This is a genomic window from Lysinibacillus sp. NPDC093712 (assembly GCF_050280025.1).
GTDB lineage: Bacteria > Bacillota > Bacilli > Bacillales_A > Planococcaceae > Lysinibacillus.
This window is the reverse complement of record NZ_JBNNUU010000004.1, coordinates 397,717-455,387: the sequence shown is the minus strand read 5'-3', so window position 1 is coordinate 455,387 and position 57,671 is coordinate 397,717. Positions and strand designations below refer to the sequence as shown.

At 36.4% G+C, this 57,671-nt stretch carries 58 protein-coding genes, 1 other RNA gene and 1 pseudogene (1 of these 60 running past the window's edge); 36 read left to right on the top strand and 24 right to left on the bottom strand.

The annotated features are described in order from the left end of the window. On the bottom strand, positions 1-122 hold the 5' portion of the coding sequence (locus ACQKNX_RS17595) for a methyl-accepting chemotaxis protein (protein ID WP_427429997.1). Its footprint begins 1,348 nt before the window's first position; only the first 122 of its 1,470 coding nucleotides appear in the window; it begins with the start codon at positions 120-122; its stop codon lies beyond the left edge, outside the window. Positions 123-847: 725 nt separating this feature from the next. On the opposite strand from ACQKNX_RS17595, the gene ACQKNX_RS17590 reads away from it, so the two are divergent. Further along, the gene (locus tag ACQKNX_RS17590) at positions 848-2,113 is read left to right on the top strand and encodes an MFS transporter (RefSeq protein WP_427429996.1); all 1,266 of its coding nucleotides are present in this window, start codon (positions 848-850) and stop codon (positions 2,111-2,113) included. A 187-nt stretch (positions 2,114-2,300) separates the two neighbouring features. Here ACQKNX_RS17590 and ACQKNX_RS17585 read toward each other — a convergent pair whose 3' ends face one another. The 3 genes from ACQKNX_RS17585 to ACQKNX_RS17575 all read right to left on the bottom strand — a co-directional run bounded on the left by ACQKNX_RS17585 (position 2,301) and on the right by ACQKNX_RS17575 (position 4,705). Beyond that, entirely contained in the window at positions 2,301-2,615 is a 315-nt protein-coding gene (locus ACQKNX_RS17585; RefSeq protein ID WP_401019589.1) for a hypothetical protein, read from the bottom strand. A gap of 133 nt (positions 2,616-2,748) precedes the next feature. Next, positions 2,749-3,309: an SLOG family protein gene (locus ACQKNX_RS17580; protein ID WP_427429995.1), complete on the bottom strand. Its 561-nt coding sequence runs from the start codon at positions 3,307-3,309 to the stop codon at positions 2,749-2,751. Positions 3,310-3,541: 232 nt separating this feature from the next. Further along, positions 3,542-4,705: a DUF418 domain-containing protein gene (locus tag ACQKNX_RS17575; RefSeq protein ID WP_427429994.1), complete on the bottom strand. Its 1,164-nt coding sequence runs from the start codon at positions 4,703-4,705 to the stop codon at positions 3,542-3,544. A gap of 103 nt (positions 4,706-4,808) precedes the next feature. Here ACQKNX_RS17575 and ACQKNX_RS17570 point away from each other — a divergent pair, with 103 nt between their 5' ends. Next, positions 4,809-5,510: a response regulator transcription factor gene (locus tag ACQKNX_RS17570; protein ID WP_427429993.1), complete on the top strand. Its 702-nt coding sequence runs from the start codon at positions 4,809-4,811 to the stop codon at positions 5,508-5,510. Next, the gene (locus ACQKNX_RS17565) at positions 5,507-7,150 is read left to right on the top strand and encodes a sensor histidine kinase (protein ID WP_427429992.1); all 1,644 of its coding nucleotides are present in this window, start codon (positions 5,507-5,509) and stop codon (positions 7,148-7,150) included. Before ACQKNX_RS17570 ends, ACQKNX_RS17565 begins: the two co-directional genes overlap by 4 nt. A 180-nt stretch (positions 7,151-7,330) precedes the next feature. Here ACQKNX_RS17565 and ACQKNX_RS17560 read toward each other — a convergent pair whose 3' ends face one another. Further along, positions 7,331-8,236 carry a TetR/AcrR family transcriptional regulator gene (locus ACQKNX_RS17560; RefSeq protein ID WP_427429991.1) on the bottom strand — a complete coding sequence of 302 codons (906 nt, stop codon included), beginning with the start codon at positions 8,234-8,236 and terminating at the stop codon, positions 7,331-7,333. 157 nt (positions 8,237-8,393) lie between these two features. Between ACQKNX_RS17560 and ACQKNX_RS17555 the strand changes: the two genes are divergently transcribed. Beyond that, positions 8,394-9,908: an MDR family MFS transporter gene (locus ACQKNX_RS17555; RefSeq protein WP_427429989.1), complete on the top strand. Its 1,515-nt coding sequence runs from the start codon at positions 8,394-8,396 to the stop codon at positions 9,906-9,908. A 557-nt stretch (positions 9,909-10,465) separates the two neighbouring features. Here ACQKNX_RS17555 and ACQKNX_RS17550 read toward each other — a convergent pair. Continuing rightward, positions 10,466-12,652, bottom strand: coding sequence for an MMPL family transporter (locus ACQKNX_RS17550; protein ID WP_427429988.1), 2,187 nt, complete (start codon positions 12,650-12,652; stop codon positions 10,466-10,468). 123 nt (positions 12,653-12,775) lie between these two features. On the opposite strand from ACQKNX_RS17550, the gene ACQKNX_RS17545 reads away from it, so the two are divergent. From ACQKNX_RS17545 to ACQKNX_RS17535, 3 genes are all read left to right on the top strand, one after another. Beyond that, a complete protein-coding gene (locus ACQKNX_RS17545) occupies positions 12,776-13,393 on the top strand; it encodes a TetR/AcrR family transcriptional regulator (RefSeq protein WP_427429987.1) in 618 nt (205 codons plus the stop codon). Positions 13,394-13,802: 409 nt separating this feature from the next. Beyond that, positions 13,803-14,231 carry a DUF1641 domain-containing protein gene (locus tag ACQKNX_RS17540; RefSeq protein ID WP_427429986.1) on the top strand — a complete coding sequence of 143 codons (429 nt, stop codon included), beginning with the start codon at positions 13,803-13,805 and terminating at the stop codon, positions 14,229-14,231. Between the two features lie 44 nt (positions 14,232-14,275). Then, positions 14,276-15,460 (top strand): NAD(P)/FAD-dependent oxidoreductase, encoded by a 1,185-nt coding sequence (locus tag ACQKNX_RS17535; RefSeq protein ID WP_427429985.1) that lies wholly within the window; start codon positions 14,276-14,278, stop codon positions 15,458-15,460. 94 nt (positions 15,461-15,554) lie between these two features. Here the strand turns inward: ACQKNX_RS17535 and ACQKNX_RS17530 are convergent, their stop codons facing one another. Continuing rightward, positions 15,555-16,196 (bottom strand): hypothetical protein, encoded by a 642-nt coding sequence (locus ACQKNX_RS17530; protein WP_427429984.1) that lies wholly within the window; start codon positions 16,194-16,196, stop codon positions 15,555-15,557. A gap of 92 nt (positions 16,197-16,288) precedes the next feature. Between ACQKNX_RS17530 and ACQKNX_RS17525 the strand changes: the two are divergent. Beyond that, positions 16,289-17,255: pseudogene (locus ACQKNX_RS17525) on the top strand (quinone oxidoreductase family protein). A 131-nt stretch (positions 17,256-17,386) separates the two neighbouring features. Here ACQKNX_RS17525 and ACQKNX_RS17520 read toward each other — a convergent pair. After that, positions 17,387-18,181 carry an EcsC family protein gene (locus ACQKNX_RS17520; RefSeq protein WP_427429983.1) on the bottom strand — a complete coding sequence of 265 codons (795 nt, stop codon included), beginning with the start codon at positions 18,179-18,181 and terminating at the stop codon, positions 17,387-17,389. Between the two features lie 74 nt (positions 18,182-18,255). Beyond that, positions 18,256-19,617 carry a PLP-dependent aminotransferase family protein gene (locus ACQKNX_RS17515; protein WP_427429982.1) on the bottom strand — a complete coding sequence of 454 codons (1,362 nt, stop codon included), beginning with the start codon at positions 19,615-19,617 and terminating at the stop codon, positions 18,256-18,258. Between the two features lie 92 nt (positions 19,618-19,709). Between ACQKNX_RS17515 and ACQKNX_RS17510 the strand changes: the two genes are divergently transcribed. Continuing rightward, positions 19,710-20,291 (top strand): GNAT family N-acetyltransferase, encoded by a 582-nt coding sequence (locus tag ACQKNX_RS17510; RefSeq protein ID WP_427429981.1) that lies wholly within the window; start codon positions 19,710-19,712, stop codon positions 20,289-20,291. A gap of 155 nt (positions 20,292-20,446) precedes the next feature. Next, on the top strand, positions 20,447-21,601 hold the full coding sequence (ldmS, locus tag ACQKNX_RS17505) for an L-aspartate--L-methionine ligase LdmS (protein ID WP_427429980.1): 1,155 nt from the start codon (positions 20,447-20,449) through the stop codon (positions 21,599-21,601). 184 nt (positions 21,602-21,785) lie between these two features. Here the strand turns inward: ldmS and ACQKNX_RS17500 are convergent, their stop codons facing one another. The 4 genes from ACQKNX_RS17500 to ACQKNX_RS17485 form a co-directional block, all read right to left on the bottom strand. After that, the gene (locus tag ACQKNX_RS17500) at positions 21,786-22,493 is read right to left on the bottom strand and encodes an ABC transporter permease (protein WP_427429979.1); all 708 of its coding nucleotides are present in this window, start codon (positions 22,491-22,493) and stop codon (positions 21,786-21,788) included. After that, positions 22,490-23,338: an ATP-binding cassette domain-containing protein gene (locus ACQKNX_RS17495; RefSeq protein ID WP_427429978.1), complete on the bottom strand. Its 849-nt coding sequence runs from the start codon at positions 23,336-23,338 to the stop codon at positions 22,490-22,492. The genes ACQKNX_RS17500 and ACQKNX_RS17495 overlap by 4 nt, the downstream gene beginning before the upstream one ends. 144 nt (positions 23,339-23,482) lie before the next feature. Beyond that, the gene (locus tag ACQKNX_RS17490) at positions 23,483-24,439 is read right to left on the bottom strand and encodes a LytTR family transcriptional regulator DNA-binding domain-containing protein (RefSeq protein ID WP_427429977.1); all 957 of its coding nucleotides are present in this window, start codon (positions 24,437-24,439) and stop codon (positions 23,483-23,485) included. A gap of 28 nt (positions 24,440-24,467) precedes the next feature. Next, positions 24,468-25,040, bottom strand: a complete 573-nt coding sequence (locus ACQKNX_RS17485) for a dienelactone hydrolase family protein (RefSeq protein ID WP_427429976.1) — start codon at positions 25,038-25,040, stop codon at positions 24,468-24,470. Positions 25,041-25,505: 465 nt separating this feature from the next. Here ACQKNX_RS17485 and ACQKNX_RS17480 point away from each other — a divergent pair, with 465 nt between their 5' ends. The 5 genes from ACQKNX_RS17480 to ACQKNX_RS17460 all read left to right on the top strand — a co-directional run bounded on the left by ACQKNX_RS17480 (position 25,506) and on the right by ACQKNX_RS17460 (position 29,794). Beyond that, on the top strand, positions 25,506-26,339 hold the full coding sequence (locus ACQKNX_RS17480; RefSeq protein ID WP_427429975.1) for an alpha/beta fold hydrolase: 834 nt from the start codon (positions 25,506-25,508) through the stop codon (positions 26,337-26,339). Positions 26,340-26,543: 204 nt separating this feature from the next. Then, a complete protein-coding gene (locus ACQKNX_RS17475; protein WP_427429974.1) occupies positions 26,544-27,260 on the top strand; it encodes a carboxymuconolactone decarboxylase family protein in 717 nt (238 codons plus the stop codon). Between the two features lie 13 nt (positions 27,261-27,273). Beyond that, positions 27,274-27,960, top strand: coding sequence for a CoA transferase subunit A (locus tag ACQKNX_RS17470; protein WP_427429973.1), 687 nt, complete (start codon positions 27,274-27,276; stop codon positions 27,958-27,960). Beyond that, a complete protein-coding gene (locus ACQKNX_RS17465) occupies positions 27,953-28,588 on the top strand; it encodes a 3-oxoacid CoA-transferase subunit B (RefSeq protein WP_427429972.1) in 636 nt (211 codons plus the stop codon). The genes ACQKNX_RS17470 and ACQKNX_RS17465 overlap by 8 nt, the downstream gene beginning before the upstream one ends. A 12-nt stretch (positions 28,589-28,600) precedes the next feature. Further along, entirely contained in the window at positions 28,601-29,794 is a 1,194-nt protein-coding gene (locus ACQKNX_RS17460; protein WP_427429971.1) for a thiolase family protein, read from the top strand. Positions 29,795-29,827: 33 nt separating this feature from the next. Here ACQKNX_RS17460 and ACQKNX_RS17455 read toward each other — a convergent pair whose 3' ends face one another. Beyond that, a complete protein-coding gene (locus ACQKNX_RS17455) occupies positions 29,828-30,154 on the bottom strand; it encodes a DUF3870 domain-containing protein (protein ID WP_427429970.1) in 327 nt (108 codons plus the stop codon). 108 nt (positions 30,155-30,262) lie between these two features. Here ACQKNX_RS17455 and ACQKNX_RS17450 point away from each other — a divergent pair, with 108 nt between their 5' ends. The 7 genes from ACQKNX_RS17450 to ACQKNX_RS17420 all read left to right on the top strand — a co-directional run bounded on the left by ACQKNX_RS17450 (position 30,263) and on the right by ACQKNX_RS17420 (position 37,886). Beyond that, positions 30,263-31,594: a short-chain fatty acid transporter gene (locus ACQKNX_RS17450; protein ID WP_427429969.1), complete on the top strand. Its 1,332-nt coding sequence runs from the start codon at positions 30,263-30,265 to the stop codon at positions 31,592-31,594. Positions 31,595-31,920: 326 nt separating this feature from the next. Continuing rightward, the gene (locus ACQKNX_RS17445; protein WP_427429968.1) at positions 31,921-32,550 is read left to right on the top strand and encodes a carboxymuconolactone decarboxylase family protein; all 630 of its coding nucleotides are present in this window, start codon (positions 31,921-31,923) and stop codon (positions 32,548-32,550) included. Positions 32,551-32,566: 16 nt separating this feature from the next. Continuing rightward, entirely contained in the window at positions 32,567-33,430 is an 864-nt protein-coding gene (locus ACQKNX_RS17440) for a 3-hydroxyacyl-CoA dehydrogenase NAD-binding domain-containing protein (RefSeq protein WP_427429967.1), read from the top strand. Between the two features lie 53 nt (positions 33,431-33,483). Continuing rightward, complete coding sequence (locus tag ACQKNX_RS17435; RefSeq protein WP_427429966.1) at positions 33,484-34,548, top strand: zinc-dependent alcohol dehydrogenase; 1,065 nt, start codon at positions 33,484-33,486, stop codon at positions 34,546-34,548. Continuing rightward, complete coding sequence (locus ACQKNX_RS17430) at positions 34,549-35,229, top strand: cyclase family protein (RefSeq protein WP_427429965.1); 681 nt, start codon at positions 34,549-34,551, stop codon at positions 35,227-35,229. Positions 35,230-35,544: 315 nt separating this feature from the next. After that, a complete protein-coding gene (locus tag ACQKNX_RS17425; RefSeq protein WP_427429964.1) occupies positions 35,545-37,059 on the top strand; it encodes a DEAD/DEAH box helicase in 1,515 nt (504 codons plus the stop codon). Between the two features lie 47 nt (positions 37,060-37,106). Next, entirely contained in the window at positions 37,107-37,886 is a 780-nt protein-coding gene (locus ACQKNX_RS17420) for a YqhG family protein (RefSeq protein ID WP_427429963.1), read from the top strand. Between the two features lie 69 nt (positions 37,887-37,955). On the opposite strand, the gene ACQKNX_RS17415 is transcribed toward ACQKNX_RS17420, so the two are convergent. Together ACQKNX_RS17415 and ACQKNX_RS17410 are read right to left on the bottom strand one after the other, a co-directional pair. Beyond that, positions 37,956-38,276: an ArsR/SmtB family transcription factor gene (locus ACQKNX_RS17415; RefSeq protein ID WP_427429962.1), complete on the bottom strand. Its 321-nt coding sequence runs from the start codon at positions 38,274-38,276 to the stop codon at positions 37,956-37,958. Then, positions 38,273-38,698 carry an SRPBCC family protein gene (locus tag ACQKNX_RS17410; protein ID WP_427429961.1) on the bottom strand — a complete coding sequence of 142 codons (426 nt, stop codon included), beginning with the start codon at positions 38,696-38,698 and terminating at the stop codon, positions 38,273-38,275. The genes ACQKNX_RS17415 and ACQKNX_RS17410 overlap by 4 nt, the downstream gene beginning before the upstream one ends. A gap of 176 nt (positions 38,699-38,874) precedes the next feature. On the opposite strand from ACQKNX_RS17410, the gene ACQKNX_RS17405 reads away from it, so the two are divergent. Beyond that, entirely contained in the window at positions 38,875-39,510 is a 636-nt protein-coding gene (locus ACQKNX_RS17405) for a LysE family translocator (RefSeq protein WP_427429960.1), read from the top strand. A 574-nt stretch (positions 39,511-40,084) separates the two neighbouring features. On the opposite strand, the gene ACQKNX_RS17400 is transcribed toward ACQKNX_RS17405, so the two are convergent. From ACQKNX_RS17400 to ACQKNX_RS17390, 3 genes are all read right to left on the bottom strand, one after another. Next, a complete protein-coding gene (locus ACQKNX_RS17400) occupies positions 40,085-40,891 on the bottom strand; it encodes an SDR family NAD(P)-dependent oxidoreductase (RefSeq protein ID WP_427429959.1) in 807 nt (268 codons plus the stop codon). Between the two features lie 633 nt (positions 40,892-41,524). Beyond that, on the bottom strand, positions 41,525-42,208 hold the full coding sequence (locus ACQKNX_RS17395; protein WP_427429958.1) for a hypothetical protein: 684 nt from the start codon (positions 42,206-42,208) through the stop codon (positions 41,525-41,527). A gap of 185 nt (positions 42,209-42,393) precedes the next feature. Then, positions 42,394-43,707 carry a short-chain fatty acid transporter gene (locus ACQKNX_RS17390; RefSeq protein WP_427429957.1) on the bottom strand — a complete coding sequence of 438 codons (1,314 nt, stop codon included), beginning with the start codon at positions 43,705-43,707 and terminating at the stop codon, positions 42,394-42,396. Between the two features lie 306 nt (positions 43,708-44,013). Between ACQKNX_RS17390 and ACQKNX_RS17385 the strand changes: the two genes are divergently transcribed. The 5 genes from ACQKNX_RS17385 to ACQKNX_RS17365 all read left to right on the top strand — a co-directional run bounded on the left by ACQKNX_RS17385 (position 44,014) and on the right by ACQKNX_RS17365 (position 47,532). Next, on the top strand, positions 44,014-44,895 hold the full coding sequence (locus ACQKNX_RS17385) for a LysR family transcriptional regulator (protein WP_427429956.1): 882 nt from the start codon (positions 44,014-44,016) through the stop codon (positions 44,893-44,895). A 117-nt stretch (positions 44,896-45,012) separates the two neighbouring features. Beyond that, on the top strand, positions 45,013-45,723 hold the full coding sequence (locus ACQKNX_RS17380; protein WP_427429955.1) for a CoA transferase subunit A: 711 nt from the start codon (positions 45,013-45,015) through the stop codon (positions 45,721-45,723). Then, entirely contained in the window at positions 45,723-46,364 is a 642-nt protein-coding gene (locus ACQKNX_RS17375) for a 3-oxoacid CoA-transferase subunit B (protein ID WP_427430038.1), read from the top strand. Before ACQKNX_RS17380 ends, ACQKNX_RS17375 begins: the two co-directional genes overlap by 1 nt. A 75-nt stretch (positions 46,365-46,439) precedes the next feature. Further along, entirely contained in the window at positions 46,440-47,054 is a 615-nt protein-coding gene (locus tag ACQKNX_RS17370) for a P-loop NTPase fold protein (RefSeq protein WP_427430037.1), read from the top strand. 70 nt (positions 47,055-47,124) lie between these two features. Then, positions 47,125-47,532, top strand: a complete 408-nt coding sequence (locus ACQKNX_RS17365) for a VOC family protein (protein ID WP_427429954.1) — start codon at positions 47,125-47,127, stop codon at positions 47,530-47,532. A gap of 353 nt (positions 47,533-47,885) precedes the next feature. On the opposite strand, the gene ACQKNX_RS17360 is transcribed toward ACQKNX_RS17365, so the two are convergent. The 3 genes from ACQKNX_RS17360 to ACQKNX_RS17350 all read right to left on the bottom strand — a co-directional run bounded on the left by ACQKNX_RS17360 (position 47,886) and on the right by ACQKNX_RS17350 (position 49,594). After that, positions 47,886-48,341, bottom strand: a complete 456-nt coding sequence (locus ACQKNX_RS17360; RefSeq protein WP_427429953.1) for a hypothetical protein — start codon at positions 48,339-48,341, stop codon at positions 47,886-47,888. Positions 48,342-48,792: 451 nt separating this feature from the next. Then, complete coding sequence (locus ACQKNX_RS17355) at positions 48,793-49,212, bottom strand: hypothetical protein (RefSeq protein WP_427429952.1); 420 nt, start codon at positions 49,210-49,212, stop codon at positions 48,793-48,795. A gap of 118 nt (positions 49,213-49,330) precedes the next feature. Continuing rightward, complete coding sequence (locus ACQKNX_RS17350; RefSeq protein ID WP_173478775.1) at positions 49,331-49,594, bottom strand: hypothetical protein; 264 nt, start codon at positions 49,592-49,594, stop codon at positions 49,331-49,333. Between the two features lie 355 nt (positions 49,595-49,949). On the opposite strand from ACQKNX_RS17350, the gene ACQKNX_RS17345 reads away from it, so the two are divergent. The 3 genes from ACQKNX_RS17345 (at position 49,950) to ACQKNX_RS17335 (ending at position 52,619) form a co-directional block, all read left to right on the top strand. After that, a complete protein-coding gene (locus ACQKNX_RS17345) occupies positions 49,950-50,426 on the top strand; it encodes a hypothetical protein (RefSeq protein WP_427429951.1) in 477 nt (158 codons plus the stop codon). Between the two features lie 117 nt (positions 50,427-50,543). Next, on the top strand, positions 50,544-51,122 hold the full coding sequence (locus ACQKNX_RS17340) for a TetR/AcrR family transcriptional regulator (protein WP_427429950.1): 579 nt from the start codon (positions 50,544-50,546) through the stop codon (positions 51,120-51,122). Between the two features lie 75 nt (positions 51,123-51,197). Beyond that, positions 51,198-52,619 (top strand): MDR family MFS transporter, encoded by a 1,422-nt coding sequence (locus tag ACQKNX_RS17335; RefSeq protein WP_427429949.1) that lies wholly within the window; start codon positions 51,198-51,200, stop codon positions 52,617-52,619. Positions 52,620-52,841: 222 nt separating this feature from the next. On the opposite strand, the gene ACQKNX_RS17330 is transcribed toward ACQKNX_RS17335, so the two are convergent. After that, positions 52,842-53,423, bottom strand: coding sequence for a TetR/AcrR family transcriptional regulator (locus tag ACQKNX_RS17330; RefSeq protein ID WP_427429948.1), 582 nt, complete (start codon positions 53,421-53,423; stop codon positions 52,842-52,844). A gap of 367 nt (positions 53,424-53,790) precedes the next feature. Between ACQKNX_RS17330 and ACQKNX_RS17325 the strand changes: the two genes are divergently transcribed. The 3 genes from ACQKNX_RS17325 (at position 53,791) to ACQKNX_RS17315 (ending at position 56,765) form a co-directional block, all read left to right on the top strand. Then, positions 53,791-54,942 (top strand): MFS transporter, encoded by a 1,152-nt coding sequence (locus tag ACQKNX_RS17325; RefSeq protein WP_427430036.1) that lies wholly within the window; start codon positions 53,791-53,793, stop codon positions 54,940-54,942. A gap of 71 nt (positions 54,943-55,013) precedes the next feature. Next, complete coding sequence (locus ACQKNX_RS17320) at positions 55,014-56,075, top strand: LLM class flavin-dependent oxidoreductase (RefSeq protein ID WP_427429947.1); 1,062 nt, start codon at positions 55,014-55,016, stop codon at positions 56,073-56,075. 312 nt (positions 56,076-56,387) lie between these two features. Then, positions 56,388-56,765 (top strand): hypothetical protein, encoded by a 378-nt coding sequence (locus ACQKNX_RS17315; RefSeq protein WP_427429946.1) that lies wholly within the window; start codon positions 56,388-56,390, stop codon positions 56,763-56,765. 127 nt (positions 56,766-56,892) lie between these two features. Here the strand turns inward: ACQKNX_RS17315 and ssrS are convergent. Next, positions 56,893-57,085: non-coding RNA, 6S RNA (ssrS, locus tag ACQKNX_RS17310), on the bottom strand. 46 nt (positions 57,086-57,131) lie between these two features. On the opposite strand from ssrS, the gene ACQKNX_RS17305 reads away from it, so the two are divergent. Then, positions 57,132-57,266 carry a hypothetical protein gene (locus ACQKNX_RS17305; protein WP_427429945.1) on the top strand — a complete coding sequence of 45 codons (135 nt, stop codon included), beginning with the start codon at positions 57,132-57,134 and terminating at the stop codon, positions 57,264-57,266. A 62-nt stretch (positions 57,267-57,328) separates the two neighbouring features. Continuing rightward, positions 57,329-57,667 (top strand): zinc ribbon domain-containing protein YjdM, encoded by a 339-nt coding sequence (locus ACQKNX_RS17300; protein ID WP_427429944.1) that lies wholly within the window; start codon positions 57,329-57,331, stop codon positions 57,665-57,667. Positions 57,668-57,671 lie beyond the last annotated feature (4 nt).

Here is a 57,671-nt window from a genome sequence, read left to right as displayed (position 1 = left end):
ATCCAAAAATCAGGTTTTAAAGATATTGAGCCTACTAAACCTAGAATCGTGGAAGTTAAATAAGTGAAAAGCATTAGTTTATTTTTATTTTTCAAGTCCATTAACTTTAATTGCTCAATCATGTTGCACTAAAGACCTCCTATTATTTTATTATTGTGAAATAGTTATTAATCACTAATTAAGGAAATGGTTTCCCGTTAAACTAATGATTAAGATTGATTATATTAATTTTAGTAGGAAGTAGTAAAGACTTATTTTTGAAATCCACTGATGTTAGTTAGAACTACCTAGTTAAAAATTGCAAAAATAGAGCGGAAAATAAAACCTAAAAAATTAAAGAAAAGGTTTTGTCAAGTGTTTTTTGTTTAAAAAATAAATATTCTGTGAAATTAATTAATTTAATATTAAACAGTTTAGTGTTAAAATAAATTGCAGGTCACAAAAGTTTCATAATTATTGGAGGTGTTTATGTGGGGAGAAAGCAAGATAAAGTCTAGTGTAGCACGGTTTTAGAGGTTAAATGATCAACTGCGAAATTGCTTGCAGAAATGTCAAAAGTAAGCTACCGCAGATCTAAATAAAAAGAGTGTAGGAGCATTTTGAGATGTCAGTGCGCAAGGATTCCACGTCATTTAATCAATTTAAAGGAAGCCGTAAATTCTTTTTATAAAGTAGATCTTACTTAAATGTTGTGCATATAGCTTAGTCTAATAGTGCAAGTTAAGTAATGTAAATATACAACAAATTATCAATCGTATCATTGCATAAACGTCAAATTACATCCGAAAGGCGAAATTTGTAGTTTTATGTAAAATAAAGTCTTTTAAATAAAAGGAGAAATAGGGAAATGAGTGCTAATAAGAAAAAGTTTCACTTTGCATGGCTAGTTTTAATCGGTCTATGTATTACAGTTGGTTTAGCTAAGTCTGGACTAAACAGTTCAGCAGGACTATTCTTACCATCAGTATCGGAAGACATTGGTGTAGGTCTAGGGAATTTAACGTTATATCTAAGTATTTCATCAATCGTGACGATGATCTTCTTACCAATTGGCGGGAAGTTAATGGCCAAGTATGATACGCGTATTTTACTTGTTGTTGCGATTATTTTACAAGCAGGTTCATTTGCTCTATTCGGTATGATGAGCTCTGTGTGGGGCTGGTATATTCTTGCGATTCCACTAGCTGTTGGTGGTGTATTAATCACAGTTTTAGCAGGTCCAGTATTAATCAATCAATGGTTTAAACAACGCAGTGGATTAGCTTTAGGTATTATTACTGCATCAGGTGGTTTAATTGGAGCTTTCTCATCTCCGATAATTGGTAACTTAATTGCTAATCAAGGGTGGAGAAGTGCTTATATTATGGTAGGTGTTGCAGCTATCGTAATTATTGTTCCGACAATTATTTTCTTTTTAAGAAAATCACCTCAAGATAAAGGTTTATTACCTTATGGTGCTGATGACACAAACAATAGTGAGAAAAAAGTAGAAAAAGATACTAGCGATTCTGGTATTTCATTCGCAGATGCTAAAAAATCATTAGCATTTGCATTATTACTTTTGTTCTTCTTTATTATTACGTCTGTTGCAAGTTTTTCAATTCACATTCCAACATATCTTGTGAATCAAGGATTTAGTGTGAAATTTGCTGGTAATGTTATGTCTGCTTTAATGGTCGGCGTACTTTTAGGTTCTATTCTCTTTGGTTATTTAATTGATAAAATTGGTGCTAAAAGCACGACAATTATCGCTATGTTAATCGGGTTAGTTTCTATGTTATTATTACTATTCTTTGTACAAAGTACAATTGCAATTGTGGCAGCTGTTGGCCTATTTGGTTTCGTATCAGCTTGTATCGGAACATTAGCTCCTGCTATTACTTCTGCATTATTTGGTAATAAAGATTACAGTCAAATTTATTCAACTGTATCTATCGGCTTGGCAGTAGCGGGTATTATCGCACTACCAGCATATGGCTATATTTTTGACTTTACAGGAAGCTACACACCTGTGTTATACATCATTGTGATCATGATAGTTATTAATATTATTGCTGTATTAGTTGCTTTCGGCAATAAAGAAAAAATGGTGAAAGCTGGCTTGTGGAAATAAGTCATACCATCATTAAATGAATAAATGCTTTTAAAACTACACCTCACTTGTTGGACAAGGGGAGGTGTAGTTTTTGCTTTTGGAAGACTAGTTTTAAGATTAATTGTTTTATAAGTTTCTTTAAAATTTGCTACGCTTTCCGTACGTTTTTATTTAGAGAATTCAAAATTGTTTGAGTGCCTGGCACTTAAACAATTTTTACGTAAAAATCTTTACCATTTATAATGTCCGTCAATTCAATATCGTAATGAGCTTTATAATAGTCATAAATATTGCGTGCTAAACCGGAGTGTCCATTTAAATAAGTTCCCTTTTTAATCTCTTTTCGTGGATTATGGAAATCAAAATATAAGCGTGAATCGTGGCACATTGCATTTAAAATGGCGTTAAACTCTTGTTCCTCAATATGAATCCCTCGCGTATACTGGCACTCACGACGATACGTATCGTGTGAAATATTCACAGGAGAAGGCTCTAGAATCATTTCGATTTTTCTATTCAAATGTCAACAGCTCCTTTCAAAATAACTACAAGTACTATTCCTTCTATTATAAAATTGTCAGAAAATTATATCAATATTTATCTGTATTAAAGATTTTTGTCTATCTAACTTGTAGGGGGAGATATTCGATTATCTACCAATCCTGCTGTTGTTGCTGTATTTCCTCTGCAATTACCTGAAGATCGTAGGAGTTGATTGTTAGAATAGCATAATCGTGATTTTCCATATATTTTTCGGCTAAACGCTTCATATACTTTGGGGAGCCCTCATTTTCTTCATCATAAACTAATAGCAAGCCGTCTGTGTTTTGAATAATAAATTTATCTTTTTCAGTAAACTGCCAAGGAGCCTCATACGGCTTTTTTGTCACACTTGTTACAAAGTCTGCCTGAGCAATTAGTGACTGATATTTTTCTTGTTTTATTTCTTGCCAGTTCTTTTCTTGTTCTAAAAATGGGGTAATGATTGCATATTTTAAATTAGGAAATTCTTCTTTTAACGTTAAGACAACCTCTGCACCCCATGTTTCAACACCTTGTTGACCACTAATAATGACCCATTCCAAACCTTCATCCAATAAGGCTCTTAAGCGGCTTTCTAATGCTTTTTTAATAATGGGGATACCGGGATGCTTGTCATTAAAAATACCAAGTTCGTGTGGTTTATAGCCTGTAATAATAATTCGCTGTAACACTAAAACGCCCCCTAAGCTGTTTTTATGTATCAACAGTATACAGCAGGGGGCGTATGAAAACGAATGGAATGAGGTGATGCAACGCAATTGATTTACCTAGGTACTTTTAAATAATAAGGCTATTTCCAAGAAAGTATTTAATGTTTAAACTGCAAAAAGTGTTAACACTAAAGCGACAGTGGAGCAAATGCCTAGAAACCACCAAGTGTCTGTGAAATCCTCTTTAGAGCGGCTATTCATGAGAAATACTCCCCTTTTTGTTTATTCGTCCATTCCAAGACCAATTTGTCCATATTCGAAGTGCCGCTTCAAATGGACCACGTTTAAATTTTTTAAAATAAGCAATGCTCAAAACACATTGCAAGCTATATACTACGAGTCCAAAAATAATGCCGCCAAACACACCTATCTTACTAAATAAACCCAGTCCATATCCGTAAAATACGGTCGTGCAAATAATTGTTTGTAATAAATAATTAGTCAGTGATAATTTGCCTACACTTTCAAAAGCAGGGCAAAGATGTTGTATAGGTCGTGTTTGGAATAGTAAAGCAGCTAAAAAAATATAACCAACTGCTAACAGCTGAGAGCCACCTATGAGCAACATAGTAGAAAAGTTGCTGGCTATAAAGCTTATACTTTTACAAGTGATTCCTATGGGTACTAATAATGAACCAAGTACATACCATTTCCTCTTATTTTGCATATTTTCAAAGGCATGATTTTTTGCAAGACCCATACCAAGAAGAAATAATGGAGCGGAAAATAACGGACCGAATATGATCAAACTATAGAAGAGAAGTGGATCATCCGAGCCAGGAGGCATAACGTTTAAACGGAAGTCATAAATATCGTGATAGCTTCCATTTGCATAGATGGTATTAGCTTTATTCACGTATATTTCCATTTCTTTCTGTTCTTTTGTAGATATATCATCAGAGGCATATGTTAAAGCTGTCGCCACTAAAAATAATAAGCTACCCCAAATAAATAATGTTTTTGGTTTGCGATTTATGAATGGAACTAAAAATAAAGTCATAAATCCATAAAATAGTAAAATGTCGCCTTCCCATAAAAATATAGAATGGAGCAACCCAAGTGCAATTAGTCCTGTTGCACGACGTAAAATAGACCAGCGGCTTTTACCTTTTTTGTTACGGATAGACTGTATAAGTTTAATAAGGGAAAAGCCAAACAACATAGTGAAAATGGGCATAAAAGAGCCTTCAATAAAAACCTTAACAAAATATAAAGCACCATTATCAATAGTTGATAGATGATCTAGTTTATCTTTGCCATAAATGCCAAACTGAAAAATAAGCAGATTAGCCATTAAAATGCCAAATAAACTAAATCCGCGAAGTGTATCTATAAAGCGTACACGATTTACTGTCATTGCCTTTTCTCTCCTTAATTGGTTAACTTATATATAGTGTAGTTGGTAAATCTTATAGTGAAATAACGGCTACCTTAAAATAATCTTAAAAGTAGGTGACGTGATGCACGAAGCGGCAATATTCGTGTTAGAGGATGAACGAGCCATTGCGGATATGATCGAAATTATTTTAAGAAAAGAAGGAATTTCAAACATTACGCTATGCACTACTATTGCTGAAGCAAAAACAGCAATGGAGCGTAATGTTTTTGATTTTTACTTATTAGATATTATGTTGCCGGATGGTAGTGGGCTTGATATCGCCAATGTTATACGAACGCAAAGTGATGCGCCGGTATTCTTTTTAACAGCTAAGGGTAGTGACGCAGATAAGATACGGGGATTTATGAATGGGGCAGATGATTATATTACAAAGCCATTTAATCCGCTAGAGCTTGTAGCGAGGGTGAAGGTGCAGCTTCAACGCTATATGAGGCAAAAAAATGTACTTGATAGTCATGTATATTCCTATAGCCGTTTTACATTTGATATTGATGCAGCAGAAATAACTGTGAATGGTACGACCGAATTGATTAGCGGTCGGTTGTTTTACTTGTTGAAGTATTTATGTGAAAACGAGGGGCAAGTATTATCCAAGGAGCAAATCTATGAGCGTGTTTGGGGCGATAGTCTGTTTGACGATAATACAGTAATGGTTCACATACGAAAGCTACGTGAAAAAATAGAAAAGAACCCCGGCAAACCGACATCCATTATTACAGTAAGAGGAATTGGTTATAAATTGGTTGGAGATGGCCAATCATGAAGCCAACAGGGAAATTATCACTTCGTTTTGTATCCTATTTCATTATATTTTACTTACTTATTATTTCAGGTTTTATAATCAGTTTGATATTTTTTGCAATCTTTATTAATGAACGTGTCGGGGATAATATTCATACGATGAGTTCCTCTGAAATTGAAGATAATGCAGTGAAGGAAAAGGGCCAAACTATTAAAATAGCAGACTTCTTGGTCAAACGTGCGCAGGACAATGCCGGACAGTTATACTTATTCAATGACGCCATGGACATTGTCGATTTTACAGGAGATACTTGTGAACTGTGTGATATGACGGATTATGAAATTATGGCACTGAAACGTCCAGGAATGCATACGTGGGAAATGCCAAAATATTACTTGTTGTTTTTACCTACATCCCTTGTACAATCAATCTTTAATGATACTTTGCAGGTGATTAGTGAAAAGAAAGAATTCCCCTCGGAATTACTCCAACGCGTACAAGCTAATAATGCCGCTATAGAAATATATAATGAGCACTGGGATCGCGTAGAGGTGATTGGTGAACGTTATAAGAAATTACATAAGCCTCAGTTGCTAGAGGAGACGTACGACATATTTGAGCAGGCGGAGCTTAAGCTCAGTACAACTTTAGAAGATAGTTCAACGCTCGTAGTTCGTATGCCTAACCCAACTTACAAGCCGTTTGAAGAGCCTTTTAATAAAGCAATGATGATATTTGTCTCCATATTTTTTGGTGGTCATAGTATTTTGTTAATAGGTGTTATCGTGTTATCTATTAGTATTTCTGGACAATTTGTTCGACCACTTGTATATGTTCTTTCGCGAATTGAAAGACTAACCCAGTTTGATTACCGTGAAGTAAGTGATAAAAAAATCCACCATCGAAAGACAGGGAAACTGAAGAGGAAATTTAAGTTATTTCAACCTGTTGATGAATCACTCAATCATTTATCTGAACGACTTGCTTCAAATGAGAGACAAATCAAGCAAGCGGAGCAATTACGTGAGGAGTGGATAACAGGCTTATCGCACGATTTAAAGACACCATTAAGCTCTATTTACGGGTATTCAACGATGCTTGCTTCTGAGGACTATGAATGGTCAAAAGAAGAGATGCGAATCTTTGCTAATACAATGCGTGAAAAGGCAACATATATGGACTTGCTCATACAAGATTTAACCTATTCCTATCAATTAAAGAATAAGGCAATACAGCTCGAAAAAGTAACGTTAGCGCTTGCTTCATGGTTACTTCAGTTCGCAGATGAGCAAGTGACTATCAAAGTATATGGGGATGTTATGCTTGAAGCAGATGAGCTTTTATTAAAGCGTATATTAGATAATCTAATTACGAATGCTAAAAAATATACACCTGAAGGAACCGAGGTTATTGTAGAAGCTCAAAATACAGACACATGTATTAAGTTAACTATTGTTGACCAGGGGCCGGGTATTCCACAAGATGAGTTAGATACCCTTTTTGACCGTTATTATCGGGGTACAAATACAACTGATGATGCAACGGGTACAGGTCTAGGCTTAGCCATTACGAAACAGTTAATTGATTTGCATAATGGAACTATTAGTGTCAGTTCGGATACGAATGGAACTGTTTTTGTCTTGAAATTCCAAAATGAATAAAAGGGTTTATGCTAAAGTTTAAGAAGCGATAACGTTTATTCTGTTGTTGCGCTTTAAGTGACCCATCTATCTAGTTTCTCTGAAGCAGCCTATGTGGAGAGGGGAGCTTCCTTCCTATGAAAATGCTGCTCAATGTAAAACCCCGATTAGACAGACTAATCGGGGTTTTACATGGCTATTTTATTTTTTACATTGCTCTGATGGCTGACCCATTTTCACATAGCGCCATAGATTATTGGCAATATCGCGCGCTTCTGCGGCATGTTCGGTTCCGACAAAAGCTTTTCTGAAAGGAGTAAGAAGAGATTCAATAATAAAGAGTTTTGGCTTCTGCTGTTGAAGTTCTTCTAAAAGGAATGTTGCAAATTCAAAACCTTCCATCGTTTCTTCCTCTGTTAGCCCCTTTGTAAAGCCCAGCAATTGTTCAATCACGACATCTTTACTTATTTGTTGATAGTTAATTACGTTTTGTATAGCGTTAAACATTTCAGCGGTAATAAGGACTTCTTTCGATTCAAGCATGGCAGGTATAATTAGGCTTATATTGCGTAATGCTACCCGTACAATTGCTTCGCGGTTTATATATTTATAGTCGGCTATTAAAACTGCGCGTAAGGAAAGATTAACCATTCCTAGTGTTTGTACAGCGCATTCATAGCTCATCGGTCTAATTTCTTCCCCAAAAACCTGTACAAGTCGGTTTGCAAGCCATTCCAATTCTTGTAAGTGATAATTCAAAAGGATTTTCTTAAGTTCACTGTCCCGTGAATGGAAAATTGATTCAAAAATTTGTACTAGGTTGTGCTCACGGTTAACGTGCATCAATACAGCAACTTGCTGTGTTAATATTTCTAAATCAGTAGGGTCTTTTCCATAAAGAAGCTCATGTCGACGATTGCTAGCTTCTTCACGCCCCTCATCTAAAATGGCAATTAAGCAGTCATTTTTAGAAACGAAATGATTGTAAAAAGTCCCCTTTGAAACTTTGGCTGCACTAATAATATCGTTAATGGATGTATCTAAAAATCCTTTTTCTATAAAAAGTTCCCGAGCTGAAGTGATAATTTGTCGTTTTTTTTTGTTCATGACCTCACCTTTTTAAATTATTATACTCGTATTCTACAATGTAAACGCTTATATATCAACGTTTTAAAATTTTTTAATCTTAATTCTTGAAAAAAGTAGACTGCGAGTATAAAATAAGTTTTATCGCAAAACAACAAGAAAGAATAGAGGGATATAAATGAATAATGACTTAACAATGAAAAAGCCCCCTTATGGCATGATTGCTATTTTGTTTGTGGGTGCTTTTGTTGCTTTTCTTAACAACACATTGTTAAATGTTGCGTTGCCAACAATCATGAAAGATTTTGGTATTACGTATGCAAAGGTACAATGGCTTGCAACTGGTTATATGCTTGTAAGTGGTATTTTAGTACCTGCTTCAGCATTCTTTGTGACACGCTTTAAAAATAGACATTTATTTATTACTGCCATGTCTATTTTTACAATAGGTACAATTATGGCTGGCTTTGCTCCAAATTTTGGTATGTTACTTGCAGGACGTATGGTGCAAGCGGCAGGGGCTGCTAGTATGTCACCATTATTAATGAACGTAATGCTGACTAGCTTCCCGAAAGAAAAACGTGGAGCAGCAATGGGTATTTTCGGTTTAGTTATGATTGCAGCACCGGCGATTGGCCCGACATTATCGGGTTATATCGTGGAACATCATGATTGGCGTATGCTGTTCCAAATGATTATACCATTTGCGATTATTAGTCTGCTATTTGGTATTTGGAAATTAGATAACATTATGGAAACACGTAAAGTGCACTTAGATGTTCCTTCCGTATTATTATCAACAGTAGCGTTTGGTGGTATTTTATACGGTTTCAGTACTGCGGGTGACAAAGGATGGTCTAGTCCTTGGGTTTACGGTACGATTTCAATCGGGATTATTTCTTTACTTATCTTCATCTTTAAACAATTACGTATGGATCAGCCTTTACTAGAGTTACGTATTTACAAATATCCGATGTTTGCATTAGGTTCTGCTATCTCAGTAATCATTTCAATGGCGATGTTCTCTGGGATGATTTTAACACCTGCGTATGTGCAATCAATTCGCGGTATTGAACCATTTGAAGCTGGTTTAATGATGCTTCCTGGGGCACTTGTAATGGGGATTATGTCACCTATTACTGGTAAACTTTTCGATAAATTCGGACCGCGTATTTTGGCAATCATTGGTCTAACAATTACAACAATCGCAACATTTGGATTAACAAAATTAGCACTTGATTCTAGCTATACATTCATCGTATCGATGTATACAATCCGTATGTTCGGTATGTCGATGGTTATGATGCCTATTATGACAAATGGTTTAAATCAATTACCACAAATGATGAATCCACATGGTACAGCGATCAATAATACATTACAACAAGTATCAGGAGCTATTGGTAGTGCTGTATTAGTTACATTTATGAATAACCGTACAAAAGCAACAGCTGCAGACTTAATTGCAGATGCTAAGGCACAAGCAGCGCAATCAGGTGCTGCACCTACAGCAGAGCAAATGCAACAAATGCAAGATCAAATTATGCAAACAGCTCTACTAGATGGTATTACACATTCGTTCCTAATCGCAGCATTCGTTACAGTTCTCGCATTAATACTTGCGTTCTTCTTAAAACGTGTAAAAGTTGAAAGTGCAACTGCTACAATGGATTTAAAAAAACCAACAAACTAATATCATAAAAAAGAATCCCACCAATAAGCTATTTCAGGGCTTGTCGGTGGGATTTTTTCTGTAGACTAAACTCAAATGTCTATAGTCCTTTTTTATGAAAAATTAATGTAGAAGTGATGACTACTGCCGTTGATTTCCGCTACGGTTGGGCGCTTTCCGCGGGCACATCGTAAGCCGCAACCCTCGCTAACGCGCGGTCTGTTGCGTCTTCCGTACTGTGCGTTCTGAGCAGGAGTCGCCCGCCCTCCACTTCAATCAACTTTATATGTATTGCTAGCAGTCTACTATAATGGCAACTTGGACATGGTAAACAGCTTCATAGAGAGGGGATGCTCGAGTATGACAGGACGAAAGTAAGACCAATCAAATCAAAGCGCAAGTAATTTATGAACTAAAGGAAATCTATGAAGTAGTGGAATTAATCAAAGTCGCTGATATTCCAACCCATTTTTTACAATAAAAATAACAAAAGGGATTAAGATTTCTATTCTTAATCCCTTTTGTCGACAAGCTGAAGGCATCAAGATTGATGCCTTTTTGTATAATCATTTAAAGAGTTAATTCCCTTTTTTAAATAGGGCTCCTGGCCAAAATGCATATTTGCCAAGCACTGTTGTAATAGCTGGGACAAGTAGAGGTCGCACGATAAACGTATCGAGCAATATACCAATAGCCGTCACAACCCCGAATTGTACAAGTACTTGAATTGGTAGTGTAGCAAGCACTGCGAACGTACCTGCTAAAATAAGCCCTGCAGATGTAATAACACTACCTGTATGCACAACGCCTTCTTCTACCGCTGTTAAATGATCCTTCGTTTTTCGTTTCTTCCAAATCTCTGAAATCATGAAGATATTATAATCCTCGCCAAGTGCAACTAAAAATACAAAGGCATATAGCGGAATAGAGCCTGCAATCGCCTCTGCCCCCATGACATAATGCAAAATAAGCCAACCTGCACCAAGTGCACCAAAATAAGAAATAATGACTGTAGCGAGCAAATATATAGTTGCTGTTACTGAACGTAAATAGACAAATAATAATAAAGCTATTAAAGCAATCATTGTCGGCATGATGACAGATTCATCACGCTCAGTAACTTGTTTTGTATCATATTGACTTGCTGTTTCTCCACCTATCCATACGTGCGTATCAGCGTCTTTAATACCAGTGTCTTCAAGTAACTGAACTACTTCAGCCTTCAGCTCTGGAATATGTTCTAAAGACTCTTTTGCATAAGGATTTGCATTCAATGATAATTCATATAATTGAATAGAGTTGTTTTTCGTGCCAATTTGTACATCAGAAACATTATCAATATATGAAATGTTTGCAAGCTGTTGTTGTAAATTGATATCAGTACCTTGCGTGTCAATGACTAGCTGAACAGGTGCCAGCTCACCAGGTGAAAAATTTTCTTCTATTAAAGTAAAGCCTTCACGTGACGGCATATCTTCTGGGAATGAAGATAATAAGTCAAATGTATATTGAATACGTGGTACAAAGGATGCTAATCCCCCAAGAAGCAGGACAGTAACTGCAATAACAATCCATGGCTTATGGGTTACAAAGCGTCCAATTTTACGACTAACTTTATGTGAAGGTTTATGCTGTTTTTTGCCCTTTGTTTTTGCCATTTCCTCTGTCCGTGGAGTGAATGGGAAAAAGGCTACTCGCCCTATAACAACGAGAATAGCTGGCAAGACAACAAGCGCTGCAATTCCCATTACCAACACGCCAAAGCTAAATGGAACAGCAAAGCGTTGGAATGAGCCATAATGGGCAAGACTAAGGGTAGCAAGACCTATAACAACCGTTAGGGCACTCATCATAATAGCGCCACCGGATTCCTTAACAGCGAGCTTCATCGCTGCAGCTTTATCCTCAACTTCAAATAAAACTTCACGGTATTTTGAAATTAAAAATAAGCAATAATCTGTTCCTGCACCAAATAGTAAAACTGTCATAATCGATACAGCTTGTGAATCTTTATCAATCCATCCTTGCTCTGCGAAGAAACCAAGTGTTGGGCTAATTACACCGTAAGCAAGCCCTACAACAATTAGTGGGATAATGGCAAGTAATGGAGAACGATAAATTAAAATTAATAACACTAATACAAGAAGTACTGTCGCTATCATTAATTTCACATCAGCTTGTGAGAATAAGCTAACAGCATCTGTTGCAATACCAACTGGACCAGAATAACGAACATGGAGAGCGTCACTTGTTAGGTCTTTACCCAATTGCACATTATTTGAGTCCATTGTTTTCGTTAAAGAATCTAGGCTCTCTTGTAACATATCTGTTGCAACACCTTTTTCAAAGAACACAGGTGTGACAAGAGTGGAGCCATTGTCAGATGTAGATGCAGAAAAAGCCTGTGGAGGCATTGCGTCATAAGGTGGTATGAGCGTTTGATGCTCTAAAGGATTTGTTTTAAGCTCTGCGTAAACCTTTTGGATAGCTGTAAAATCCTCATTTGTTAGGCCGCTTTCTCTATGCCAAACGAGTAATAATGGTGTCCCTGCATCATTAGGAAATTCTTCAGCAATAATTGCTGCTGCTTGCTCGGACATCTCAGTATCAGGTAAATTTTTACCCGACTCACTTTCAATACTGTTAATTTGTGGCCAAGCAAACGAGAGGACAACAACAAGTAAAACCCAGCATCCGAGTGCTAAAAATCGCCCTTTTTTACTTGCTACCATTGAGCCCCATTGCTCAAGAGGGTGTTTTTTCATGAGAAAACCTCCGTTTCGTGTAATTATTATTAATTATATATACTAGAAGGTTAATTAATCAATAAAGAAGTTTTGATATGTTATAATATGTTTAAAAGAACACATTATAAGGAGGCGATCTTGTTGAAACAATCACCGCGTGTTCTAGGAAGACCTCGCCATGATGATAAGTCTAAACCTACAAAAGATATCGTCTTAGAAACAGCAACGATGCTATTTATTAAAGAGGGATACAAAAATGTGTCCATGGATGATGTTGCGAAAGCCTGTAATGTTACGAAAGCTACGATCTATTACTATTACCCAACCAAAGGGGATTTATATACATCGGCATTAGTTGAAATGATGCATAGAATTAGGCTGCATATTGAACGAATTTTAGAACAGCCGATTCCTTTCAAAGTGCGATTAGAACAACTAATTGAAGTACATTTATCGGCAACTGTAGATATTGATATGAAGAACTTTATGCGTGAAGCTACAATTAATTTATCAAATACTCAATTAAAAGAAGTCCACACATCAGAAAATGAAATGTATAAAACGATTGAGCACTCGATGCGAAATGAAATGGAAAAGGGAACGATTCGCAACGGGAATGCTGAATTTTTTGCCCATACATTTATGGCATTGATGTCAGTGGGCTATTTTAAAGATGGTGAAGGAAAAAGATTATTTCAAACAGTGCCTTTAGCAGCGAAAGAGATAATTGATTTCTTTTGGTTATCTGTCGAAAAGTGAGAATATTTGTAGGCAATAACATTTTTTATAGCGTATTGGTTTTTAAAGGGGATTTATTTTTTGGATTATTTTACTAAAACAAACAAATAAAGAGTGCGGATAACTAAAAATTGTTTACAAATAAACTATTTTTAAAAGATTGTGCTGTAGCTGATTGAAATAATGCGTAAACAGTCTTATAATGGATGTTGTAATATCACCAAGATAAGAGATAAGGATGGAATTGTGATGCGCTTTGTGCAAAATGCAGTAAATATTGTAATAATAAATCATGAAACTCGCTTTCCAGCCCTTGTGACTGGTGTGTAAGATATCCGCTGTAAGGACTGTTAAGAAGATCGCTTAATGGTCTTTTTTACATGGAGGCAATATAAAAAATAGTATTAGTGACGGCAAAGGAGAGTTCAAAATGTCAGAAACGAATAACCAAGCACAGTCTGAACAATTAACTGTGAGTCAAGAGCAACTAGATGTACTAGACCAATTATTAAAGCCTGAGGTGCAAGAATCTCTAACAACTTTAGTTGAGCAATTACCAAAGCTAACTGAAATGATGACTTTATTAACTAAATCATATGAGTTTGCTCAAGCTGTTGCAACTGATGATGTATTAAAAAGTGATACTGTTGGCGCTGTAACAGAAATGGCTGCACCAGTAGTAGGATCAGCTAAGCAACTTGCTGCGACTGCTATTGAAGCAAAAGAACGTGCTTCTGAAAGCAATGAAGTAATCGGTTTATTTGGTCTTGTAAAAATGATCAAAGACCCACAAGTTCAAAATGTTTTCCGTTTTGTAAATGCATTTTTACAAGTAAACGCTGAACGTAAATCTAAATAAGGCCGAGATATATTCAATTCGTAAGGACGGAGGATTAATTAATCATGTCAAAAGAAATCGTCATCTTAGGTGCTGGTTACGCGGGTGTATTAACTGCATTAACAGCACGTAAGTATTTATCAGCTGATGAAGCTAAAATCACTGTAGTAAACCAATTCCCAACTCACCAAATCATCACTGAACTTCACCGTTTAGCTGGTGGTACTATTGCAGAAGGTGCAGTAGCTTTACCGCTTAAAAAAATCTTTAAAGGTTTAGATATTGATGTACAAATCGCTAAAGTAACTAAATTCAATGTTGATACTAAAAAGGTTGACCTAGATAATGGTTACACTTTATCTTATGATACATTAGTTGTTTCTTTAGGTAGCCAAACTGGATTCTTCGGTATCCCAGGATTAGAAGAAAATTCAATGGTACTTAAATCAGTTAACGATGCAAACAAAATTAACCGACACATTGAAGATCGTATTAAAGCATATTCACAGTCAAAAGACGAAGCAGATGCAACAATCGTTATCGGCGGTGGCGGTTTAACAGGTGTTGAGCTTGTTGGTGAAATCGTGGACAACTTCCCGAAAATCGCAGCAAAACACGGCGTAAACTTTGCAGATCTTAAAATTAAACTAGTTGAAGCAGGTCCTAAAATTTTGCCAGTACTTCCAGATGTACTTATCGAACGTGCAACTGAAAGTTTAGCAAAACGTGGTGTTGAATTCATCACAGGTACTCCAGTAACAGGTGTTGAAGGTAACGTTATTTCACTTAAAGACCGTGAGCCAATCGTTGCTAATACATTTATCTGGACTGGTGGTGTAGCTGCACTTCCAATGGTAGCTGAATCAGGTCTTGCTGCTGATCGTGGCAAAGCAACAATCAATGAATTCCTACAATCTACATCACATGAAGATGTATTTGTAATCGGGGATGCTTCTGTTGCATTACCAGGTGATGGTGGACGCCCACTTTACGCTCCAACTGCACAAGTTGCTTGGCAAATGGGCGAATGCGCTGGTTACAACTTATTCGCACAATACAAAAACCAAGAGATGAAAACATTCTCTGCGGTTAACTCTGGTACTCTTGCAAGCTTAGGCCGTAAAGATGCAGTTGCTACTATCGGTGCAAGCAACACACAACTTAAAGGTCTTCCTGCAACACTTATGAAAGAAGCGTCTAACATTCGCTATCTTACACACATCAAAGCGCTATTCGGCTTAGTGTATTAATTTTCAATAAATAACTAAATGAAATGCCCCGTAGATGTTTAACGTTAAACATTTACGGGTTTTTTTTATGGCTAAATTTGCGCTACAAGCTACTTTAAAATGGAGGAAAGATAGATTTGTTTTGAAGATAATTTTTGAGCTCGGTTAAGATAGTCTGGCAGGTGATAATCGACTCCAGTGTATTGTTCTTTATTTCGAGTGAGTGGTTTGCATTTTCTACGATAGTAAGCTGATGTGAAGTTAGTTGGTTCAGCCTTTCATTAGAAAAATGAGGGTCAGCAGTTCCAATTGCTATGAAGCTATGTCGATTTACTAAATTTTGCATAGTATGTTCAAAGGATAGTGGTGGTGTTAATAGTACATAGTGTGAAGGTATAATGGCCTTCTGTTGCATATAATAGTCGGCGATTGGCATCACACCAAGCGACTTTCCAATATAAACAACTTCTTTGTAAGCCTTTGTGTGTAAATAATATGTAACGATAGATTCGACATTGTTATAAACCATTTCTGAAATAGCTTCTGGTGGCTGATTGAACTGCTGTTGCTCAAATGTATAAAAAACTTGGACAACATCATAGCCTAAGTCTAGCATTAGTGAAGTAGAGTAATGCATTAGCGGTTTATCATAGTTATAGCCTGTACCAGAGAACATAAAGCAAATTTTATCACTATTCATATTAAAAAAATTGTAAGCAATATCGTTGTAAGTTTCTTTACTAGGCTTGATTGTCATCGTAATCCCCCTTAAATTAGAAAAATGTGAATATTTCACTTTTTATATATAAAGTTAGTTATAATTTTAATATAACAGGAAGGAGGTAGATTATGAAGGCTATTACAATAAATGGTTTTGGACCGCCGTCTGTTCTAACAGTGGTGGATTGTCCAAAACCGATGATTGCAAAAGGGGAAGTGCTAATACGTACGTCCTATACAAGTGTAAATTTTGCTGATGTTAAAAATCGAACAGGAAATAAAGCAAAAGCTAAATTTCCTATGATACTTGGTTTAGATGTAGCTGGTGTTATAGAAGAGGATTTTAATGATAGCAGTGATTTTAAAAAAGGGGACCACGTTATTGCTTTTCCAAAGAATGGTGCTTATGCACAATATGTTGTAGCAAATGAACAGCTAGTCTTTCGTATTCCGAATGGTGTACCTCTTGAAAAGGTAGCAGCTATACCGACTGTTTTATTTTTATCCTATATGTTAACACATCAAATTACACAAATTGGTACAGAGGATAGCGTTTTAGTTCATGCTGCGTCAGGTGGAGTAGGGACAATGCTTATACAAATGGCAAAAAAGCGTGGGGTTAAGAAAATTATAGGAACTGTTAGCTCTATCGAAAAGGCAACCATTGCTTATGAGCTAGGCGCACATCATGTTGTGACATATTTTTAGTGCCCAAGTTAATGAGTATACGGATGGTCTTGGTGTCGATGTTGTTTTCGATTCAATTGCAGGAACGATTACAGAAGAGAGTTTAAAGTGTTTAGCGCCATACGGAACTCTTGTGCAGTTTGGTAATAGTAGCGGTAAAGCGGGCAATATTAAAACATCTGATTTACATAGTAGTTGCCGCAATGTAAAAGGCTTTAGCCTAGGAACGACTCGGGCTTTAAAGCCGGAACTATTACAACAAGTAGCTCCAGATATTTTTACACTATTACAGGATGAAAGTTTCCAAGTGCCGATAGCAGCAGTGTTTGACTTAGAGGACATGGAAAAGGCGCATGAGTTGATGGAGAGCCGCCAGCATCAAGGGAAGATATTAATTAAAATTGTGTGAGTGACTGGCACTTAGCTACGCAGAAACATTGTAAGCCGCAACTGTCTCTGTCGCGCCTTTTGTTGCGTCTTACTTTGCTGCGTTCCCTCAGGTGAAAATAAATTGTTTGAGAATTGTGTGAGTGACTGGCACTACTTTAGTTTTTCGTATATTCTTCTTTTTCGGTAAAGCATGATTCCTGTTTCTGCTACATCTTGCATCATACCTTTATTAGCGTATGCTCCGAAAATCATACCTGCTATCGGAACCATTTGGAAAAGCTTTTTCCAGCCCATTTGATCACGATAAGTGAAGAAAACTTCCTGCCAACCTTGAAGCTGTGAAATCATCTTGTCGGATACGTTATTATTGTCGTGCATGGATGAAATTTCTTCTAAAATAGCTTCTTTACCTACTATATCAGCGGAGGTAAATTGTAGGCACTTCACAATGAAAATACGTTCCATTTTATCATTAGGGTCAAAGCCATGAATAATTGCAATTTCTTGCAGCGTTTTTAAAGCCATTCCTAATATAAATGGGATATCAATCGCCAATGTGAAAATGCCGCCAAAGCCAGTAGAAGCCCCTTGAACTGTTGCCAATTTCACGCGTTCTTTTTGCAGCTTCTCACTTAGAGCAATCATCTCCTCTAAAGGAATGTTACCGATATCAGAGATTGTAAAAATATTTGGATACAAAGAATTATTACGGATTTTTAGAATCATCATTTGCTCATTGATTAAATATTTACCTCCTGATTGAACATAGCTCCCAAGCTCATCAACAAGTAAAGCTAGTTTTTGTTGAATAAAGGTAGGGGTCATCTTATCTAAAATTTTAAAAGGAATACGCCCTAATCTTTCCCAAAACCATAATCCTTTTTGGTCCTTTTCCCACGCTTCAATTTCTTGTAAATAAGTTTGTAATTGCTCCTGATTCTCCATTTATCTATTCCCCTTGTGAGTGCATTTAGTTACAATACGTAAACTAGTTTAAAAAGTTTCAAGTTCATACGTATCTATTGCCATACAGAAGCAAGTAAAGTAATGCCCTCATCAATTTGCTCAATTGACAATCCACCATATCCAATAATAATCATGCCATGTTGAGTTGGGTGTTGAAATGAAGTAGAACAAGGATAGACATTGACTCCTACTGCATGGGCAAGTTGAATAGCATTATGCTCTGACAATCTTTTTGGCAATTTCACAATAATATGTAGCCCAGCATTTTCACCGATAATTTCAAATTCCTTAGAGAATTGACTACGAAGAGTTGCAAGTAACGTCTGCTGTTTTTTTCGATAGATGGTACGCATTTTTGCTAAATGTTTATCGAATAAGCCTTGCGCAAGAAAATCTGCTAGTACAAGCTGATCTACCTTTGAGACGACTGACTTTTGTTCTTGATGGAAGCGGGTAAATGGCTCTACTAGTGATCTAGGCAAAATCATATAGCTAATACGTAGAGAAGGAAGAAGTGTTTTTGAAAATGTGCCAAAGTAAATGACCCGCTGTAGCTGATCCATGTTCGCGAGTGAAGGGATTGGTAGGCCCTTATAACGAAATTCCGAATCATAATCATCTTCTATAATAAATGCATTATTTAAGGTTGCCCATTGTAACAGTGCCGCACGGCGTTCAATCGACATAATCATACCTAGTGGAAATTGATGTGCTGGTGTTGTGTATAACATGTGAATAGCTTTTTTAGGTACAGTAATGCCTGAGTTATCCACAGAAATCGGGTGCGTTAGTAAACCACATTGCTGTAAAGTTGCCCTTACTCGTTTAAAACCTGGTTCTTCTAAACCGACTTCGGTTTGTGGCCCGAAGTAATGGCATAGAGCCTGTAGTTGGCTTTGTGTACCGCTATAGACAAATACTTGTGATGCATCACAAGTAACTCCTCTAGAGCGTTCAACATAGTGGGCAATCTCTTGTCTTAATGTAGTTTCTCCTTGCCACGGACTTGTTGATAAAACATCCACAGTAAAGTGTTTTTTCATTAGCTTATGAAAGGCTTGTAGTGGGAAAGCAGCTTTATCCACATGCCCAGTATTAAAATCAAATTTCACTGTGTCATTCGTTTGCAAGGAAACTGTATCTTTTGTTTGAACTTGCTGAAGCCATTCAAACTCAAATGGTGCTATATAGTAGCCTGAGCGCTCTTTACTGTAAATATAACCTTCTGCAAGCAATTGCTCATAGGCTTCTTTAATTGTATGAACACTGACATTTAATGTTGTTGCAAGCATACGTTTTGAAGGTAATTGTTCATGTGCTAAAAGTTTCTGTAAAAGAATACCTTGTTTAATGCTTTCATAAACCTGTACATATTTAGCAATATGTCCGGAGAACGAAATTGCTAGTTCCATCATCTATTACCTCCTTGGTATGGTCATAATTTTAAAAATTGGTTATATCCATCATATCAAAATTCCGGTTTAATAAAAAAAAGGAGTGAAGGTCAATGAGATTCAGCATTTTAGAAAATGAAGTCGTATTATTAAAACCATTAGTAAAAGAGGATGTACAAGGAATACTTACAGCAGGAAGTTATCCAGAGATTTGGTCATATCTGTCCACAGCGATAGAAAATGAAACGGATGTGCATAACTTTGTGGAAAATGCATTGTCCAACAAAGATAAAATGGTGGAGTTTCCGTTTGTAATTGTGGATAAGCTTTCAGGACAGATCATAGGTTCAACCAGCTATATGGACATAGATTATAAGCACAAACGTCTGGAAATAGGGACAACGTGGCTTACTCCTGCATTTTGGCGAACTGCTGTGAATACCAATTGTAAATATTTATTACTAAGCTATTGCTTTGAGGTTCTGGGGCTACAACGGGTCCAAATTAAAACAGATCATGAAAATATACGCTCTCAAAAGGCAATTGAACGTATAGGGGCAACGAAAGAGGGCATTCTACGCAATCATATGGTACGTAAAGACGGTTCTGCTCGGCATACGGTAATGTATAGTATTACGATAGATGAATGGCCAGAAGTAAAAGCTCGAATCGAACATTTATTGGTATTGGGCTAATTAAAAGTCTTTCTCCATTTGCTTTAGTTACTAAAAACAAGTAAAAAAATGGATATTTGCTAGTCTTATAATCTAGTTTTTGGCAAATTATGTGTGAGTAATGGTATTCAAGGGTAGATTACTTAAAATCTATTTTTGAAAAGTGGGGGAAAAGTATGTTAAAGCCGAAATTAACATTACGACAAATTTACGGTGATAATGCTGTGTATACACCTCGTACACCATATAGCGATAATCCGTGGATGATGGATGATTGCCATAAACTAGATGCATTAACAGCAAGGGAAGTCGCCATCGCGGATATTCCTGTTTTAGTGCACCGTGCGACGCAAACGGAGAAGGCTAAAAAAATACATGAATTAGCGGGTTTAACATGGGTAGATCAGCCGTATACGTATGAAACACAAGAAGAATATTTAGCGCAATTAGATGCATGGTGTGAAGAAGGTAAGACGATTGTTTGTCAGTATTTACATGACGCAGAGCATATGAACCGTAATTGCTATTGGATGGATGCCGCCAAATTTAATGAGCTAAATACAAAAGCATATATTGATCATTTAATTGATAGTAAATACGTGCCTAGCCGTTTGAATATCGAACTATATAGATTATCGGATGCAATGAAAAATTGGAAGCCACCTGTTGTGCTCAAACCTGGAGATGATTCGCCTACTTCTGGTGGATACGGCGTCATCATATGCCAAAGTCAAGATGAGTTAACAGAGGGTTTACGTCAATTTCGAATGAATGGGACGGAAAGTATTATTATAGAAGAGTTGTTACAGGCAAAAGATAATTATAGTTGTCAATTCGTTTATTCTGAAGAGCTTGGTATACAGTATTTAGGTGCTTCTCAACAGATGACAGATGACAATGGAATTTATGAGGGGAATGTCATTGTAGAAAAAGTACCAGATAAAGTGATTGAAGTAGGTCGCCATATAATGGAGCGTGGCGTGGCAGAAGGCTTTGTTGGTGTAGCGGGGTTTGATTTAATCGTAACAGAGGCAGGAGATGTGCAGGCGATTGATTTGAACTTCCGCCAAAACGGCTCTACCTCTATGTTAATGTTTCATGAAGCATTAGGTAAACCAGTTAATAAATTTGCTTCCTATGCATCAAAAGGTGCTGAGGATAATGAAGCATTTTATCAAAAGATTGAACAATTTATAAAACAAGGTATTCTATTCCCATTAGCTTTTTATGATGGGGATTATTTTGAAAACAAAGTAGCATCGCGTTATGTTGGTATTTGGTATGCGGATTCATTACAAGAAATCGAAGAACTTGAACTGCAATTGCTTTAATGGAAAATTGTTTGAGTGCCTGGCACTTTTCCGCGGACACACCGTAAGCCACAACCCATGCTGTCGCATGGTCAAGTTGCAGCTTACATTGCGTGCGTAATGAGCAGGAGTCTACGGGCATTTTCTCTGACAAGTTACAAAATACATGATTTGTGTGGAAATTGTTTGAGTGCCTGGCACCCTGTTAATCTACCATTCTTTTTTTATAAACAAATCCAGTAACAATCCAAGCTGCTATTGACCAAGCAATAATAGTAACGATAGGAATGATATAATCCATCGAAGAGTAGTTACCTTCTAAAGCTTCTGCTAAAAGTACTAGTTGGGCACTTGGGAGCCACTTTGCGATTTCTAGCACTGGATAGACAGAAGCTAAAGTTAGGGCGAACGGTCCAAATGAGAAAATAAACATAACAGGCAACACGATAATAGATGCTTCCATAATTGTTTTTGCAAATAATCCACATAATGTTCCTAAGGCGATATAGAAAAAGATAGAGAGTAATAGGGCGATAGCTAATATGAAAAGATTTGCTGGCTCGTAACCAACAAGGAAAATCGACAAGCCTACTACAACAATCGTCACAATAGAGACGAACAAGCTTTTACCTATTAAAATATCTCCAAGTGAAGCAGGAGAAAGCATTAAACTTCGAAGTGTATTTTTCTCCTTTTCTTCTGCAATTAAACAACATTGTACATAGGCAGTAACAACTGCAAACACTAAATTTATTGGTAAAAAATAAGCGTCGATACTATTTGTTCCGATTTTGTTATAAGCAAAAGCTAAAATAAGGGGTAAAAAAATCATAACGGAGACTGCGTAATTTCTTGAAAATTCCTTGTAGTCCTTCATGAAAATAGCTTGAATACGTGTTATTGAGATGTTCATATTAGATCACTCCCTGTTATTTGCATAAAAATATCGCCTAAAGTTGGCTCATTTGTGTATATACGTGCAACGGCATTTTTTTGCATCCAATGAAATAGTTTCTGCGCATCCTGATCGCCATTTTGAATCGTTTCAGATTGGCCATTTTTCAATTCTACAGTAATTGTTTCATCTCCAAAATCTTTTTTTAATTGCTTCGGTGAACCGATTGCACGAATTTTCCCTTGATGTAAAAAGGCAACACGATCGCACAGTATTTCTGCCTCACTCATATCGTGTGTTGTTAAGAAGATTGTTGTTCCGAGTTCATTTAATTTCCGTAAGCCGTTATAAATATGCTGCGTATTCACGGGGTCAAGTGCAGATGTTGGCTCATCTAAAAATAACAATGCAGGTTTATGCATAATGGCTCGAGCTAGTGTGACACGTTGAATCATGCCCTTCGATAACTGACTAACTTTCTTTTTACGTTCTGGGTAAAGATTAACAAAATCTAAAGCGTCTTTTACTGCTGTATGAGGTAATTGATACAAATTACTATATAGTAATAAATTCTCTTCAATTGAAAGCCGTGTATACAGCCCGCTATTATCCGTCAAAATACCAAAGCGCTGACGATTTTGGCTATATTTCATTTCACTAGCAGGGCGATTAAATAATGATACATCTCCCGCAGTTTTTTCCGTTTGCGCGGTTAATATTTTAATAGTAGTTGTTTTACCGGAGCCGCTTGGACCAAGGAAACCAAATATTTCTCCCTTTTTAATAGTAAAGGAAACATCCTGTAATGCAGCCTCCTTATTAAAGACCTTTTTTAAATGTTGAACATCAATAATTGTCTCCATGTGTAAACCTCCTGTGGTTGTTGATATCCTCACTTTAAAGCACAATGGAGAAGTAAACATTAAATTACAGGTGAATGGCGGAAAAATGGGCTTCAATGGAGTAATATTTAGCTGACAGGAGTCGTTTATTTCCTGGGAAATCTACTATATTCCGAGTATTTCTTTCAAATCTGCTAGTTTATTTTTCGACAAAGGAACAACAGTTTTTTCGTTGCTATTTAAAGCAAGACTGTAGCTATTGCGGGTCCAAGTAATAATCTCACGAACCTTTTGCAGGTTAACGATATAAGAACGATGACTTCTAAAAAAGCCGAATGGTGTCAATTTTTGTTCTAAATCATTAAGGGACAATGCGCATGGGTAGGCTTCATTTGCAACAAAAACGCTCACAACACCTTCCACACTTTCAATGTAATCTATTTCTGGTGGATTAAATAAAATGATTTTGTCATTTTTCTTTGTTGGGATTTTATCAAGCCTTATAGGTGCATTTTCGTTAGGTGTAGGAACTGTTTCAATTTCATCCTCTTTTACATCGAGTGTATGCAAACCTAATGCATCCAATCTATATATTTCGTCGCACGAAATAATCAAATCCTCTAAATTGTTTGAAAGTAAAACAACTGATTTTTCTTGTTTTTGAAGTGCCATCAAAAGCTTGAGAACATTTTGTTTTGAAAATTCATCTAAGTTTTGAAGGGGTTCTTCTATTATTTGAGTAGGTGCTAAATTTAGATATGTATGTAACAATTTTAACCGTTGTTTTTCCCCATGTTGAAGTTTAAGTATTGTATTATTCCTTTGATCAGACAAAGAAAACAGCTTTAAAATTTCCTCTTTGTTGTGTAGAGGCGCTGTAAACAGTTTCATAGAAAAATGGATATACTCGCCTACTGTTAGTCGTTCGTATAATGCACTTTCACGATTATGCGTGTATGTCTTTTCTTGCTTTGTAAACCATTGCATTAAAGTATTAATTTTCGTTACATCTGTGTAGATGCCTACAATAGCCCCTATATGCAACGGAAGTTGGAAGCTTGGAAAAATAACATTTCCTGATTCCGTGTAAGGGTCGATTTCTAAAAGCTGTGGTTGATTCAATGTGATAGCCTCCACCTCGTAAAAGATTTTATAAAAATTTTTTTATATACGTCTGCGCCAGCATAGCACTTTCTTGATGAAAAGAAGCGTTATAACGATCCATAAATCCATGTTTCCCTGGCAATTGAATAGTTTGTACAAAGTGTTGATGCTCTAGTGCATGACTTAATTCTTTGACATTGAAACTAACCTCATGACAAGGTAGAAGCATCAGTGTCGGGCAATTTGGTTGCAAATCAAGATATTGGCGAATACGTGAGCCGTAGACGCAAACAACACGATATAACGGCAGCGTAGCAAGTCGCCAAGCGAGTGTTGCGCCTACACTATAACCGATTACTATAACTTTTTCATATTGTTGTATGGCAGTACTTAATTGTGTAAAAAGTATTTTCAAAGGAGTATCGAAGCCAATTTCATTAGTGAAATACTGGTAAGCTTCTTTTTCCTGATTATAAGTAAAGCTTTTTTCATCTGTGTAAAGTTGCACACATTCTACCTCGGTTTGCTTATCCATAAAGGCACATGCCTGTTCTCGAATAAAATCATTTATCCCATAAATTTCATGTAAAATAAATATTTTTCTATTTTTTCTATTCAATTGAAACTCCTTTTTTGCTTTTTCAAATAGTGTATCAAAAAGTAATTATCTCGTACATTTAATCCATTAAAAGTAAATTTTTGGTTTGGTCATTTTTGTGGTAACAAAGTTTTATATCAATAAGTAAATTTCTCACACGATTCAAATGTTTATAATTGGGAATTGTTTTAATAGCAGTTGTTTTAGTGGATTTAGGAAATGAAAAATGGAAAAAAATAATAAATTATAGTTATTTTAAAATAATATTTTTGTGATGAAAAGTAGGGGGTATATTTCAAATGCTGCTTAAAAAAAAGAGTAACGTAAGTGTTAGTATAAGAAAAAATTTTTTGACTTTTTTGAAATAACAATGTAAAAATAACTTTATCTTTATTCGGCGATTGTTTAGGTGAGAGGATGAATGGAAGTTCGCCTTCACAATGGGCTTCAAAACGCCGCATGATTTATATGAGGAGGATGATGGAAATGGAATACCAAACAATTGAAGTGAATGGTAGTGCATTACATTTTGCAGATTATCCAGGTGAGAAAGGGACTATTATTGCCGTACATGGTTTAACCGGCAACCATATGCAAATGCATTATTATGCTGAGCTTTTGAAAGGCGACTATCGTTTTATTTCGGTTGACTTAAAAGGGCGTGGTAATAGTGCACCAGCACCTGCAAATACAGGTATTGAGTTACATACACAAGATGTATTAGCTTTGCTTGATGCATTAAACATTGAGAGCCCGATATTAATGGGTTACTCAATGGGAGCATTTATCATGGCGAATGTTGCGAGTAAACGAAAAGATGTAAAAGGGGTCATTTTACTTGATGGAGCAGCAACTTGTACAGATCATCAACGCCAAATTGTTGAACCATCACTAGGTCGAATTAGCAAGCTGTATGACTCAGCAGACGCGTACATCGAGGAAATAAAAGCGATTTATGGTCGCCTAGGCGTTGAATGGACAGATCATTTAGCAAGCGTAGGTCGTTATGAGATTGCAATACAAGATAATCATTGGGAAAATAAGTCTGACGAAGAAAAAATTCGTTTAGATTTCCAAAGTTTTTATGACTACAAGCCTGCAAATGTTTTTGAAAAAGTGGAATGCCCAATACTTTTAATTCATTCAACTGGTGGTATTGGAGCAATGCCCGCATTATTTTTAGCAGAATCTTATACAGAAACACTCAAATATGCCAAAAATATTTGGAAATTCACATCAAATAGTAATCATTACACTTTGGTTTTTGAAGAAAGAAAAGATGTTAACCGTGTAATACTGCGGTTTTTAGAGAGTTTCTAAAAAAAGAGTTGCAGTTTTTAAAATTTTATGCGAATAATTAAATAACAAATATTTAATGCCTATCGAGCAGCTTTAGAAAAACGACCTTTTTCTACTTTCCCTGCTTGACTGTTGGCTACACTTTTCTAAACGTACGGTACATGCCGTCTTTTGGGGAAGTGTGGCCTTTTTTTATTCGAATTTAACAAAAAGGGGATTTGTTGGATGTCTACAGGATTAGAGTATTTTAAAAAAGTTTATGATGTAGTACCTGAATGGGTGCAAAAAATGCATGATTATAATCCAGCAATGCTAGACCACTATACAGCACTTCGTGGAGCAGCAATGGCACCTGGTGTACTTTCTGTAAAGGACAAGGACATTTTGTTAGTTGGCATGAATGCTGCAAGACATTATGCACGTAGCATGGTGTACCATACAAAAGGCGTAATTGATGGTGGTGCTACACTCGAAGAATTAATTGAGTACTTACTCGTAGCTTTTAACTATGGTGGGGAAAAAGCATTACAGATTGGCTTGCAGTCTTTTGACTATGCGTTAGAGCTAACGAATACGAGTGCAGACAAAATTTCACATGATGCTTCAGCAATTGATATTGTGCGCTATTACAGTACATTTGCTTCGACAGATAAAAGTAAGGCGTATTTTGAGAAATTGTTAAGTTTTATTGTTGCAAAAGATGAAAACGCTTTAAAAGTTGCGTTACTAGATAGCAATGTTGTATCAACGCAAATGAAACATATCCTGATGACAGGAATTTACACAACAGTATTGAAAAATGAGGAAACAGATTATTGGGCTAAAAAATCACGCGAAATAGGTGTAGAAGAAGCAGAATTAGCAGAGCTAGGCTATATTTGCCTATTAACAGCTGGCATTCCTTCTTGGTTTGAAATTAGTGATGCGCTTATCCAAAAGTAATGGAGTGAATACAATGAAAATTTATGAATCTGTAGAACAGGCTTTATCTTGCGTTGAAAGTGGCCAAACAATAATGGTCGGTGGTTTTGGTTTAGTAGGGGGCCCACTCACTTTAATAGATGCACTAGTAGAGTTAGAGGTCAATGATTTAACAATCATAAGCAATAACTTAGGAGAAAAAGGTAAGGGTCTTGGAAAATTGCTAGAGCAAAAGAAAGTAAAAAAGGCAATTGGCTCTTACTTTACTGGTAATCGAGATGTTGGCGAAGCATTTCAACGTGGAGAGCTTGAAATTGAATTATTACCCCAAGGTACGTTAGCTGAATCGATTCGAGCTGGTGGTGCAGGTATTGGTGGTTATTACACAAAAACTTCTGTCGGAACTGACTTGGCGAAAGGTAAAGAAACAAAAATAATTAATGGTGAAGAATACGTTTTTGAGGAAGCGTTAAAGGCGGATGTCGCAATTATTCGTGCACATAAGGCAGATAGACTTGGAAATTTAGTGTATTACAAAACTGCGCGTAATTTTAATCCGATTATGGCAACTGCGGCCAAGACAGTCATTGTTGAGGTAGATGAAATTGTAGAAGCAGGCGAACTAAGCAGTGATGATATCATTACTCCGCATTTATTCATTGATCGAGTGATTGTAGCACAGAAGATTTTAACGAAGGAAGGCGTTGTGGAGAATGGCTAATCCAATTCAGGAGCTAATAGCAAAAAGAGCTGCAAAAGAAGTTGCAAATGGACAAATTATTAATTTAGGTATTGGTATCCCTACACTTGTTGCAAAGTATGTAGAAAATGACAATGTTCACTTTCATACAGAGAACGGCATGCTCGGAGTAGTAGGTGTAGATGAGGAGGATATTGATCCGAATGTAGTGAATGCTGGAAAAATGCCAGTTGGAGAAGCTATTGGATCATCCTTTTTTAATAGTGCAGAATCATTTGGCATGATTCGAGGGGGTCATGTGGATGTAGCCATCTTAGGCGTACTACAAGTAGATGAGCAAGCACGTATCGCCAATTGGGCAGTACCAGGGAAAAATATTATTGGTGTTGGTGGTGCAATGGATTTACTAATCGGTGCACAAAAGGTCATTGTCACGATGACGCATACATCAAAAGATGGGAAAAGTAAGATTTTAAAAAATTGCACTTACCCAATTACCTCAACACGTAGCGTGGATACGATTATTACTGAATTGGCTGTTTTTAACTATATAGATGGACAGTTACATTTGGTTGAATTAATGCCTGAAGTTACATTACAGCAAGTAGAGGCTAGCACAGAAGCAAGTTTTGTCAATGCGTTGAAATAGGAGGGAAATAGCATGAAAGAAGTAGTTATTGTAGAAGGTGTTCGAACAGCCATAGGTAAGTTAGGGGGCTCATTAATCAATGAGACAGCAGATGTTCTTGGTTCAACAGTTATTCGTGAACTCCTAAATCGTACACAGCTAGATCCCACTCTAATAGATGAAGTGATTTTGGGACAAGCAAAACAAAGTGCAGATCAATCCAATGTTGCACGCCTTGCATCTCTACGTGCCGAGCTACCAATTACCGTTCCAGGTTATACAGTACATCGCCAATGTGGTTCGGGCCTACAATCCATTAACAATGCGGCACAGCAAATTGCTCTTGGCTATAGCGATATTATTATCGCAGGGGGAACAGAATCCATGAGTACAGCCCCATATTACTTGCGAAATGCTCGTTATGGATATGGCGTTGGTAATGCTGTCATGTTAGATCCGAATACAGAAAGTCAACCAGGCTCACAACCGTTTGAAGTTTATGGCATTTCAACGATGGGTGAAACAGCAGAAAATTTAGCCGAAAAATATTCGATTTCTCGTGAAGAGCAAGATGCATTTGCACATCTTAGTCAAGAACGTACAGCTAAGGCCATACAAGAAGGTTATTTTGACAAACAAATTGTACCTTACGAAGTGAAAAAACGAAAATCAATCGAAATTTTTGAAAAAGATGAGCATCCATTTTTAACGAGTAAAGAGAAGTTAAGTACGTTAAAGCCTGTATTTCGTAAAGGTGGAACAGTAACAGCGGGCAATAGTAGTGGGCGTAATGACGGTGCAGCTGCATTGTTAATCATGTCGAATGAAAAAGCTATAGAACTAGGCTATAAGCCTAAGGTGAAAATACTTGCTCAAGCAGCCGCAGGTGTAGATCCATCTATAATGGGAATCGGTCCAGTTCCAGCTACATTAAAAGCATTGAAGCAGGCAAATTTATCAATTCAAGATATTGATATTATTGAGCTAAACGAAGCCTTTGCAGCCCAATCTATCGCAGTTATCAATGAACTAGGGTTAGATATTAATCGAGTAAATCCAAACGGTGGTGCTATTGCAATGGGCCATCCTATTGGGGCAACTGGTGCCATTTTAATGACAAAACTTATTCATGAGCTTGAACGAACAGGCAAGCGTTATGGCTTAGTAACATTATGTATCGCAGGGGGACTTGGTGTTTCAACTATCGTTGAAAACTGCCAAGCGTAAAATAACACCGAGTACATGACTCGGTGAAGGTGCTTAGCTATCTTTTTGAATTTTTTCAAGGTATCTTTTTTGCGCAGACTGTAGAGCTACTACGACTGAACCACTTGATGGGGCATAATAGTGCTCATCTACACGAGCAATTAATTCATCAATATTGGCCGTAAGATCAAAGCCAATTAGCATACGTTTAAAGAAATCTTGTGCAAGATCAGTAACGAATGTAAATTCTGCATTAATAATTTTATGACTTTGTTGATCGATTTCTAACACAATGCCGGCATGTTTGTACATCTCGTACATAGACGTGCCTTGGGGTGCCTTAGCATAAGCGGTCACTAAAATACTAGTTAATTTTTGCAAGATAATGCCCTCCAACATGTAAAGATTGTGATTTTATTTTATCATGTTTACACGTTAAAGAGCTAATTCCAAAAATTACTTAGGAGAACACATCAAGGGGGAAATTGTATGGAAAAGTTAACGAATTTTTTCACAAATGTAATGAAAAAGTATTTACCAGATCCATTTGTATTTGCAATTGGACTTACATTATTAACGTTTGTATTGGCTCTACTAATTGAAGATATTAGTTTTGTGGATCTAACAACTGCTTGGGGTGGTGGCTTTTGGGATTTACTAGCATTCACAACACAAATGGCCGTTATTCTTGCAATGGGTTATGTATTAGCTACAGCACCTATAACTGACAAGTTATTAAATAAAATTGCAAGTATGGTCCATACGCCAAAAATGGCAATTATCGTGGCAACACTCGTTGGGGGTATCGGTAGTTATTTAAACTGGGGTTTTGGTTTGGTAATTGGTGGGATTATCGCCAAAAAACTAGCATTAAAAGTTAAAGGGGTCCATTATCCGCTGATCATTGCAGCTGCATATTCTGGATTCACTTTCTACGGATTAGGTTTATCTGCTTCTATTCCAATTTTAATTTCAACTCCAGGTCACTTCTTAGAAGATGCTATGGGTTTAGTTACATTATCAGAAACAATTTTTAGCTTACCAATGATTATTACAACAGTTGTTTTGTTAATCACATTACCTTTATTTAATGCGATGCTACATCCGAAAGATCCTAAAAATGTTGTGGAGATTGATCCAGCATTATATGCAGATCAACCAAAAGCAAAATTAAACCTTTTGGAAGACAATACAATAGCAAATAAATTAAATAACAGCCGCATTTTAGCTTACGCAATTGGTGTGTTAGGGCTGATCTATGTAGTAATCTATTTCACAAATGGTAATTCATTAAACTTAAATATTTTAAACTTTATTATTTTATTCATAGGAATTATTTTACTAGGCACACCTGCGCGTTATGCTGAGCACTTAGCTGACGGGGTTAAAACAATTTCAGGAATCATACTGCAATTTCCATTCTACGCGGGGATTATGGCTATCATGGCTGCTTCTGGTTTAGTGGACACAATTGCGAAAATATTTGTTGACTTATCAAACGAACATACCCTACCGTTTTGGGGATTAATTAGCTCTTTCTTCATTAACTTCTTTGCACCATCTGCAGGAGGACACTGGACAGTACAAGGTCCATTTATGATTGAGGCAGCAAAAGAATTAGGTGCTTCCTTATCAGAAACATCAATGTCCGTTATGTTAGGGAATGCCTGGAACGATTTAGTACAACCATTCTGGATTTTACCAGCTCTAGCGCTCTCTCGCTTAAAGTTAAAAGATATTATGGGCTTTCTTGTTATGATCATGTTCTTCGTGGGTGTTATTTACATTATAGCAACGTTAGCTTGGTCATATTTACTTTAGAAATTAAAGAGTAAAGGTTATAGGATTTCAGCAAAAAATTCGCTAAACTTCTGTGGAAAAGCGAGCCAAGCGAGCCTCCGCAGATGCTTTAGCATTTGTGAGGCTTGCGGTTCGTCCACTGAAAGAGAGCGAATTTTTTGCATTGAAAGAAGCACGCGAATCGCCGGAAAGACAAGAGAAACCGCCGATAGAAGTTCTCGAATCGCCGGAAAGACAAGAGAAATCGCCGATAGAATCACGTGAATCGTCGGTAAACCCGCGGAAAGCGCCCGCCGTAGCGGACAGCAACATATGTCAAATAGCCATAACCTGAGGGGGAAATATATATGTCCAGCATGTATCAAGCACTCCTAACAGAAGGTGCTTTAACCAAAAGAGAAAAAACATTGTTACTTGTAGGATTATTTGCAGCAAGACGTGAGGAAAAACAAATGCTTTATTTCGTAGAGCACGCAGTTGAAGCGGGCAATACTGTCGCAGAAATTGCAGAACTAATTGCATCAGCCATTATTTCTAGAGGTATTCCTACTTGGTTATCTGGGATTGAAGCCATTTCTTATGCAATTCTGCTGTCAGGAGACGCACAGGCCGCTGAAAAGTGGAAAGAGGTTGATACATTTTCCTCACAGCAGGAATGTATTGATTATTATCAAGGGGAGTTTGATGTATTACCTACATGGATTCAATATTTAGTAGATTATGCACCGGATACTTTATTAAAATATAGCAATTTGCGCACAACTTCTTTACGAGATGGGGCAGTGTCCAGATTACTGAAGGAATTATTACTGTATGCTATAAACGTTTGTGATGCCTATGAAAAAGGCATTCTAATTCATAAAGCAAATGCCATTTCACTTGGGGCAAGTGTTGATGGTTTAGCTGAGGTGAAAGCGTTATGTATTTATGCAGTAGGACTACAAGTAATTTGGAATGATGAGGATAGTAAAGCTTAAAGAAGGAGAACTAACAATGCAAAAAGTACTAATAATTGGCGGGGGCTTTATGGGCTCGGCTATCGCGAAATATTTTAACCAATATAACGTAAATGTCTATTTATATGAGCCTAATATAGAAAGATTACAGCAATTAAAGCAACAATCAGATTTACAAAAAATTACTTTTTTACAACAACTGGAACAAATCGATGGTTTATCATTTGTCTTTGAGGCGATTGTTGAAAACTTGCAAGCTAAACAAGCTTTATTCGAGCAACTGGATTCATTTTATGAAAAAGAAGTTACGTTTTGTACCAATACTTCAAGTTATCTAATTAGCGATATTGCAGTAAAAATGTTGCACAAAGAACGCTTAATCGGGACACATTTCTTTTCTCCCGCACATATTACCCCTTTAATAGAAGTAGTTCCTAGCACTTTTACATCACAGGAACGAGCAAATGCTACTATGGAATTTTTACAAAGTGTTTGTAAAAAGCCTATCTTATTGAAACGGGAAATTGAAGGCTTTGTAGCAAATAGATTACAAAGTGCACTGGCAAGAGAAGCGATGTCTTTAGTTGAGAAGGGAATTGTAACAGCTGAAGAGTTAGACTTTATTGCTAAAATGAGCCTAGGTGTACGGTTAGCCAATACAGGGCCACTTGAGCAACGGGATATAAATGGTTTAGACACGCATTATGCCATTGTCGAACATGTATATCCAACTTTAGAGAATGGTACGAAACCACTTGCGATACATCATGCGAAAATAGAAGCTAAACAATATGGTATGAAAACCAATCAAGGCTTTTACGATTGGTCATCCATCGATAAACAACAATATTTAGCGCAAAAAGAAAAGACACTAATAGATATTATTAAGTTGGTTCAGTAGAGATTCAATATAAAGGCAGCAAATTTGAAATGAGAATAGGAGTAGATATGGCGATGGAATATCAAGCATTAGTAAAGTGTTCAACAAAGAAAAAGGATGTTCAGTTTAAAACCTATTCTGTTCCGGAGTTAAATAGTAATGAATGTTTACTAAAAGTAAGTGCCGTTGGTATTTGTGGGAGCGACTTGCATATGTATGACGGACATGGTGGCTACGATTGGGTCACTTACCCACTTGTGCTAGGGCATGAAGTAACTGGAACAGTAATAGCTATGGGGACAGCTGGTGATCAAGCACTTTTAAATAAAAGAGTGGTTATTAACCCATATAAAAGCTGTGGTGTATGTGATTATTGTCAACGTGGCGAAACGAATTGCTGTGATTTTAATGATTATAAATTGATAAAAACACCGACTGAGGCTCTTCGATATGGTTTTCGAGAGGCTGGTGGCATGGCACAGTATATGGTAGTCGATGTGAATAATATTATTGTAATTGACGATGCAGTGAGTGATGAAGTGGCAGCTATTTCAGAAGCTTTAGCAGTTAGTTATACGGCAGTTTTAAAAGTAGCTGATTACAAGAAAAAGTCTATTTTAGTAATTGGGCCAGGACCAATAGGATTAGGGGTAGCTGCAATCTTAGTAGGGGCAGGTAATGAAGAAACACATATGCTAGGAGTTCCACAAGATCAAAGTCGTTTGCAGTTAGCAAAAGAGATAGGTGTACATGCAACATTTGTTTCTACAGAGGAACTAATACACGATAATTTTTCAGGCTATGATGCAATCATTGACTGCTCTGGTCATCCATCTATTCCGAAAGAAGCTATTCGTTTACTTAAACGAGGTGGACAGCTTGTATTAGTCGGCATCAATTCTGCAGAGTTTGCTGTTCCAATGGATCAAATTGTCCGTGGTGAAATAATGATTAAAGGTAGTTACGGCATTACACAGGCTAATTATGAAGCGGTTTTACAAAAGGCTGCGGAGGCAAACTATCCATTTAATAAGTTAATTGCACATACGGTTCCATTTAAAGATAGTCTTCATGGTTTTGAAAGTGCGCTTAATAAAGTAAATGGAAAAGTTGTGATTCATTTTAAGGAGGAAAAATAAATGAAAATTATTGATTTAACACTCGAAATTTATGATGGCTTAGTTTCTTATACATCACATCCACCGATTGCAATACAAGAAGAATCCACTTTTGATAATTCCGGTCATCGTTACGTAGCACCATGTGAAGGATTTGAATCTCGCTTTTTACGTATGTCTGATCATAGCGGGACACATATTGACGCGCCACTTCACTTTATAAGAGGTGGGGAATCTACCGCTGAAATGGATTTAACAAAAACATATGGGGATGCTGTCTTACTTGATGTATCCTCTTTCAAAGATCCATTTGAACCTGTTACAGCAGAGATGCTTTCACAGGCTGAGCAAAGACAAGGAATTACTGTTCAGCAAGGTGATATTGTCTTAGTACGAACACGCACTGCAAAGTGGGGACAAGGGGACTTTTTTGAAGAGCACGCTTTTGCTACTTGTGCAGGTGATTGGTTATTCGAGAAACAAGTAAAATGCATTGGTCTTGATTTAGCGAATATAGATGTTCATGACAATATGAAACGCGAAGTGCATCTAAAGCTGCTAAGTGTTCCTATTTATATAGTAGAAAACCTAGTCAATCTTGAACAGCTACCTTTAAATGACCGTTTTACTTTTATGGCACTGCCGCTTAAATTGAAAAACTCCACTGCATCGCCAGTAAGAGCTGTCGCATATGTGAAGTAATGTGAATAACAGGAAGAGAGGGCATATAAGCCTTCTCTTTTTTGTGTGAATTAAAGCTATTTAAACTCAAAAATCTTTTCTATAAAGAAATTCCTTCTCGTATAAAGTAAGCTGTGGTGAGAGCTATATCATTATGCCTCGTTTTAACCAAAATAGTAAAAGAACAATGCCTCGACATTATTTCTAGGGTTAAATTATTTGAACAGTAGAAGTCATCTGCATGTCACTTAAAATATGTATATTTTTACATGAGCAAAATCTAACATAGCTTTTTCTTTTTTGGACAACCTAATTTAGAAATAATAGCATGAGGTGATGATCATGATTGTGGAGAGGTCGTCCGATTGGCAAGAAGGCTTTATTAATAGGCTAGAAAATCATGAAAAATGGCATAGTTGGACTTTGTACAAAATGAACTATGAAATTGTGAAAATGAATTTAATCCCGGAATTTACTGGTTTACAAGCACCTAAAGTTTTACCGAAGCTAACACCACTTGCCCATCAGCTAGAAGCAGCGCAAACCGTGATAGAACGAATGAATGGGAAAGCGATACTTGCAGATGAGGTGGGGCTTGGTAAAACGATTGAAGCTGGCTTAATTCTAAAGGAATACATGATACGAGGGCTTGTAAAAAAAGCTCTGATTTTAGCACCTGCTTCTCTTATTAATCAATGGATTGAAGAATTGAATCAAAAATTTCATATTCCAGCTGTAGCGTATAAAAAAAATTGCCCGATTGAGCGTTACGATATTGTTATTATGAGCATGGATACGGCAAAAAAAAGTCCACATAAAGAACTAATTTATGCGCAAAATTATGACATGATTATTATTGACGAGGCACATAAATTAAAAAACCATAAAACACAAATTTATGAATTTGTGCAAGGATTAAAGAAGAAGTTTTGCTTATTATTAACGGCTACACCGATTCAAAATGATGTTTTTGAGCTTTATTATCTTATTTCTTTACTGAAGCCAGGTCATCTTGGCAATTATGAGACATTCCAATCTGCTTTTTCAGCAAGCAAGCACGATTTACAGCACGATGACTATTTAAAAGAACTAGTCAACCAGGTGATGGTAAGAAATCGACGAGAGGATACTGGCATTGAGTGGACCAATAGACGTGTTCAAATTGTCCCTATCCATTTTAGCCCTGAGGAAATGGAGGTTTATCATTTACTTGGTTCGCTTACGTCTAAAGGTTCCTTTTCATTAATTACTTTGCAAAAAGAAATGTGTAGTAGCAAAGAGGCAACGGCTTTAACGCTGTCTAAAATGCTAGAAAATAGTTCAGAACGCGATGAGCTTGAAGCAGTTCTTGCAAAGGTTATGGCTTTAGAAGTGAATTCTAAGGCTAAGAAGACGCTTGAAATTATTGAACAGGCTAAAGACAAAGTCATTATTTTTACTGAATACCGTGCAACTCAAATTTATTTACAATGGTATTTACATTCTCATGGCATTACGAGTGTATTGTTTAATGGTAAGTTCAATAAAAACAAGCGTGATTACATGAAGCATATATTTAAGGAAAAAGCTCAAGTATTGATTGCAACAGAGGCAGGGGGAGAAGGGATCAATCTTCAATTTTGCCATCATGTTATTAACTACGATTTGCCTTGGAATCCAATGAAGCTTGAGCAACGCATAGGTCGTGTTCACCGTTTAGGACAAGAGCATGATGTTCATATTTATAATCTTGCTGTAGAAGATACGATTGAAAAGGATATTCTGGCATTACTGCATACAAAAATTGATGTCTTTGAAAAGGTAGTAGGAGACCTAGATGCAATCTTAACGAACTTCAAAAAATCTGTTTAAGACACCATCACACCAAGGTGTAATTGATATTGTAAGGGGAGAGGGGCATGTATCCACAACAGGTTCACAGCTATTTACGACAATTTTTTTTAGAAAATGAATGCGATATGGTCGGTGATGGTGACCATTACCTAACAGTACAATTAACGATTGCTATTGATAAAAGAATAATGAATCGCCCCTTTTACTGGCAATACGTAGAAGCAACAAATGGCGAACCTAACCCTGCACAAGTTACCTTTATAACAGATCAAAGTGCACTGTCAGAAAAAATAATCGGGGAGGTCGTGCATTTTGGTTCTCCAAGGCTAAATCAATTGTTTCAAGCTACGAAAGAGCTAGGAGCTTTTGTTCAAATGTTTCAAAAAGTAGATGCTGGTACAGGGCAAGTCATGCTTACTCCTTGGCTTGGGGTAAATTATAAAGTGTCGTATTGTTGCGATCGAACGAAAGAAATGATGTACTCTTTTGGTATCAATTTACTGACAGGGACGATAAATGATAATTTTCATGACACAATAAGTGATATTGACTGGGATATTACGCAGTCAGAAGATGCCTTTTATGTACAATATATAATTAAGCCTTTACGAGCGCTTCAACGCTTGGATGAAGTTATTAATGCAATTATTCAACAGGATGATCATACATGGGCTGAGCAAGCAAAAAAGAGATGGCAACGAGATCAACGCGTATTAGACTATTTTTATGAAGATGTGGAAGAAAAGCCAGAGTGTTATGAAGTTGAGAAAAAAGCTTTAGAAGAACAATATGATGCAAAAATTAAAATTGAAATTATAAATGGTGGATTATTTTATATGAGATAAGAAAAGTAAGCCGCAACGATTGCTAATGTGAATTGTTGCGGCTTATTTTGTTGCTGCCATAAAACTTTATTAGCCTTTTTCGATAATGTTTTGTAATTGTGCCAGCTTATTATCCCAAAATAAATGAAAGTATTGTAACCAATCTTCAATTTCTTTTAAGCGATCAATGTGTAAAGTGTAAATTTTTTCTCGGCCCTTCTTTTGGGCTGATACTAGCTTGGCTTGCTCCAATATGTGTAAATGTTTGACGACAGCAGTTCTGCTAATCGTAAAATGCTCTGAAATAACAGCTATTGGTTTATCGCTTTCGGCTAGCAGTTGTAGTACATGACGTCTTGTTGGATCAGCAATTGCTTGAAAAACATCATACTGTTGTGCAAGCTGTGTCATTTTGTTTCTACAATCTCTTTCAACTTTTTACCAACAAGCATTGTCCAACCACCATCCATATTTTGTCGAACAGCTTCTGCGGTCATGTTAGCCTTTGGAATAATATGAGATGCTTCCTTCCAGCCACCATGAGTTAATGTAAATTCTGTTTGCTCTCCAACTTGCTTCAACTCAAATGTGACAAACCATCCATCAGTATCCCATGCAAAACGTACAAAATGAGGTGCATCTACTTTTTCCACTTTACATGGCGATGGTCCAAATGGAGATTGGACTGTAAATTCATGCCCTTCCACTGGTTTAAAATCATTTGGCATAAACCAAGAGCCAAGCTTTTCGGCATTTGTAACCGTTTCCCACGCCTTCTCGATAGGCGCATTAAGTGTAACAGTTTTAACAATATTTTGTAGTTGTTCAGGCATTTTATAGTCTCCTCTTTTTTAAAAATATAACCATAAGGTGTTATGAATATATAACACCTTATGGTTATATGTCAATCGTAAAGAATAAGGAAAATTTTTAAGTGGCATCTTTTTCAGACAGGTTACGTATGGTAGAATTATTTTTATAATTTTCAGACGGATTGGAGGATATCGGCATGGAGAATATTTCAATGTTTTTATTGATGTGTATTTTACTAATTATTTTACCTGGACCCGATACTGCTATTGCGACGAAAAATACTTTAACAGTTAATAAAAAGGGTGGGTTACAAACAATACTTGGCTCATGCTGTGGATTATTTATTCATACATTAGCTGCGGTTATTGGTCTCTCTGCAATAATTGTAAAGTCAGCCTATATATTTGCTATTTTAAAGTACGTTGGAGCAGTGTATTTATGCTATTTAGGCGTGAAGACATTATGGACTTTAAAAACAATTCGCACGCAGTCTCCAGTCGTAAATGATGACACCCAAATTGACATTAAGTATGGGAATCAATCATGCTTTAAGCAAGGTTTCTTAACAAACGTTACAAATCCAAAGGTAGCAGTGTTTTTTTTAACGTTCTTACCACAATTTGTAGATGGCTCGAACAGCACATTTTTCCCATTTCTACTGATGGGACTTATTTATACCGCCTTAACGGCTTTATGGTTCATCTTCTATGTATATTTATTAGATAAAATTAGTGCTTTTATGAAGAAGCCTATGACAAAGGCGGTAATCGAAGGCCTAACAGGAACAGTTCTGATTGGCTTTGGCATTAAATTAGCGTTAGAGAAGGCCTAGGTGCCAGCCACTCAAACAATTTCCTATGCAAATGATGCATTCTATAACTATCCAAGGAAAAATCCACGAAGACTCCTGCGGAACAGCACAGAACGTAAGACGCGACAAACCGCGCGATAGCGAGGGTTGCGGCTTACGATGTGCCCGCGGAAAGCGCAGTGGATTTTTCTGATTTAGGAGCCAGTATGATGCTAGGTATTTATGAGAAGTGTCAGGCACTCAAACAATTTCCTTTATAACTATCCAAGTAAAAATCCACGAAGACTCCTGCGGGAACAGCACAGAACGTAAGACGCGACAAATCGCGCGTACGCGAGGGTTGCGGCTTACGATGTGCCCGCGGAAAGCGCAGTGGATTTTTACGCTTTAAGAAGCTGATATGATGCTAGGTGCATCCTATGCGAGTGCCAGCCACTCAAACAACAATTTATTAAAAAAAAGACTGTAGACAATTCCAAATTTCTTTGGAGTTTATCTACAGTCTAAGACAGCGAGAATATAAGTCTCGTTATCTTTGCTAACACTTCTAATACTTCTTGTTCGTTCAAACCTTTATAATCAGCTAAAAAGGTTATTATTTTTGTTGGTTTGCAGCCCAAACATTTGTATCTGCAATTGTTGGGTTAGCAATGTAATGGCCACCTTCAATTTGAAGAGTTTGACCAGTCATAAATTTAGATTCATCAGAAGCTAAGTATACTACTGCGTAACCGATATCATCTGCTTCACCATTGTATGGTAGGGCATTATATTTTGTGAAAATTTCTAGTAGATCTTTTGGTAAATTGTTTTTAGCTGCAGGAGTTAAAATTAATCCTGGTGCTATAGCGTTACAACGGATTTTATCTTTACCGTATTGAGTTGCAATATATTTAGTTAAGTGAACTACGCCAGCTTTTGTTGTACCGTAAGCTGTACGAATTTGATCACTTGCAAATCCACCCATTGAAGCAGTGTTAATGATAGAACCACCACCAGCTTTTTGCATATGTGGAATAGCGAAACGGCTACCAAGTAATACTGATTTTAAGTTGATATTTACTAGGCGATCAAATTCTTCTAAATCCATGTTTACTACATCTAAATCTTTTTGTAAGTTTGTTGAGCCTACATTGTTATATAGTACTGTTAAAGAACCGAATTGCTCAACAGTGAATTCTACTGCTGCTTTGATTGAATCAGCATCACCAGCATCTAAAAATACTGCAGCGGCTTCATAGCCTTCTTTTACTAATGCTGCAGCAATCTCTTTTGCACCTTCAAGATTATAGTCAGCAATAACAACTTTTGCTCCTTCTTTCGCTAACAAAGTTGCTGCTGATAAACCGATACCTGACGCTCCGCCAGTAACAAGTGCTACTTTATTTTCAACACGTTTCATAATAAAATTCCTCCTAGTTTGAGTGATAAACTGAGTATTGACAGTTAAACATAAATCATACTCATTACTACTTCATTTAATTGACAATAGATAGTTTACCACTAAACTAAAAAGATTTGAAATAAAAAGCATAGATTGTTTTCGAATTTTCACTGATGAGGAATGGTTAAGTTACAAATTATGTAGACGTTTCCTATTGTTATTACTTTTTAAATCTTGAAGTCATTCATACTGCCATGTAATAATTTTATGCTTGCTTATTCGTGAAAATAAGTTTTTTTAAGCGCTCCTCCATAACCTTCTTCTTTTCTAATCGGTCCTTTCTATTATGAAGCGTTCTTTGAAGCAAGAAGCTTCCTATGATAATGACACAAAATATGAACAAAAAAATTAGCATTAATAAAATTCCTTTTTATATAATTTATATAGATCACAACCGTTAGCTATAATGACATTTCCTATGTAATGACCTTTAGTAAGCATACTTAGTGCTCATCAGTAATTACGAGCGCCTCGTAATGGAAACCGACCTGTTATTTTATCAAGAATAATGAAAGAAGGCCAGTCAACACGCCTGAAAGAATATACCAACCTTGTATCTACAGCATTCTAGACAATCCAAGAGGGAAAAGGTCACATCGACAGTTCATTATTGACAAATATCCGATTGCTAATGACGAAAGATAGTAACATTTTTAAGGCAATTATTTTATACATACCGTCTTGTAGAATGACGATTTTAGAAAACCTTAAATTCGCTATGCGATTAGCCAATGCGTATTCAGTGCCGTTTGTAATAGATTCCCCAGCAGGGTGACATCCTAAAACAAAATTACCAGCATATGAATCCTTTAATACATTAGGATGCATCGATTGATAGTGCACCTCTAAAATACTGTCCGTATCGTTCATAAATTGATTAGCTAGGAGAAAGTTTTTTAGTGCACCATTTAAATCGATAGCAATCGCCGTATCTGCCAAAATTGTACGGAAATAAACAGATACTATCATAGAATTGCCTAAATATGGCGTAACTTCTACACTAATTTCTCCTGAAGGTAGGACAGATAATTGTACAATTGCTTCATCAATACCATTTGTTAACTTCATCATTGTTTTTCCGTAGTGCATACTTTTTATAAAAATTCTATGATCATCTATATACGCTGCTGCAATTTGATGATGTTCAATTTGTAGCGACTTCGCTTTAATTCCTAATACTTCTACACAATTTTGCAGTTCATAAACATGATGCTGAAATGAGAACTCCGTGTAGTCCAAATTAACAGGACGATTTTCAAGCAATTGCTTTAACATCTGTGCTATCTCCAATCTTTGATAAATTATGACAAAATTCTTATTTGATTATAGAAAATTAAACTCTCCAAAAACTCTCAACTAGTCAAATATATCGATATGACGTGGAGATTTGTCGTCACTTAGTCCTGAAATAAAAAACCCCACAAGAACGTTTTCAGCGTTCATTGTGAGGTTCTAATAAGTTAGAAGAAGTATAATCCAATACTGATGATAACTCCTGTAAAGAGCAAGATGAATAAACAGAATCCCATTATATCCTTTGCCTTCAAACCTGCAATTGCAAGAGCAGGTAGAGCCCAAAATGGTTGAATCATATTCGTCCAAGCATCTCCCCAAGCAATAGCCATAGCAGTTTTAGCATAATCAGCGCCTAATTTAGTTGCTGCATCCAACATAATTGGTGCTTGAACTGTCCATTGGCCACCACCGGAAGGCACAAAAAAGTTTACAAGGCCTGCAGAGTAAAATGTAAATAAATAGAATGTATGGTCATTAGAGATGTTAACAAACCACTCAGAAAATACAGCAGCTAAGCCAGAAGCGGTCATCATCCCCATAATGCCGGCATAAAATGGAAATTGAAAAACAATACCTGTTGTAGTTTTAATAGCATCTTGCGCTGCCGCTAGAAAGCGTTGCGGTGTGCCGTGGAAAATGATACCGAGCACAATGAAAATAGTATTTACAACATTTAAATCTAATACAAATCCTTTCGTTATGAAATGATGTATTAAATAAATAACACCAATAAGTCCGATTAAGATTGTTAAGACATAACTACGCTCTGAACGACTTGCAAAATGGTTATCTGCCTTAGGTAGCTCTATTTTTTCCTCTTTTAATAAAGATGCCTCAACTTCAACTACATCTTCTTCTTTTGGCATCATCCAACGGTTAAAAAATGGAAGTGTTAGTATGATGACGATTACAATAAATAGATTGTACGATGAGAAAAGTGTAACGTTTGTTGGTACAACACCCATAATATTTGCAAATGGATGTCCATCTGTTGCAATAGATAGTGGTACTGAACCTGCTAAACCACCGTGCCATATAACAAATCCTGAATAAGCACTTGCGATTAATAAACGATAGTCCACTTTTTTTACATGACGTGCAATTTCCTTTGCAAAAAGTGCACCAATTACAAGCCCAAATCCCCAGTTAATCCAGCAAGCAATTAAAGAAACAAATGTCACTATAATAATTGCCATACTTGGGGTTTTAATTTTACTAGCAACGGACGATAAACCTCTTTTAAAGACTGGACTATTCGCTAAAATATGACCAGCAGCTAAAACTATGACCATTTGCATTGTAAAAGCTAACAGCCCCCAGAAGCCATCTCCCCAATAAGTAACCATATCTAAAGGTGAGGAATCTGTTAACGTGACCCCTAATAACAACACGAGTACTGTGAGTATAGTGACAAATATGTATGGGTCAGGTAAATATTTTTCCATAATAGCATTTGATATTCGTGTTAACGTTTTCAATTAAGTAATCCCCTTTCTATTTCATCCATCCCTTATTTCTAATATTACATAGAGAACAAGGTAAATAAAGAGAAAAATGGAATTAATGACGGAAAATGAAACGTTAAATAGAAATGAAAAAATATAATGTCCCTCAAGAATAATAGACATTAATATTATTTTATATATAAGAAAACCTTATCATTCTTGTATTTATAGGTATTTTGCTTTCAAGGAAGGATTAAAAAAATATGAGGAGAATTTATAACTAATTAATACTTTAATGAATTTTTCCATAACAAATTAGAATAAATAAGGGGTTTTCATATGGAGTTACGAGATTTAAAGGCGTTTATGGCAGTAGTAGAACATGGAAGTTTTACGAAAGCAGCAAGTGAAACCTTTGTATCACAACCCTCATTAAGTAAGAGCATTAAAAAGTTAGAAGATAATCTTCATGTTGAGTTATTAAATCGTTCTACAAGACATGTAGAGTTAACGGATGCCGGTAATATCGTTTATCAACAAGGTCAAAAAATTATGCGTTCTGTCCATGATTTGCACATATTGCTAGATGATTTATTAAACATCAAAACGGGGTCTATTAAATTGGGTATCCCTCCGCTCATTGGCACTTTGTTTTTCCCTGAAATTGCACGTAAGTTTCATCAACAATATCCAAATGTTCATTTAGAGCTAGTCGAGCGTGGAGCAAAATTAGTTGGTACTTTAGTAGAAAGTGGAGAAGTAGATATGGGCATAGTTGTATTGCCTACCGACGAACGGAAATTCATTGTCCAATCTTTCGTTGAAGATCAATTTTTTGTTTTTATTAATGAACAACACCCATTAGCTAAGCAAGATCATATTTTATTGCAAGAGTTAAAAAATGAATCATTTATTATTTTTACAGAGGAATTTTCATTACATGATTATGTTATTAAATCATGTAAAAGTGCAGGGTTTACACCAATAATTGGCTACAAAAGCTCTCAATGGGATTTAATTGTTGAGCTAGTATCTTCAAATTTAGGCGTGACCCTTTTACCTTATTCTATTGCAGCGAAGCAAACAAATCAGAATGTGAAGATTATTCCATTACAGAACTTTTATATGCCGTGGCGTCTCGGTGTAATTACGAAAAAAAATACATATCAATCTTATGCCTTAAAGCAATTATTAAAGACAATTCGAAAGGAAAAAGAATAGCATCCATTGATTTATGCAAAATAAGCATAAATAACATTCCAATTAATTCCTTTACTTATAAAACAAGATTGATGTAGAATTTTCCTTAATAAACGAGCAATTTTAGGAGGTTTCGATATGGGAAACGGGAAAGTATGGAATTCGTTTGAGGAAGCCGTTGCGGATATAAATGATGGTGCTACGTTAGCAGTAGGGGGATTCGGTTTAAGTGGTATTCCTGAAAAGGCTATTGCTGCGTTACAGCAAAAGGGAATAAAGGATTTAACAGTGATTAGTAATAACTGCGGGGTAGATAATTGGGGATTAGGGTTATTACTTGCGAATAAACAAATAAAAAAAATGATTGCTTCCTATGTTGGCGAAAATAAAATATTTGAACAGCAATTTTTAAGTGGCGAGTTAGAAGTTGAGCTTGCACCACAAGGAACATTGGCAGAGCGTTTGCGAGCTGGAGGAGCTGGTATTCCAGGTTTTTATACAGCGACAGGGGTTGGAACGCCAATTGCTGAAGGCAAAGAAGTAAAGGTTTTCGATGGTAAAGAATATATTTTAGAAGAAGGTATTGTTGCTGACTTTGCTCTTGTAAAAGCATGGAAGGCAGACAAGCTAGGCAATTTAATTTATCGAAAAACATCACGTAATTTTAATCCGTTAGCAGCGATGTCAGGCAAAATTACAATTGCGGAAGTGGAAGAAATTGTAGAAGTGGGCGAACTAGATCCAGATCATATCCACACACCAGGTGTCTTCGTGCAACGTGTTTTACTCGGCGAAAACTATGAAAAACGTATTGAACGTTTGACTGTTAAAAAGGAGGAGGAAGCATGATGGTGGATACAAGATATAAAATTGTGAATAGAGCTGTCCAAGAAATTCAAAATGGCATGAATGTCAATTTAGGTATTGGTATTCCAACACTTATTGCGAATGCCATTCCTGCTAATTATGAGGTGCTTTTACAATCCGAAAATGGTCTCCTTGGAATTGGCCCTTATCCAGAGAAAAGTGCGGTAGATGCTGATCTCATTAATGCGGGGAAAGAAACAGTGACAGCTGTGCCAGGAGCATCTTTTTTTGATAGCGCTGAGTCCTTTGCAATGATTCGTGGTGGGCATATTGATCTTGCGATTTTAGGTGGTATGGAAGTTTCCGAAACGGGGGATCTTGCCAATTGGATGATCCCAGGAAAAATGGTGAAGGGCATGGGAGGCGCCATGGATCTTGTTGTCGGTGCCAAAAGAGTTATTGTTGTGATGGAGCATGTAAACAAAAATGGGGAGTCAAAAATTAAAAAGCAGTGTGAGCTACCGTTAACGGGCAAAGGTGTTGTACACAGATTAATAACGGACTTAGCTGTTTTTGATTTTACAGCTACAGGAATGCAGCTAATAGAATTAGCAGAAGGTGTAACATTAGAGGAAGTAAAGGCGAAAACTGCTGCTTCATTTGATGTTGCATTATCTCAATAATTTAAAGAGACCAGTTTACTTTGTGGGAAGTAAGCTGGTTATTTTAATTTTAGGAGCGTGAAATAATTGCTTAAGATGTCTCAGGTAATAACGGAGGTAATAAAACGATTTAACAGTCTAGATCGAGGACAAAGGCCGCTTATTGTTGCCATTGACGGATTAGGTGGGGCAGGAAAAACATCATTTGTAAGTAAACTAGCTAGCGCGCTGAAAAATGATTGTATGGTTAATATTTTGCATATAGATGATTACATTGTAGAAAGTGAAAAACGTTACAATACCGGCAATGAAGAATGGTTTGAATATTATTATTTACAATGGGATATAAAATTCATAAAAGAATGCCTTTTAAAAATACATAATGGTCATCAAGAATTAACACTGCCTTTTTATAATCGCACAACGAATAGCGTAATAAATAGTAAAAAGCTTTTTGTATCAAATAGTATTCTTTTAATAGAAGGAGTCTTTCTTCAGCGCAATGAGTGGAGGAGATTTTATGACTATACGATATTTTTAGAATGTCCAAGACATGTTAGGGAAAAAAGAGTGTTAAAGCGTGATTCGTATATAGGAGATGTATCAGCAATAAGGATGAAGTATGAAAATAGATATTGGGTAGCGGAAGAGTATTACTTAAAAAAGGAAGTCCCATTACAAAAAACGGATATAATATGGCACGCGCAATAGAACTCAGACTATTGACCGTTCTCCTCTCGAGTTTTCCCATTATATAATCATCCTAGAAGGAGAGATGGCGATGAAAGAACAATGGGCAAATGAAGTTGTACAAGTACGTGTTGCAAGACCAACTCATCAATTATCGGCAATAGAAAGGTTTTATTGTGAAGGTGTAGGTTTAGAAAAGATTGGCTCGTTTAAAGGGCATCGAGGCTACGATGGGATTATGATTGGTCTGCCGAATGCCAATTATCATTTGGAATTTACTGAGCACATTGATGGAAGCCCATGTCCCGCACCGACCAAGGATAATCTTCTTGTGCTTTACATGCCAAACATTGAAGCAATCCAACGCATTGTCCAAAGACTGTCGCAAATGGGTTATCCAGAAGTGGAGCCAGAAAATCTTTATTGGGCAGAAAAAGGTGTAACGATTGAAGATCCAGATGGCTGGCGTCTCGTATTAATGAATACTGAGGGCATATAAATTTTATATTCGGTAAAGAGCAATATGTATCACCTATATTTCGAAAATTAAAAGAGGTTGGGACAAAAGGAAAAAGCGTTAGATTGACTGCAATCAATCTAACGCTTTATGCTATACCGTTGTTGTCCGCTCCGGCGGTCGCTTTCCGCGGGCACAACGTAAGCCGCAACCCTCGCTAACGCGCGGCCTGTTGCGTCTTACGCTTTGTGCGTTCCCGCAGGAGTCGCCGCCTCCGCTCCCAACAACTAGGGCTCTCTTCCAAATTTTAATTTTTGCAAAAGAAAGAAAATCTAGCTTTCATTTTACATAGCGAAAATTTACAAACACCTTAGTCCCAATATCTTTTTGATTTGTTAATCGCCTAAAGCTGGGTTTTCTCTATATTCAGTGGCAATGGATTCTATATTTAATTGTGAATAATCAGCCCAGTTGACGGTTCTAAAGTCTTTTTCATCAAAATAAATGCTTAATACTTCCGTCATTTCTTCATTGCTATTAGCGCCTGTTAATGGGGCAAACCAAATGATCGAAGGTGTTTTCACACTTTTTAGCTTCGACAGCTCGGCAAATATTTTACCGGAATCCTTCAGCATCTGATTTTTAGAACCTTCTCGTACATCTGTATCTTGAATCGATATAGTGACAATACCTTTCGTTTCTTCTACAGTAAATTTATTTTTAACTGTTGCCGCCACAATATCTTTAACAGTTGTGTCTTTATCGACTGCGACTTCCTTCGGCTCCGCATTTTTTCCACAGGCTGATAGTAATAATGTAAATAGTATTAAGATGTAAAGTAGTTTTTTCATGTTGATTTCCTCCCTTGTTACTCCATATATGTTCAAATTGCTTATGAATTATACAAAGTTACAAGGAGTCGAAACTATTTTTCCTAATCGATATGTAGAAAATCATTTCTACGCGTTACGGTTTACCCAAAATTATTGGATGATGAATAATATTAGAAATACTAAACACATTGTGAGACCTGTGTACAAGCATTGATAAAACGCTTTGTTATTAGTTCCTCTATAGTCAAACCCACGATTTAGTACTACCAGTCCAAAAATAAACATGATTATATTTAAATATTTCGGATTGAACCCAGCAGGAATGACAAGTGAAAACATAAAAATTATTAAAATGAAATGTATGTACTTTCTTATAGGATGGATAAATGTGATCTTTTTAAAAAATTTCATATTATCACTCCTTAACACATGATTAAGCATAAATAGATAGAACACAAATTATACAATATTATTTAACTCTTATACTAAAAACGAAAGACGAACTCCCTTTGTCCCATCTGCCGGAAATAGTGTAAATATAGATGCCTTTTTCTTGAGGTGCAGAAAAAACATCGCCTTCTACTTTTACTAGTGGGCTCTCGCTATTACTCAACCATTTTTCTACTTCTATTTCATCAATGGGTGGTTTTTTAAAACGGATTTTTATTTCGCTATTAGGGGCTACAGGAAAGGGCGTGATTTTTTTAATTTCCAGGATGTCTGGTGGCGGAATTTTATCAACACATTGAAATCCAATTATCTTATTCCAACAATATGAACCTTGTACTAGTGTTATTGTTTCCCCTTCTGCCGATACAATTGGCTTAGGAGGACCAGAAGTAAGTAAAATGGTCATGATCGCAAATACGACAATAAATAAAATACTCATTATTATCTTTACACTTTTAACAGTAATTCCTCCTATACAATCGTACTTAAATAAAAATAATATCAACCGAAAACAAAAGGATGTTGTTTCTAGTTGATATTATTTCATCAAGTTCTATTTATTTGCTTACTACATCAAGGCACCAAGAGAAATTATCCCATGCTGAATACCAACCGTTGAAAACTTCTGATGAATCATCCCAACGCACTTCGAACTTTTTATGACCTTCGATATCTAGTAAATATAAAGCTAACGTATCATCCGCTTTAGAGACAGCTATTTTCATACCGTTTTGAAGTTCTTCTTCAGTAAATGGTACATCCGAAACCGAACGTAGCTGCGCTTGTTCAAATACTTGTTTGTTAATAATTCTGTAATTCATAATAAACCTCCAATAAAACTTTCTTGAATTTTAAATTTAAATTTTACGTGCCAATAACAGGACTATAAAAGTATATCCTATATTCATTGAGTAAAGAAAACAAAATAATAATTTACTAGGCTTTTTTTTGTCTAAATTGTTGCTTATAGTGTATCAGTAATTGAATGAAGAAATCTAAAAACAATTTATTCTTAATCCAATGTTACAAGGAGGCAATAAAAAAGTCCAGAGACTCACAAAATCGAGCAGTATTGGAATTAAGTTCAATAAGAACAATTGTCTCTTTGAATTTTATTAACATAAATGAAACGAATTTGAGAAATAAAAGTCAAATTTAGAAAAAGGAGGTTGTACATTGAAAAAGTTATTTTTAATAATTGGCTTGATTGCACTTTTAATAGCGGGTTGTTCGAATGATGTAAATAAAACTCACCATAAAGCAGAGCATAATAAAGAAAATTTTCCTCCATCTATGGCAGGCTGGATCCATGTTAATGGTCAAAAGTATGAAATGGATGAGGGCGGTTATCAATGGGAGAGAAAAAAAGGATTAACAACTGAGACTATTCAAACCGATCATTTATCTCCAAACCAAGTTGCTGAAAAATTACATCCAATTCAGTTAGCCCCCAATACGAACATTCGTTTTGAGGTTGAAGAAAATCCAGAAATAGTTGTTTATCTATGGAATGAAAATGGGAGAGATAAGGAAATTATGACGAAAAACAATGAGATGACGGTCCCGCAAAACAAAGGAAGGTATATCTATGAGGTATTAGCTAGATGGTCAAATGGTGAGGTATCCTACACATTTGTAGTTGAAGTGAACTAATATATTGTCCATTGTTTAACAGAATGCTTTGAAAAAATTTTGATTTGACAACGTTCAAAAAGACTTTTATTATTATGTAGACCGTTCGTTATAATTTTTTTTAAGGGAGGTAATCCTATGTCTAGTAAAAAAACATCGCGAGAGAAAATTTTAGAAGCTGCAACAGAGCTTTTTCATTTAAAAGGATACCATGCTACAGGCTTGAGTCAAATAATTCAAGAGAGTGGCGCGCCAAAAGGTTCTTTATATTATCATTTTCCTGATGGTAAGGAGCAATTAGCTGTTGAAGCGATCAACTTATCAGCAAATAGAATTGCAGCAGAAATAGAGCAAAATCTAGCAGCTTATGATGATCCAGCGAAGGCATTCCAATATCATATAGAAAGTATTTCGGGAATTTTTCATGACATGGATCCAATATCAAAATTAAAAAACGTTCCAATGGGTTTACTCGCAATGGAAACAGCATTTGTAAATGAGAATTTACGTCAGGCTTGTGAAGAAACCTTTGAAATTTGGGGAAATCTTTACTTTGAGAAATTAAGAGTTAGTGGATATAGTGAAGAACGTGCTTACTTAATTAGCAAAACAATAAGTGCATTAATTGAAGGTGGGATTACATTATGTGTAACCAAAAAATCGAGTGAGCCTTTAATTCAAATTAACAAAATGATTCCTTTATTGCTTTCAAAGTAAATAGGGCTTCATTTTTATGCTTATTATATAGACCGGTCTAATTAATTATAGAGAAAGAAAGGAAGTATTTTATTTATGGCTTCATCTTTGCAAGTTGTACCAGTACGAAAACCTAAAAGTATGGCTTTTGTGCTTATGTTTGCAGCATTTATAGGGCTGTTTAGTGAGACAGCTTTAAATATGGCTCTGACAAATATTATGTCTGATTTCACTGTGTCAGCTGGGACAGCACAGTGGCTTACTACAGGCTATTTATTAACAATAGGTATTTTAGTGCCTGTTTCATCTCTTTTAATTCAGTGGTTTACAACAAAACAGTTAGTTGTTGGATCATTAGTATTTTCGATAGTGGGAACGATTTTAGCAGCTTTAGCACCAAGCTTTCCGATTTTACTGCTTGGTCGTATCATTCAAGCGTTTGGAACGGGCATTATTTTACCGCTCATGATGAATGTAATTTTATTAATTTTCCCAATTCAAAAGCGTGGAGCGGTAATGGGGTTAATGGGGCTTGTTATTACGACAGCTCCTGCGATTGGGCCAACATTGGCAGGCTTAATTGTGGACTCGTTGGATTGGTCGTTTATTTTCTGGATAAGCCTTGTCTTTTATGCAGGATTAGTCGTAGCGGGGCTTAAACAAATCGATAATGTATCTACTATTACGAAGCCAGCTATTGATGTTGTTTCAATTATTTTATCGACACTTGGATTTGGCGGCTTCATTTACAGTTTAAGTACTATTGCAGAAAAATCCTTTGCTTTTGCAGGGGTATATATTCCATTTATTGTTGGCTTAGTTTCAATTGCGTTATTTGTAATTCGTCAATTTAAAATGGAGCAGCCTATGATTAATTTACGAACGTTTAAATATCCTATGTTTACGTTAGGGACGGTATTGTTATTCAGCGGTATGCTTTTAATTTTATCAACAGCGATACTATTGCCTATGTACTTAAAAGGTTCTTTACTATTCAGTGCAACGGTAGCTGGTCTTATTCTTTTGCCTGGTAGTGCTATGAATGCAGTTTTATCACCAGTAGTAGGAAAGATGTTCGATCAATTTGGTGCAAAGAAATTTTTGCCCCTTGGCTTTCTGCTAACATTAATTGCAAGTTTACTTTTTGTCTTTACGATTTCCGCACATACACCCGTTTGGCAGATTATTTTAGCGAATACAATATTCTTTATAGGGATTTCTATGATTATTATGCCTGCGCAAACAAATGGTTTAAATCAGTTGCCACGCGAATTATACGCAGATGGTGCAGCTGTTATGAGTACATTACAACAAATTGCAGGTGGGACAGGGACAGCATTGGCTATTACATTAATGGTCAGTGGACAAAACAAGCATTTCGAGAAATTCCAAAATGCTTCACCATTTGAATTAATGGCTGAAGGGACAAAGTATGCATTCTTCTTTATCGCAGCCCTTGCGCTTATTGGGTTTGTGTCATCTCTATTTGTTAATGGAAAGCGTGTAGAAAAGAATTAAGTATTAATGAAATAAAATTATGTAGCCCTTTATGGTTGCGTAAATATACATGTAAAAATCCACTCAGATTCTGTGAGAACGCCGCAACTAGCAACAATTTGCTGGTTGTGGGTTTTTTCGGAAAGAAGTGGATTTTTACTATGTAGAGCATACAGAGTATAGGTTATTGAACAGCCTCTGTTACTACTTCGAAAATAAAGCACTTAAACGCTAGAATCCTCATTATTTAAGTAATGTAAGAGTAGTCGTTATTGCATTGTCAATAAAAGAACGCTGAGGGCGAGATTTCATCATTACCGTTAGACCGATTAATGCGACAATAAGTGCTTGTGCTAAAGATTTTGCGTCTGTGTTGGCTTCCAGCTCACCTGATTTTATTCCCTGTTCAATCGTTTCTTGAAAGATGACAGTTAAATACATTTGATGTTCTCTAGTCAAGATTTCAAATCTCTCATCATGAGGTGCTAGTTCAACCATTGTATTAATACAAAAACAACCTTTACTAAGTTCTTCTGCGTATTCGTCATTGATGACATCCGTAAAGAAAATAGCAAATGCCTTTTTTACAGAGGCGTGTCTTTGGAGTCTAGTGCGAATATCAGATGCCCGAGACATTGTATATTTTCGAAGTGCAGCTTCGAATAATGCCTTCTTATCGCCAAAAGTTGAATAAATACTAGGGCGTTGAATGCCCATTCTAGAAGTAAGATCACTTAACGAAGTAGCCTCATATCCCTTCTCCCAAAATAACTGCATTGCAGCATCTAAAACTTTATCCTCATCGAATTCACGGGTTCGAGCCATTAAGATTACTCCCTTCAAATTTTGATTTTATTATTTACATTATGACACGTATGTAGGTAATTGCAATTTATTTTTTACTTATCGGTATTTAATTGTTGTGTTATAAGTCATTTTAGTAGTCAAAATGTAAGAGTTATTTCGTGTTGAATTTACAGTGATAAAAATATTAAGTTGACATTACAATCATCTTTAAGTTATATTTAGCAACAATTATAATGTACTGTTCGGTATGTTATAGTAAATAATGAATAGGATTGGAGATTAAGATGTGTACAAAGCAGATTCGAATCTAGACAATGACCCACATTATTCTAAGGTGAATAGTCCGTCTCCTGAAACTGAATCTCATGGGCATCAGCATTCATCCATGTCTCGCTCTTTGACATTGTTGTTTGCAACTGCCTGTGGAATATCAGTGGCCAATATTTATTTTGCCCAGCCATTGCTCGATCGATTATCGAATGATTTTGGCATTGACCATTCCGTTATTGGTGTTGTGATTACTATCACACAGATTTTTTATGGATTGGGTTTACTACTACTCGTTCCGCTTGGAGATTTATTAAATCAACGGCGACTTATTGTCGGGCAGATGCTCTTATCCACAATAGCTTTGATTATAGTTGGGACAGCTTTTTCTAGCGTTGTACTTTTCGTAGGTATGGCTTTAGTAGGTCTTCTTGCAGTTGTGACCCAAACGCTTGTGGCTTTTGCAGCAAATATCGCTTCTCCTACAGAACGAGGGCGTGTCGTTGGTATTGTAACAAGTGGAATAGTTATCGGCATACTGCTCGCGCGGACTTTTGCCGGTATACTAACAGATCTAGCAGGTTGGCGTTCCGTATATATCGTCTCTGCAGCACTCATGCTTTTGCTTGCTAGTTTGTTTTTTAAAGTACTGCCAGTTGTTGAGCGCGAGGTGAAATCAATCACTTATCTCCAGTTGATTAGGTCAACGTTTACATTATTTATTCAAGAGCGAACTTTACGTGTTCGTTCAGTTTTAGCGCTGTTGATTTTTGCCGATTTCAGTATTTTATGGACGTCGCTCGTTTTACCACTTAGCGCACCGCCGTTTGCTTTATCTTATAGTGCAATTGGAGCTTTCGGTCTTGTTGGTGTAGCAGGAGCATTAGCTGCGGCAAGTGCAGGAAAACTTGCAGATCGAGGGTACGGACAACGAACGACTGGTTTTGCTTTGTTATTATTGTTAATTTCATGGTTTTTTATCAGTTATCTACAACAAACATTTGTCGCATTAGTTGTCGGAATTGTTCTACTTGATTTGGCTGTACAGGCAATACATGTAACGAATCAAACGATGATTCTTCCGTTGCATCCCGAAGCAAGGAGTCGACTTACTGCTGGTTATATGATGTTCTATTCTATCGGCAGTGCGAGTGGTTCAATTGCCTCGACTCAAATATATGCACATTTCGGCTGGGAAGGCGTTTCTTTGCTTGGCGCTTCGGTCAGTGCTTTTGCTCTGCTTTTTTGGGCTTTAAGTATTCGAAAATAACTGGGTGATAGTACTACTACGAGAAACACCGTATTTATTCTTATAATTTAATTGGACTAGGAGAGATTTAAATGGAAATAGGTATTACATCTTTTGTAGAAACGAAACCGGATGTTTATAATGGCGAAGTGATTAGTCATGCCCAACGTCTACGTGAAGTGGTCGAAGAAATTATCCTTGCTGATCAAGTAGGGCTGGATGTGTTTGGCGTTGGTGAACATCATAGGAAGGATTATGCAGCATCATCTCCAGCGATGGTTCTCTCAGCGGCGGCACCCCAAACGAAAAACATACGACTTACAAGTGCGGTAACTGTACTTTCTTCAGCTGATCCTGTACGCGTTTTTCAAGATTTTGCTACACTAGATGGGATTTCAAATGGACGTGCGGAAATAATGGCGGGGCGAGGTTCTTTTATCGAGTCATTTCCATTGTTTGGCTATAATTTAAATGACTATGACGCACTGTTTGAAGAACATTTAGAGTTGCTGCTTAAAATTCGTCAATCGGAAAAAGTAATGTGGGAGGGCAGACATCGACCAGCAATAAATAATTTAGGTGTCTATCCAAGACCTGTTCAAGATTCTTTACCTATATGGGTCGGAAGCGGTGGAAATCAGGATTCGGCTATCCGTGCAGGCCTGTTGGGATTGCCACTGATGCTGGCGATCATTGGTGGTAGCCCGATGCAATTTGCACCAATTGTACAGTTATATAAAAAAGCGGCGGCTCATACAGGTCATGATGTCTCCAAACTGAAGGTGGGATCTCATTCGATAGGTTTTGTAGGGGAGAATAGGGAACTGGCAGCAGATACATTTTTCCCATCCACTCAAGCTGGTATGAATAAACTTGGCAAGGAGCGGGGCTGGGCTTATTATGATCGTTCGAGTTTTGATGCTGCGCGAAGTTTTGAAGGGGCATTGTATGTTGGTGATTCTGAAACTGTCGCAGAGAAAATCATCCATTTGCGTAAGCATGTGGGGATTACTCGTTTTATGATGTATGTACCGTTAAGTACAATGCCACATAATCAAGTGATGCGTGCCATTGAATTGCTTGGGAAAGAAGTTGCCCCTCGTGTTAGAGAGGAAATTGCTAAATGGGAAGCTAATGGTGAACAGGATATATGATGATTTAGTACCTAGAAAACTATTTTAATATGACAAATGTTAATGAAATAAGACTAGCTGTTTTAGCTAGTCTTTTTCTTCATCTTTAAAGCAAGAAGTATCCCTATAATTATGAGATTATACTGTACTGTAAAAAGCAAAGGTACCTTTCTATAACTGGCTAAATGAACGTGATGTTCGTACACAAGTTATTAATAAACCAGGTAATTTAAAAATTGGCTGGAATGGTAGAGAGAAAGTGGTAAGTAGGTGCTCACATAGTTATTACTAAAACCTCACACATTAAATTTAATAAAAATTGGAGGTTCTATAATGAAAATCGTTATTAAAGGTTTTTTTCTTTTATTAACCTTAGTTTTATCCTTTTCAACATTAGTTCATGCAGAAGAAAATAATGAAGGTTCGGTAATATATCATGTTAAATACGATTATGATGCAATATGTAAATTATTAGGGATGAGTAGAGAGGAATATAATCAGAATTGGAATATAGGTCTTTCTATATCTGAGATGGCGACGAAAAAAGGTATTGAAAGAGGTGAGGTGGAAGGGTATTTTTATAATTTCCATTATGAAGAAATGCAAAAATGGATAAAAAAGGGCGTTTTGGAAGAGAAACATTATTTCGATCTTGTATATAGACTAGCTGATGATATTGAGGAATTTATTGACCGAAATCCAAATCGTTAATACGTTAAGTTATAACGGTAATTAGCATTCATCAAATTTGCATCAACGCTTGTTTTAAATAAAAAAACTCACCCTCCAATAAATGAAGGGTGAGTCGCTTTAAAGCCATGAGGCTCTAATGTAAAATTTAAAAGCCGCGTATGCCGTATTTCTTATAGAAAGTTTTAAACCACCACTCCTCAAAGTGGGTGTTCGCAGAAGTTTTCCTGCTTATCCTCATGCACCTAGGTGTGAGGCCCGTCATTCCAACTCCAATAATAAAACTCCCTTTTACAGCTTAAAGGTTAAAACTTAATATTATACGAACAATGCAGCCTTTAAGGATATAATACGGCATGATAAACAAAGTTGCAAGCAAGAGGGTTTATGAAAAAAAGTCAATGGGCACGTGCTATAAAACATGCATTTTATACATATAAAGCGCTTGGATTATATGGAATGGCTTCATATATTCTTCACAAATACGAACGGAAAATGCGAACAACCTTTGCGAAATTATAGTAAGTGTGTAAAGATAGGAGCGTAATCATTTACTTAACGAAAATTCAAGGGAGGAAGCGGAAATGGCAGCATATCCAAATTGTCCGAAATGTAATTCTGAATACACATATGAGGATGGCGCAAACTTTGTATGTCCAGAATGTGCGCATGAATGGAGCACTAGTGCAACAGAGCAAGAGTCAGATGCACTTATTGTAAAAGATGCAAATGGTAACTTGTTAGCAGATGGCGATGCAGTAACAGTTATTAAAGATTTAAAAGTAAAGGGAAGCTCTTCAACTTTAAAAATTGGCACAAAGGTAAAAAGTATTCGCCTTGTTGAAGGTGACCACAATATTGATTGTAAAATTGATGGCTTCGGTGCAATGAAACTAAAATCAGAGTTTGTGAAAAAAGTCTAATAGC

What these genes read in the sequence shown, in the direction of transcription:
- ACQKNX_RS17590 (WP_427429996.1), top strand. Translation starts at nt 848, where the DNA reads ATGAGTGCTAATAAGAAAAAGTTTCACTTTGCATGGCTAGTTTTAATC.
- ACQKNX_RS17575 (WP_427429994.1), bottom strand. Translation starts at nt 4,705, where the DNA reads ATGACAGTAAATCGTGTACGCTTTATAGATACACTTCGCGGATTTAGT.
- ACQKNX_RS17570 (WP_427429993.1), top strand. Translation starts at nt 4,809, where the DNA reads ATGCACGAAGCGGCAATATTCGTGTTAGAGGATGAACGAGCCATTGCG.
- ACQKNX_RS17565 (WP_427429992.1), top strand. Translation starts at nt 5,507, where the DNA reads ATGAAGCCAACAGGGAAATTATCACTTCGTTTTGTATCCTATTTCATT.
- ACQKNX_RS17560 (WP_427429991.1), bottom strand. Translation starts at nt 8,236, where the DNA reads ATGAACAAAAAAAAACGACAAATTATCACTTCAGCTCGGGAACTTTTT.
- ACQKNX_RS17555 (WP_427429989.1), top strand. Translation starts at nt 8,394, where the DNA reads ATGAATAATGACTTAACAATGAAAAAGCCCCCTTATGGCATGATTGCT.
- ACQKNX_RS17550 (WP_427429988.1), bottom strand. Translation starts at nt 12,652, where the DNA reads ATGAAAAAACACCCTCTTGAGCAATGGGGCTCAATGGTAGCAAGTAAA.
- ACQKNX_RS17540 (WP_427429986.1), top strand. Translation starts at nt 13,803, where the DNA reads ATGTCAGAAACGAATAACCAAGCACAGTCTGAACAATTAACTGTGAGT.
- ACQKNX_RS17535 (WP_427429985.1), top strand. Translation starts at nt 14,276, where the DNA reads ATGTCAAAAGAAATCGTCATCTTAGGTGCTGGTTACGCGGGTGTATTA.
- ACQKNX_RS17530 (WP_427429984.1), bottom strand. Translation starts at nt 16,196, where the DNA reads ATGACAATCAAGCCTAGTAAAGAAACTTACAACGATATTGCTTACAAT.
- ACQKNX_RS17520 (WP_427429983.1), bottom strand. Translation starts at nt 18,181, where the DNA reads ATGGAGAATCAGGAGCAATTACAAACTTATTTACAAGAAATTGAAGCG.
- ACQKNX_RS17515 (WP_427429982.1), bottom strand. Translation starts at nt 19,617, where the DNA reads ATGATGGAACTAGCAATTTCGTTCTCCGGACATATTGCTAAATATGTA.
- ACQKNX_RS17510 (WP_427429981.1), top strand. Translation starts at nt 19,710, where the DNA reads ATGAGATTCAGCATTTTAGAAAATGAAGTCGTATTATTAAAACCATTA.
- ldmS (WP_427429980.1), top strand. Translation starts at nt 20,447, where the DNA reads ATGTTAAAGCCGAAATTAACATTACGACAAATTTACGGTGATAATGCT.
- ACQKNX_RS17500 (WP_427429979.1), bottom strand. Translation starts at nt 22,493, where the DNA reads ATGAACATCTCAATAACACGTATTCAAGCTATTTTCATGAAGGACTAC.
- ACQKNX_RS17495 (WP_427429978.1), bottom strand. Translation starts at nt 23,338, where the DNA reads ATGGAGACAATTATTGATGTTCAACATTTAAAAAAGGTCTTTAATAAG.
- ACQKNX_RS17480 (WP_427429975.1), top strand. Translation starts at nt 25,506, where the DNA reads ATGGAATACCAAACAATTGAAGTGAATGGTAGTGCATTACATTTTGCA.
- ACQKNX_RS17475 (WP_427429974.1), top strand. Translation starts at nt 26,544, where the DNA reads ATGTCTACAGGATTAGAGTATTTTAAAAAAGTTTATGATGTAGTACCT.
- ACQKNX_RS17470 (WP_427429973.1), top strand. Translation starts at nt 27,274, where the DNA reads ATGAAAATTTATGAATCTGTAGAACAGGCTTTATCTTGCGTTGAAAGT.
- ACQKNX_RS17465 (WP_427429972.1), top strand. Translation starts at nt 27,953, where the DNA reads ATGGCTAATCCAATTCAGGAGCTAATAGCAAAAAGAGCTGCAAAAGAA.
- ACQKNX_RS17460 (WP_427429971.1), top strand. Translation starts at nt 28,601, where the DNA reads ATGAAAGAAGTAGTTATTGTAGAAGGTGTTCGAACAGCCATAGGTAAG.
- ACQKNX_RS17450 (WP_427429969.1), top strand. Translation starts at nt 30,263, where the DNA reads ATGGAAAAGTTAACGAATTTTTTCACAAATGTAATGAAAAAGTATTTA.
- ACQKNX_RS17445 (WP_427429968.1), top strand. Translation starts at nt 31,921, where the DNA reads ATGTCCAGCATGTATCAAGCACTCCTAACAGAAGGTGCTTTAACCAAA.
- ACQKNX_RS17440 (WP_427429967.1), top strand. Translation starts at nt 32,567, where the DNA reads ATGCAAAAAGTACTAATAATTGGCGGGGGCTTTATGGGCTCGGCTATC.
- ACQKNX_RS17435 (WP_427429966.1), top strand. Translation starts at nt 33,484, where the DNA reads ATGGAATATCAAGCATTAGTAAAGTGTTCAACAAAGAAAAAGGATGTT.
- ACQKNX_RS17430 (WP_427429965.1), top strand. Translation starts at nt 34,549, where the DNA reads ATGAAAATTATTGATTTAACACTCGAAATTTATGATGGCTTAGTTTCT.
- ACQKNX_RS17425 (WP_427429964.1), top strand. Translation starts at nt 35,545, where the DNA reads ATGATCATGATTGTGGAGAGGTCGTCCGATTGGCAAGAAGGCTTTATT.
- ACQKNX_RS17420 (WP_427429963.1), top strand. Translation starts at nt 37,107, where the DNA reads ATGTATCCACAACAGGTTCACAGCTATTTACGACAATTTTTTTTAGAA.
- ACQKNX_RS17415 (WP_427429962.1), bottom strand. Translation starts at nt 38,276, where the DNA reads ATGACACAGCTTGCACAACAGTATGATGTTTTTCAAGCAATTGCTGAT.
- ACQKNX_RS17410 (WP_427429961.1), bottom strand. Translation starts at nt 38,698, where the DNA reads ATGCCTGAACAACTACAAAATATTGTTAAAACTGTTACACTTAATGCG.
- ACQKNX_RS17405 (WP_427429960.1), top strand. Translation starts at nt 38,875, where the DNA reads ATGGAGAATATTTCAATGTTTTTATTGATGTGTATTTTACTAATTATT.
- ACQKNX_RS17400 (WP_427429959.1), bottom strand. Translation starts at nt 40,891, where the DNA reads ATGAAACGTGTTGAAAATAAAGTAGCACTTGTTACTGGCGGAGCGTCA.
- ACQKNX_RS17395 (WP_427429958.1), bottom strand. Translation starts at nt 42,208, where the DNA reads ATGTTAAAGCAATTGCTTGAAAATCGTCCTGTTAATTTGGACTACACG.
- ACQKNX_RS17385 (WP_427429956.1), top strand. Translation starts at nt 44,014, where the DNA reads ATGGAGTTACGAGATTTAAAGGCGTTTATGGCAGTAGTAGAACATGGA.
- ACQKNX_RS17380 (WP_427429955.1), top strand. Translation starts at nt 45,013, where the DNA reads ATGGGAAACGGGAAAGTATGGAATTCGTTTGAGGAAGCCGTTGCGGAT.
- ACQKNX_RS17375 (WP_427430038.1), top strand. Translation starts at nt 45,723, where the DNA reads ATGGTGGATACAAGATATAAAATTGTGAATAGAGCTGTCCAAGAAATT.
- ACQKNX_RS17370 (WP_427430037.1), top strand. Translation starts at nt 46,440, where the DNA reads ATGTCTCAGGTAATAACGGAGGTAATAAAACGATTTAACAGTCTAGAT.
- ACQKNX_RS17365 (WP_427429954.1), top strand. Translation starts at nt 47,125, where the DNA reads ATGAAAGAACAATGGGCAAATGAAGTTGTACAAGTACGTGTTGCAAGA.
- ACQKNX_RS17360 (WP_427429953.1), bottom strand. Translation starts at nt 48,341, where the DNA reads ATGAAAAAACTACTTTACATCTTAATACTATTTACATTATTACTATCA.
- ACQKNX_RS17355 (WP_427429952.1), bottom strand. Translation starts at nt 49,212, where the DNA reads ATGAGTATTTTATTTATTGTCGTATTTGCGATCATGACCATTTTACTT.
- ACQKNX_RS17350 (WP_173478775.1), bottom strand. Translation starts at nt 49,594, where the DNA reads ATGAATTACAGAATTATTAACAAACAAGTATTTGAACAAGCGCAGCTA.
- ACQKNX_RS17340 (WP_427429950.1), top strand. Translation starts at nt 50,544, where the DNA reads ATGTCTAGTAAAAAAACATCGCGAGAGAAAATTTTAGAAGCTGCAACA.
- ACQKNX_RS17335 (WP_427429949.1), top strand. Translation starts at nt 51,198, where the DNA reads ATGGCTTCATCTTTGCAAGTTGTACCAGTACGAAAACCTAAAAGTATG.
- ACQKNX_RS17330 (WP_427429948.1), bottom strand. Translation starts at nt 53,423, where the DNA reads ATGGCTCGAACCCGTGAATTCGATGAGGATAAAGTTTTAGATGCTGCA.
- ACQKNX_RS17325 (WP_427430036.1), top strand. Translation starts at nt 53,791, where the DNA reads ATGTCTCGCTCTTTGACATTGTTGTTTGCAACTGCCTGTGGAATATCA.
- ACQKNX_RS17320 (WP_427429947.1), top strand. Translation starts at nt 55,014, where the DNA reads ATGGAAATAGGTATTACATCTTTTGTAGAAACGAAACCGGATGTTTAT.
- ACQKNX_RS17315 (WP_427429946.1), top strand. Translation starts at nt 56,388, where the DNA reads ATGAAAATCGTTATTAAAGGTTTTTTTCTTTTATTAACCTTAGTTTTA.
- ACQKNX_RS17305 (WP_427429945.1), top strand. Translation starts at nt 57,132, where the DNA reads ATGAAAAAAAGTCAATGGGCACGTGCTATAAAACATGCATTTTATACA.
- ACQKNX_RS17300 (WP_427429944.1), top strand. Translation starts at nt 57,329, where the DNA reads ATGGCAGCATATCCAAATTGTCCGAAATGTAATTCTGAATACACATAT.